The organism is Mesorhizobium sp. B2-8-1 (genome assembly GCF_006440955.1).
Lineage (GTDB): Bacteria > Pseudomonadota > Alphaproteobacteria > Rhizobiales > Rhizobiaceae > Mesorhizobium.
The window spans coordinates 1-56,804 of sequence record NZ_VFTX01000005.1; the positions used below are offsets into that span (position 1 = coordinate 1).

Sequence of the window (56,804 nt, forward strand, 5' to 3'; positions counted from 1 at the left end):
GATCTTGGTGCCGCCGACCTCGGCCTCCTTCCAGGCCTCTGCTGCGAAAGACGCGGCGGTGCTGAGCAAAAGCGCGGCCAACCCTAGTGTCACGGTTTTCATCGAAATCTCCCTGCTGATCCGAGGATGCGCGGCAATCGCGGCCTCGCTCGATCAACGCGCAGGTACCGACGTTTATTCCCGGGCATGCCAACACAATGGTGATTGGCAGAGGGGCCCGGGCGTCGCTATATCGGCCCGTAAAGTCGGAGTTCTGGAATGGCACTCGATATAGGCTATGTCAGCGCGGTCGGGGCAGGGGCGATCTCGTTCCTGTCGCCTTGCGTGCTGCCGCTGGTGCCGCCCTATCTCTGCTACATGGCCGGCGTGTCGGTCGACGATTTTCGCGGCAATGCCGGGGCAGCCGCCAAAGCCGGCGCCCGTACCGCGCTGCTTTATTCCTCGATTGCCTTCGTGCTCGGCTTCTCGACCGTGTTCGTCGCGCTGGGCGCCGGCGCCTCGAGCATCGGCCGCCTCCTGCGCGTCTGGCAGGAGCCGCTGGCAATGGGCGCCGGCGTGCTGATCATCCTGATGGGGCTGAATTTCCTCGGCATCCTGCGCATTCCGCTTTTATCGCGCGAGGCGCGTTTCCAGTCGCAGGGCAAACCGGCAAGCGCGGTCGCGGCCTATGTCATGGGACTGGCCTTCGCCTTCGGCTGGACGCCGTGCATCGGCCCGGTGCTGGGGCCGATCCTGACGCTGGCCGGCGGCCGCGAGACAGTGGGCGAAGGCGCATTGCTGCTCGCCGCCTATTCGCTCGGCCTCGGTATCCCATTCCTGATCGCGGCACTGTTTTCCGGCGCCTTCATGCGTTTCCTCGGCAAATTCCGCGTCCATCTCGGCCGCGTCGAGAAGGCGATCGGCGCATTGCTGGTCGTCGCCGGCGTGTTTTTCCTCACCGGCGGGGTGCAGGCCGTGTCGTATTGGCTGCTGGAGAATTTTCCGCTGCTGGGCCGGCTGGGATAAGGCTGTCGGTATCGGGTGCGCACAAGATTGAACCTGTGACCCGCTGATTAAGAGTCGGCTGCTCACCATCTCACCGGAATTTAACCGCATTGGTGCAGCATGGCGCCCACTGCTAGCATGATTTGATTCCCAACGCTTTTCCTATGGTTGTCCTTCCATGAACCAGAGAACATGCCTATCCGTCATCCTCGCCGCCGGCGAAGGCACGCGCATGAAGAGCGCGCTGCCCAAGGTGCTGCACCAGATCGCCGGGCTGCCGATGGTCGCGCATGTGGTCAAGGCGGCCGAGGCAGCGGGCGCCGGCGACCTTGCGCTGGTGATCGGCCACGGCGCCGAGGAGATGCGCAAGGCGGCGCAGAAATTCGCGCCGGAGGTAGAGGCTTTCGTGCAGGAAAAACGCCTCGGCACTGCGCATGCGGTGCTTGCCGCGCGCGCTGCTATATCAAAAGGTTACGACGATATCCTCGTCATGTTCGGCGATACGCCGCTGATCGATCCGGACGCCCTCACGGCCGCGCGCCTGAAGCTGGCGCAAGGTGCCGCCGTCGTGGTCATCGGCTTCCGCACGGCGAACCCCACCGGCTATGGCCGCCTGATCGAAAAAGGTGGCAAGCTCGTCGCCATCCGCGAGGAAAAGGACTGCTCCGACGAGGAGAAGAAGATCACCTTCTGCAATGGCGGGCTGATGGCGATTGCCGGCAGCCAGGCGATGAAACTGCTCGACGCCGTCGGCAACAGGAACGCCAAGGGCGAATACTATCTCACCGATATCGTCGAGCTTGCCAGCAACCAGGGCCTCGATGTCGTCGCCACCGAAGCCAGCTTCGAGAATGCGCTCGGCATCAACAACCGCGCCGAGCTGGCGCAGGCCGAAGGCATCTGGCAGGCACGCCGCCGGCAGGAAGCGATGCTTTCGGGCGTGACGCTGATCGCACCAGAAACGGTGTATTTCTCGCACGACACCGAGATCGGCGCCGATACTATTGTCGAGCCGAACGTCTGGTTCGGGCCGGGTGTGAAGATTGCAGGCGGCGCCAGGATTCACGCCTTCAGCCATATCGAAGGCGCCATCGTCGCCGCTCATTGCGATGTCGGCCCCTTCGCGCGGCTGCGGCCGGGCGCCGATCTCAAACAGAAAGCCAAGGTCGGCAATTTCTGCGAGGTCAAGCAGGCCGTCATCGAGGAGGGCGCCAAGGTCAACCATTTGACCTATATCGGCGACGCGCGGGTGGGCGCCGGGGCCAACATCGGCGCCGGCACGATCACCTGCAATTATGACGGCTATCTGAAGCACTTCACCGATATCGGCGAGGGCGCCTTCGTCGGATCGAATTCCTCGCTTGTCGCGCCGGTCACCATTGGCAAGGGCGGCTATATCGCCTCGGGCAGCGTCATCACCGAAAGCGTGCCCGACGATGCGCTGGCCTTCGGGCGTGCCCGCCAGAAGACGATCCCCGGCAAAGGCAAGGAATTGCGCGAGCGCTTCGCGTCGGCCGCGGTTGCCAAAAAGAGGTAAAACCGGTCTTCAAAAACTGAACGATTGCAGTAACTGGATTGCAAGTGCGCTGTGTCATGATGCATGCGTACGAGACTGTTCCCATTACACGGAACGAAACGCAAAGTAACTTTCGCGAGAGCCCGGCAATCCGTAGATAGCGCCCGGGTTCTGCCGGGGATTGGGGACTGTCTGCATGTGCGGTATCGTTGGAATTGTCGGCCATTCGCAGGTTGCGCCGCTCATCGTCGATGCGCTGAAGCGGCTTGAATATCGAGGCTACGATTCGGCCGGCGTCGCCACCATAGAGAAGGGGGCGCTTGGCCGCCGCCGCGCCGAAGGCAAGCTGGTCAATCTCGAACGCCGGCTGAAGGACGAGCCGCTCGACGGCACGATCGGCATCGGTCACACCCGCTGGGCCACGCATGGCGTGCCGAACGAGACCAACGCGCACCCGCATTTCTCCAATGGCGTCGCCATCGTCCACAACGGCATCATCGAGAATTTCGCCGAGCTGCGCGACGAACTGATCCGCGACGGCTATTCCTTCTCGTCGCAGACCGACACCGAGGTCGTCGCGCATCTGGTGGCGCGGGAAGTCGCGAAAGGCTTGAAGCCGGTCAATGCCGCGCACAAGGCGCTCAAGCGGCTGGAAGGCGCTTTTGCGCTGGCGATCATGTTCACGGGCGACGAGGACCTCATCGTTGGCGCTCGCAACGGCCCACCGCTGGCGGTCGGCCATGGCGACGGCGAGATGTTCCTGGGCTCCGACGCCATCGCGCTTGCCCCGTTCACCAATTCGATCACCTATCTGGAAGACGGCGACTGGGCGGTGGTGCGCCGCAGCGGTGTCGCCATCTTCGACATCGACGGCGAAAAGGTCGACCGCAAGCGCCAGCAGTCGCTCTCGACCAGCTTCATGGTCGACAAGGGCAATCGCCGCCACTTCATGGAGAAGGAAATCCATGAGCAGCCGGAGGTGATCTCGCACACGCTGGCGCATTATGTCGATTTTGTTTCCGGCGTCTCCAAGCCGCTCGACCTGCCGTTCGACTTTGCTACGATTAACCGGCTGGCGATTTCGGCCTGCGGTACCGCCTATCTCGCCGGACTGATCAGCAAATACTGGTTCGAGCGCTACGCTCGGCTCCCGGTCGACATCGATGTCGCCTCCGAATTTCGCTACCGCGAAATGCCGCTGTCGAAGAACGACGCCGCCTTCTTCATCTCGCAATCGGGCGAGACCGCCGACACGCTGGCCTCGCTGCGCTATTGCCGCAAGGCCGGCATGAAGATCGGCGCCGTCGTCAACGTGCGGGAATCGACCATGGCGCGCGAATCCGACGTCATCTTGCCGACGCTGGCCGGGCCGGAGATCGGTGTCGCCTCGACCAAGGCCTTCACCTGCCAGTTGTCGGTGCTGGCCTCGCTAGCCGTCCGGGCGGGCGTGGCGCGCGGCACGATTTCGCGGGACGAGGAAAAGTCGCTGGTGCGGGCGCTTTCCGAGGCGCCGCGCTATGCCAACCAGGTGCTCAAACTCGAAGAGCAGATCGAACGGATCGCGCGGGACCTGTCGCGCTACAAGGACGTGCTCTATCTCGGACGCGACACCAATTTCCCGCTCGCCATGGAAGGCGCGCTGAAGCTCAAGGAGATCTCCTACATCCACGCCGAGGGCTATGCCGCGGGCGAGTTGAAGCACGGGCCGATCGCGCTTATCGACGAGAACATGCCGGTCATCGTCATCGCGCCGCATGACCGCATCTTCGAGAAGACTGTGTCCAACATGCAGGAGGTGGCGGCGCGCGGCGGCAAGATCATCCTGATCACCGACGCCAAGGGCGCCGCGCAGGCGAGCGTGAAGACGATGGAGACGATCATCCTTCCGGACGTGCCGGAAATCATCTCGCCGATCATCTACGCGCTGCCGATCCAGATGCTGGCCTATTTCGCCGCCGTTTTCATGGGCACCGACGTCGACCAGCCGCGCAATCTGGCGAAATCGGTGACGGTGGAGTAGGCGTTTTTTAAACAGGTGCTTTAAAAACTTCGCAGTTCCAAAGCGCCTTCCGGTTCACTAATGTTTGCGCTGCAACTCGCGCCCCGGTGAACCATGTCAGATGCTCTCAAGACCTCCGGCATGACCCGGCTGAGGAACTATTTCCTCACAGGCTTCGTCGTCTGCGCGCCGCTGGCGATCACCGCCTATATCGCGTGGTCCTTCATCGGTTGGGTGGATTCCTGGGTCAAACCCTATATTCCGGCACGCTACAGTCCCGATACCTATCTGCCGTTCCCGGTTCCGGGGTTCGGGCTGATCGTGGCGCTTGTCCTGATCACGCTGATCGGGTTCATGACCGCCAATATCGTCGGCCGCGCCATCGTCAATTTCGGCGAGCGCCTGCTTGGCCGAATGCCGCTGGTGCGGGGCATCTATCGCTCGCTGAAGCAGATTTTCGAAACCGTGCTGTCGAACAAAGGTGACATGTTCCGCCAGGTCGGCTTGGTCGAATATCCGCGCAAGGGGGTGTGGTCGCTGGTGTTCGTGGCCAGCGAGAAGGAAACCGAGATCAACCAGAAGCTTGACCAGGAAGGCGATCCGCTGACCGCTGTCTTCATGCCTTGTACGCCCAATCCGACGACGGGCTTCCTGATGTATGTGCCGAAGTCGGACATCGTGCTGCTCGACATGACGATCGAGGATGGCGCCAAGCTGATCGTCTCGGCCGGGCTGGTGGCGCCGGAGGTGAAAACGAAGCTGGTGATGCTGAATGGCGAGCCGATCACGGGCACCCTGGCCAATCCGCCGCTCGGGCCTTATCCCGCCCGCAGGAGCCGCACCGCCTCGTCGCGGCCGAACAAGTAGAGCAGCAGGCGCAGCGCTTCGCCGCGCTCGGTCTGCAGGTCCGGATCACGCGACAGGATCAGTCTTGCGTCATCGCGGGCCGCTTCGAGCAGGTCCGCATGCGCCTCGATGCGCGCGACCTGGAAGCCCGGCGTGCCGGACTGACGGGTGCCAAGCAATTCGCCTTCGCCGCGCAGCTTCAGGTCCTCCTCGGCGATCACGAAGCCATCCTCGGTCTCGCGCATCACCGACAGGCGCCGCTTGGCCGTTTCGCCGAGCGGATCCTTGTAGAGCAATACACAGGACGAAGGCTTGTCGCCGCGCCCGACGCGGCCGCGCAACTGGTGCAGCTGGGCGAGGCCGAAACGTTCGGCGTGTTCGACGACCATGATGGTCGCGTCCGGCACGTCGACGCCGACCTCGATGACGGTTGTGGCAATCAGGATACGTGTCTCGCCCTGCTTGAAGGCGCGCATCGCTTCGTCCTTCTCGGCGCCCTTCATGCGGCCGTGGACGAGGCCGATCCGGTCGCCGAACAGCGGCTTCAGGGAAGCAAAGCGGTCCTCGGCCGACATCAGCTTTATCTCTTCGGATTCTTCCACAAGCGGGCATATCCAGTAGATTTTCTGGCCGCCGGCCACCGCTTCCACCATGCGATCGACGAGTTCGTCCAGCCGCTCAAGCGGCAGCGTGACGGTGCGGATCGGCTGCCGGCCGGCCGGCTTTTCCGTCAGCTTGGAGACGTCCATGTCGCCGAAGGCGGTCAGCACCAGCGTGCGCGGAATGGGGGTTGCCGTCATCACCAGCATGTCTGGCGCGTCGCCCTTGGCGGTGATGGCAAGCCGCTGGTGAACGCCGAAGCGATGCTGCTCGTCCACGACGGCAAGGACGAGGTCGTGGAACGCCACCGTTTCCTGGAACAGCGCGTGGGTGCCGATGACGATGTCGATCTCGCCGCTGGCCAGTCCCGCCAGCGTTTCGGTGCGTTCGCGGCCCTTTTCGCGACCGGTGAGGATGGCCGTGCGCATGCCTGCCCGTTCCGCCAAAGGGGCGATCGTCGCCACGTGCTGGCGCGCCAGGATCTCTGTCGGCGCCATTAGGGCAGCCTGGCCGCCAGCCTCGACGGCACGCGCCATGGCCAGGAGCGCAACGACCGTCTTGCCGGAGCCGACGTCGCCTTGCAGGAGGCGCAGCATGCGCTCGGGGTCGGCGAGGTCTGCATTGATTTCGGCGAGCGCGAATTCCTGGGACGCGGTCAATGTGTAGGGCAGGGCCGCGCGCAGCTTGTCGACGATCCGGCTGTCGCCGGTGAGCGGCCGGCCGGACAGCCTGCGGACCCTCGACCGGACCAGGGCGAGCGACACCTGGCCCGCCAGCAACTCGTCATAGGCGAGGCGCCGCCATGCGGCGCCTTCGATGGCGACATCGATCGGGTCCGCGGGATGATGGATGCGGGCCAGCGCGTCACCGAAAGACGGGAAACTCTGGCGGCGCATGAAAGCACCATCCTGCCACTCAGGCAGTTCCGGCAGACGGCCGAGCGCCTGGCCGATGGCGCGGCGCAGCACCTTGGCGGACAGCCCCGCCGTGAGCGGATAGACCGGCTCGACCAGCGGCAGGTTTTCGGCGTCGCCGGCCAAGGCGATATGATCCGGGTGGACCATGGTCGGGCGCCCGTTGAACCATTCCATGCGTCCGGAGACCACGACATGCTCGCCCACAGGCATCGATTTTTCCAGATAGGCAGCATGGGCGTGGAAGAAGGTCAGCGCCACTTCGCCGGTATCGTCATGGGCGTAGACCCGGTAGGGCACCGACCTATTGCCGCGCGGCGGCGGCTGGTGGCGGTCGATGCGCAGGTCGAGCGTGACGATGGCGCCTTCGGCCGAGCCGGCAATACCAGGCCGGTTGCGGCGGTCGATGACGGTATGCGGCAGCACGAACAGGAGATCTCCGGCGCGCGCCGCGCGGTCGCCGAGATCGGCCGCGACGACCTTTTCGATCAGTGCGCCAACCTTCGGCCCGACACCGGCGAGCGACGTGATCGGGACGAAAAGCGGGTCAAGGATGGAAGGACGCATGATGTCAGCTTATGTCGCGACGGCTGCAGCGCAAGGCTGACAGCCCCTTCTATCCACGCTATATGCGCCACAGCAAGTGAGGATGCGGCACAATGACGGGAACGAAACGATCAAGCGAGGGGCTCGACGCCCGCCGCCGCAAGCTCCTATTCCGCTCCTGGCACCGCGGCATGCGCGAGATGGACCTTATCCTCGGCGCCTTCGCCGATGCCGAGATCGGCGCCTTGACCGGCGACGAAATCGACCAATATGAGAAGCTCCTCGATATTCCCGACACCGAATTCCTGCCCTTGATCACCGGCGAACGTCCTGTTCCCGCCGACATCGATTGTGCGGTCCTGCAAAAAATCATGGCTTCGCGCCGGACAATGACCTTTTGAAGAACGTTTCCATGAGCCTCATTCCCACCATCGGCTTGCCGAAAGGCCGCGCCGGCCAGTTTATCGTCGACGGCGTCGCCGACGGTTATGAAGCTTTCGCGCTTGTGCAGGCGGCGCACGAAATCGCGCCCGACAAGCCGGTGCTGTTCGTGGCGCGCGACGGGCAGCGCCTGCCGGCAATCACAGAGGCGCTGGCCTTTGCCGCTCCCGGCCTGCCCGTGCTGGAACTGCCCGCCTGGGACTGCCTGCCTTATGACCGCGTCTCGCCCGGCTCGGATGCCGCCGCCCGGCGGCTCGACGCGCTCGCCGCCATGATCGCGCTGGCGAGGAAGCCGCATCGCGCCGTCATTCTCGCCACCGCCAATGCGCTGCTCCAGCGCATTCCGCCCGCGGATCTCATCGAGGCGCAGACCTTTCACGCCAAACCTGGCAACCAGGTCGATATGAACGCGCTGGTGTCGCGGCTGGAGACATCGGGCTTCGAGCGGGTGCCGACGGTGCGCGGCATCGGCGAGTTCGCCGTGCGCGGCGGCATCCTTGACCTGTTCGCGCCTGGCTGGACCGAGGCGCTGAGGCTGGATTTTTTCGGCGATACGCTGGAATCGATCCGCGTCTTCGACGTGGCCACGCAGCGCACCACCGGGCAGCGCAAGTCCATGGCGCTGCAGGCGATGAGCGAGGTGGCGCTGACGCCCGAGACGATCAGCCGCTTCCGCCGCGCCTATATCGAAGCCTTCGGCGCGCCGTCGCGCGACGATGGACTTTACGCCGCGGTCAGCGAAGGCCGGCGCTTCGCGGGCATGGAACATTGGCTGCCGTTCTTCTACGAGCGGCTGGAGACCGTGTTCGACTACCTGCCGGACACGCCTGTCGTTTTCGACCATCTTGCGCATGAGGCGCTTGCCGAACGCCACACTCTGATCCTCGATCATTACGAAGCGCGCAAGAAGCAGGCCGAAGGTGCGCTGAAGGACGCGGTGCCCTACAAGCCGGTGGCGCCGGACCTGCTTTACCTCTCGCCGGAAAATCTCGTCGCTTCTCTCGGACCGCGCGAAGCGATCGACTTCACCGCCTTCGACGCACCGGATGCGGGAGCAAGAAAGGTCTTCCACGCCCGCTCGCGCCATGGCCGCAGCTTCGCGGAAGAGCGCGCCGACCCCAACGTCAATGTCTTCGACGTCGTGGTGAAGCACATTGCCGACGAACGCGCGGCACGCCGCCGTGTCATCGTCGCCGGCTGGACGGAGGGCTCGCTCGACCGGCTCGGCCAGATTCTCACTGAACATCGTCTGGGCAATCTTGCGCCGGTGGCGACCTTGGCGGAGGCGGAGAAACTCGAGCCGGGGCAAGCGGCGTTGGCGGTGCTGCCGCTGGAATCCGGTTTCGAGACCGAAAGACTGGTCGTCGTCGCCGAGCAGGACATTTTGGGCGACCGGCTGATCCGGCGCTCCAAGCGCAAGAAGCGCGCGTCCGACTTCATTGCCGAAGCCTCGGCCCTGTCGGCTGGCGACATCGTCGTCCATGCCGACCACGGCATCGGCCGCTTCATCGGCCTGCGCACAATCGAAGCCGTCGGGGCGCCGCATGATTGCCTGGAAATCCACTATGCCGGCGACGACCGACTGTTCCTGCCGGTGGAAAACATCGAGCTCCTGTCGCGCTACGGCTCTGACACGGCCGAGGCGACGCTCGACAAACTCGGCGGCGGCGCCTGGCAATCGCGCAAGGCGCGGCTGAAGAAACGCCTGCTGGACATGGCCGGGCAGTTGATCCGCATCGCCGCCGAACGGCAGATGCGCGCTGCACCTCCGCTGGTGCCGGCGGAAGGCCTCTACGGCGAGTTCGCCGCGCGCTTCCCCTATGAGGAGACCGATGACCAGCAGACGGCGATCGATTCCGTCAGGGACGATCTGGCGGCCGGCAAGCCGATGGACCGGCTGATCTGCGGCGATGTCGGTTTCGGCAAGACCGAGGTGGCGCTGCGCGCCGCCTTCATCGCGGCGATGGAAGGGTTCCAGGTGGCGGTCGTCGTGCCGACAACCCTGTTGTCCCGCCAGCATTTCAAGACGTTCTCGCAGCGCTTTTCCGGCCTGCCGATCCGCGTCGCCCAGGCATCGCGGCTGGTCGGCGCAAAGGATCTGGCAGAGACCAAGAAGGGCATTGCCGAAGGGACGGTGGATATCGTGGTCGGCACCCACGCGCTGCTCGGCAGCGCGATCTCGTTCAAGAATCTCGGCCTACTGATCATCGATGAAGAGCAGCATTTTGGCGTCAAGCACAAGGAACGGCTGAAGGACCTGAAGACCGACGTCCACGTGCTGACGCTGTCGGCGACGCCTATCCCGCGCACGCTGCAACTGGCATTGACCGGCGTGCGCGAACTGTCGCTGATCGCCACGCCGCCGGTCGACCGCATGGCGGTGCGCACCTTCATCTCGCCCTTCGATCCGCTGGTCATTCGCGAGACGTTGTTGCGCGAGCGTTATCGCGGCGGCCATTCCTTCTATGTCGTGCCGCGCATCAGCGATCTGGCGGAAATCCATGATTTCCTGAACCAATCCGTGCCGGAACTGAAGGTGGCGGTGGCCCATGGCCAGATGCCGCCGGGCGAACTCGACGACATCATGAACGCCTTCTACGACGGCCAGTACGACGTTCTCCTGTCGACCACCATCGTCGAATCCGGCCTCGACATCCCGACCGCCAACACGCTGATCGTCCATCGCGCCGACATGTTCGGCCTGTCGCAACTCTATCAGTTGCGCGGCCGTGTCGGGCGCTCGAAAGTGCGCGCCTACGCACTGTTCACGCTGCCGGCCAACCGCAAGCTGACCGACACCGCCGAACGCCGGCTGAAAGTGCTGCAGTCGCTCGACACGCTGGGCGCCGGCTTCCAGCTCGCCAGCCACGATCTCGATATCAGAGGCGCAGGCAATCTGCTCGGCGAAGAGCAGTCCGGCCACATCAAGGAAGTCGGCTTCGAGCTCTACCAGCAGATGCTGGAGGAGGCGGTCGCGGAGGTGAAGGATTCCGGCGAGGTGCTGGATGGCGGCTGGTCGCCGCAGATCGCCGTCGGCACGGCGGTGATGATCCCGGAGAGCTATGTGCCGGACCTGCAGCTCAGGCTGGCGCTCTATCGGCGCCTCGGCGACCTCGAGAGCACCGAGGAAATCGATGCTTTCGGCGCCGAGCTGATCGACCGTTTCGGCCCGCTGCCGGAGGAGGTGAAGCATCTGCTCAAGATCGTCTTCATCAAAGCCCTCTGCCGCAAGGCCAATGTCGAGAAGCTCGACGCCGGGCCGAAGGGCGTGGTCATCCATTTCCGCAAGCGCGAGTTTTCCAACCCGGTCGGACTGGTCAAATTTATCGGCGAGCAAGGCTCGTTGGCAAAGATCCGGCCGGACCAAAGCGTCGTCTTCACCCGCGACTGGCCAACGGCGGAAAAGCGTTTGGCGGGCTCGGCTGTCGTCATGACGCAACTGGCGCGGCTGGTAGAGAAGGCGGCGTAGCCAGCCCGGCCCATTCGCCAGCGCTGAAATTCCGGTCTAGAATAGGAAATCGGCTTCGTGTATGGAGCCGCCACCCCACATGGGGGCTGGAAATGGCGGGCGAGGGTGCTTGCCGGAAAGAGCGTTGGGTGCAGCGATGACGAAATGGTCGCCGAATTCGTGGAGGGCAAAGCCGATCAAGCAGGTCCCTGCTTATCCGGACCTTGCCGCGCTGAAGAACACGGAGGCCCAGCTCGCCACCTTTCCGCCGCTGGTTTTTGCCGGCGAGGCGCGCAAGCTGAAGAAGCAACTGGCCAGCGTTGCCGCCGGCGAGGCGTTCCTGCTCCAGGGCGGCGACTGCGCCGAGAGCTTTGCCGAACATGGCGCGGACAACATCCGCGACTTCTTCCGCGTCTTCCTGCAAATGTCGGTGGTGCTGACCTTCGCCGGTGCGCAGCCGGTGGTGAAGATCGGCCGCGTTGCGGGCCAGTTCGCCAAGCCACGCTCGTCCGACAACGAGACCAAGGGCGAGGTGACGCTGCCGAGCTATCGCGGCGACATCATCAATGGCATCGAATTCGACCTCAAGTCGCGCATTCCCGATCCTGCCCGCCAGGAAATGGCGTACCGTCAGTCGGCGGCAACGCTCAATCTTTTGCGCGCCTTCGCGCAGGGCGGCTACGCCAGCCTGGAGAATGTGCATCGCTGGATGCTCGGCTTCGTCTCCGACAGCCCGCAGGCCGAAAAATACGAGTCGCTTGCCAACCGCATCACCGAGACGATGGATTTCATGCGCGCGGTCGGCATCACCTCCGAAACCAATTTCGCGCTGCGCGAGACTGATTTCTATACCAGCCACGAGGCGCTGCTGCTCGGCTATGAGGAAGCGCTGACGCGTGTCGATTCGACCTCCGGCGACTGGTACGCGACGTCTGGCCACATGATCTGGATCGGCGACCGCACCCGCCAGCCCGACCATGCGCATGTCGAATATTGCCGCGGCATCAAGAACCCGCTCGGCCTGAAATGCGGCCCGTCGCTGACGCCGGACGGCTTGCTGGAACTGATCGACCTGCTCAACCCCGAGAACGAGCCAGGCAGGCTGACGCTGATCGCGCGCTTCGGTTCCGACAAGGTCGCCGAGCATCTGCCGAAGCTGGTGCGGGCGGTGCAGAAGGAAGGCCGTAGCGTCGTCTGGTCGTCAGACCCGATGCATGGCAATACGATCGAAGCGGCCGGCTACAAGACGCGGCCGTTCGACCGCATCCTGAAGGAGGTGCAGACGTTCTTCGAGGTGCACCGCGCCGAAGGCACGCATCCGGGCGGCATCCATGTCGAGATGACCGGCAAGAACGTGACTGAATGCACCGGCGGCGCCCGCGCCATCACCGCCGAGGAATTGCAGGACCGCTATCACACCCATTGCGACCCGCGCCTCAATGCCGACCAGGCCATCGAACTGGCGTTCCTGGTGTCGGACCTGCTCAAGAAAAGCCACCCGGTGCAACACAAGCAGGTCGCCAACGGCTGACCCGTCCAAAGCAGTTCACAGGAAAAGCGCTTCCTGCCGAAAAATCAGTCTTGCTTGTAGAGCAGCCAGCTCTTGCCGGCGCGGCCCGCCATTGCCGAATGCCTGGTCACGCGGTTACGGCCGCTGACCTTTGAGCGGTAAAGCGCCCGGTCTGCCTTGCTGTAGAGGTCTTCAGGGCCTTCGGCTTCGGAGGCCATGCAAATTCCCATCGAGACGGTGACGGTGCCGTAATTCATGCCGGTCTGGCTGCTGGTGAAAGGCGACTGCTCGATCAGCGCGCGAATGCGTTCGGCGATTTCGTAGGTGGCGTCCTCGCTTGCGCCCTCGACGATCAGGGCGAATTCCTCGCCGCCGGTGCGGGCGACGAACATGTCGGCGCGAATGCTGGTCTGGAATATATCGGCGATGATCTGGAGGATCTTGTCGCCGACGGGATGGCCGTACCTGTCGTTGATGTCCTTGAACCGATCGATGTCGGCGAGGATCAATGCATTGAACAGGATGCCTTTGTTGCTGTTGTAGATCCTGGTGATTTCCTTGTCGAAGGCGCGACGGTTCCAGATTTGCGTGAGGGGGTCGGTGTCGGCCAGGCGCTTGTATTCCTCGAGCTTCGACTTGACGCTTTCCAGTTCCGCGGTCTTGTCGCTGAGCGTCGAGGCAACTTGCCGGCCATGATCGATCGTCGAATTGGTGGCGACCGCCATGGCGTTGACGATCTTCTGCAGAACATCCGGCGACAGCAGGCTGTTTCTGCCGAGTCCGCTCGACGTTTCGTTGAGGATCCTGCCGTATTTCTCGATGTGGCTGCGCTCGCTCCTCAGCAGCGAAGCGATGTCCTCAAGTTCATTGGCGATGACTTCCCTGGCGTGCTCGACGATGCCGGAGCCATGGTTCTGGGCAAAGAAGGTGCGTCCGATCCGGTCGAGGTCGTCCTGTGTCGGTCGGCCGCTCAGCGACACGACGGCAAGGCTGAGCTCGCGATTGGATCCGCTCAAGGCCTCGTAGAAGATCTCGTAATTGCGTGGCAGGCTGAGCACGCCGAGCTGGCGCATTGTGGCGAGGACGGTGCTCGCAATATCGGTGCTTCGTTCGCTCTGGGCGGCTGCCGGCTGCATGTTCTGTTCACTCTTCCCCGGGAACACGCTGCGACATTCGCAGGCATCCAATGTCGCCGACCTGGGGAACGCTGGCCATTCCAGTCCATCTTGCGAAGAAGGCGCGTCCCCACTCACGACTTTCGCTTGCGAGGATCATAGATGCAGCAGCGCTAAAGTTTCCTTAATCCGCTGAATCCGGCCTGTTTTTCGCTGATTCCGGCTGGACAGGCCTTCATCCGTGAACAAACAATTCCCGAGCGTGCCAAATGCATGTCGCATTTTCTTGCGCGCAGCCATCGAAAAGCTGGGATCCTGTCAGCAGCGATTTCTTTTGGGATGGTGCGATGAGTGAAAATCATACGGGATCGTGTCTATGCGGAGCGGTTCGCTTCAGGACGCGAGGGCCGTTGCGCGGCGTCATCTATTGCCATTGCTCGCAATGTCGCAAGCAGAGTGGACATTTCTATGCCGCAACCAATGTCCCGGACGCCAATATCGATATCGACGGCGCCGACAACATCACCTGGTATGAGGCGTCCGCCTTCGCCGGGCGCGGTTTTTGCAAGACATGCGGATCGCTGCTTTTCTGGAAACCGCGGGACAACGCCTATGTTTCGGTTCTGGCGGGATCGTTCGATGAACCGACAGGCCTCGAGGGCCAATGCCACATATTCGTGGGTGACAAGGGCGATTATTATTCGATCGACGACGCGCTGCCTCAATTCGAGAAGTCGACCCCATCGGTGAAGGTCGCCGACGAATGAATTTTGGGCGAGCCAGCTTATTCCATTGATCGGGCCATTGCTTTATCCCGTGCCGGTGATTCGCAAAGGGGTTTGGCATGCAGCGGCTGATCGACGCTTATTTCAACTCGCTGCGGGCGTTCCGCAAGCTGGCCGCAACTGAAAAAGCTTTCCAGCAGGAGCTGGCGCTGCTCGCCCTTGCCCTTCCGCTCGGCTGGTTCGTTTCGGTGTCGTGGCGCGGCTACGCGCTGCTGATCGGCGCGGTGCTGCTCCTGATCATGGTCGAGGTGCTGAACACCGGCATCGAAGCGGCCTGCGATGCCTTTAGCCGCGAATTCAATGTCGACATCCAGCTGGCCAAGGACTGCGGTTCGCTGGCGGTACTGATCTCCGTGGCGATCGTCGCCGGCGTCTGGGGCATCGCGATCATCGAGCGTATCGTCGGGCTGCCGATCTGAGCTTTCGACCGCCGGCCGGCGGTCAGTTTTCCCTGGCGCGTTCCTTTCGGGCGAAATGGCGGGCGATGAGCCAGGCGAGTACGGCCACGGCCAGGCCGATAGCCAGGCCCACCAATATCCGCTCATGGCGAAGCAGCGCCTGGCCGATGAAATGCTCGGCGCCCAACCCGAAGACATAGCCGATGGTGCTGAACAGCACCGCCCAGACCGCCGAGGAAATGGCGTTCAAGACGATGAAGCGGGGTGCTGCGATGTTCGACAGGCCGGCCGCGATGCCACCGACCAGGCGCATGCCATAGACGTAGCGGTTCGACAGCACGAAGATGTTGGGATGGGTGTTGAGCAGACGATAGGCGCGGCGGAAGCCGGGCCGCTTGCGCAACCCGACGACATAGCGATGGTCCGCGAAACTTCTCCCCAGGATGAAGAAGCAGGTGTCGCCGGCGAAGGCCCCAAGCGCTGCCACGACGACAGTCTGCCAGAGGACGAAGATATGCTGATGGGCGAAGAAGCCGCCGAGTATGGCGGCACTCTCGCCCTCGGCGACACAGCCCAGAAAAACGGCGATCAGCCCGTATTGTTCGATGAAATGATGGATCGCGTCGCTCATGACGGCGATTGCTGCGACAGCCTCTCGTCGATCCGCTTGACCAGTTCGGTCAGCCGCACGATCTCGTCGCGCATGCCGATGATCTGGCCGTGGCGCATTTCGTCCAGCTTTTCATGCAGCGCCATGATCTCGATCTCGGCCTTCAGATTGACCTCGTAGTCGTGGGCGGCATCGATGCGGTCGCGCTCGGTCTGGCGGTTCTGCGCCATCATGATCACCGGCGCCTGCAGCGCCGCGACCATGGACAGGACGAGATTGAGGAAGATGAACGGGTAGGGATCGAAGGCGTCGCGCGCCAGAAGCCAGGCATTGGCTGATGTCCAGACGATCAGGAAGGCAATGAAGCCAAGGATGAACGACCAGGAACCGCCGATGCGGGCGATGCTATCGGCAAGGCGGTCGCCAAAGGTCTGGTGGAAGGCGACGGCCTTGTTGGTGTCCCTCGAGATCGTGGTGCGCTCGAGCGTCGACTGCAGCACCCGGTTCTCCAGGGCACTGAGACCGTCCGGCTTTCGTCTCAGCCAGCGGTTCGCCAGATCGTCGATCGTCTTGTTCATGGCCGTCTCCAAGGGCTTGGCTGGCGATAGAGGTAGAGGCTGCCGGCCCGCGCGGGAAGTGCTAGATTGAGGGAACCGGAGGGACTTATGGTCGACTTCAAGAAAATTCGCGCTCGCGCCGCAAAGCGCAAGGGCGGCGAGGAGGAACTGGTCTCGCTGCTCGGGCCGATTCCCGACAACGCCGCCGTGGCCGACATCGGCGATGACCGTATCCTGTCGACGATGGCCGAGCGCGTCTTCGCCGCCGGTTTCGTCTGGCGCGTCATCGAGCAGAAATGGCCCGGATTCGAAGAGGCGTTCCTGCGCTTCGAGCCGAAGCGGTTGCTGTTCCAGCCTGACGATTTCTGGCATGAACTGGCATCCGACCAGCGCATCGTGCGCAATCCGCAGAAGATCAAATCCGTTCGCGACAACGCTGCCTTCGTCGAGCGCGTGTCAAAAGAGCATGGCGGCTTCGGCACATTCCTCGCCGAGTGGCCCGCCGACGACCAGGTCGGGCTGATGGCTTATCTCGGCAAGCATGGGAGCCGGCTCGGCGGCAATACCGGCCAGTATTTCCTGCGCTGGCTGGGTTGGGACGCCTTCGTCATTTCGGCAGACATGGCGGCCGCCCTTCGCGATGCCGGGCTCGATATCGCCGAAAGCCCGACGTCGAAGAAGGATCTCGACAAGATCCAGGCCCAGGTCAACCGTTGGGTTGCGGATACCGGCCTGCCGCGCCGGCACATTTCGCGCATCCTGGCGATGTCGATCGGGGAGAACCATTCGCCGCAGGCGCTGCGCGACTATATGGGCAACGACTGATGTCGAAATTGGCCCAAGCAAACGCCATTGCGGGGCGAATTTTGCCGCGCTAAGTCAGCAGCATGACCAAGAAGCCCGACATACTGCGCATCGCCGTTGCCCAGCTCAATCCGACAGTCGGCGACGTTGCCGGCAATCTCGCCAAGGCCCGCGAGGCGAGGGCGGATGCCGCGCGTCAAGGCGCCGATCTCGTGCTCTACACCGAGCTTTTCCTCGCCGGCTATCCGCCTGAGGATCTGGTGCTGAAGCCGGCCTTCCTGAAGGCCTGCGAGCGGGCCGCGCAGGAGATTGCCGCCGACACCGCCGATGGCGGTCCCGGCGTCATCATCGGCACGCCGCTGAAGCGCAAGACCGGCACCCACAACTCGATCGTCTTCGCCGATGGCGGCAAGATCATCACCGAGCGCTATAAGGTCGATCTGCCGAATTATGGCGAGTTCGACGAGAAGCGCGTCTTCCAGGCCGGACCGGAGATCCAGGGGCCCGTCAATTTCCGCGGCGTGCGTCTGGGAATCCCGATCTGCGAGGACATCTGGGGCGACATCGGCGTCTGCGAGACGCTGGCCGAGAGCGGCGCGGAAATCCTGCTGGTGCCGAACGGCTCGCCCTATTACCGCGCCAAGATCGATGTGCGCCACCAGGTCGTCATCCGCCAGGTTATCGAATGCGGGCTGCCGATGATCTATGCAAACCAGCTCGGCGGCCAGGACGAGCTGATCTTCGACGGCGCGTCGTTTGCCATAGGTGCCGACAAGCGGCTTGCTTTCCAGATGAGCCAGTTCGAGGAGGCGGTCGACATCACCACCTGGAGGAGACAAGGCGAAAACTGGGTCTGTTCGGAAGGACCGATGTCGAAGATCCCCGAACGGGAGGAGGCCGACTACCGCGCCTGCATGCTGGGCTTGCGCGACTACGTCAACAAGAACGGTTTCAAGAACGTCGTGCTCGGCCTGTCGGGCGGCATCGATTCGGCCATCTGCGCGGCCCTTGCCGTCGATGCGCTGGGCGAGGAGCGGCTGCGCGCGGTGATGATGCCTTACCGCTATACGTCGAAGGATTCGCTCAAGGACGCCGAGGACTGTGCCCGCGCACTCGGCTGCCGCTATGACATCGTGCCGATCTTCGAGCCGGTCGAAGGTTTCCTTCATGCGCTGACGCAGCTTTTCGAAGGCACCAAGGAAGGCATCACCGAGGAGAACTTGCAGAGCCGCGCGCGCGGCACCATCCTGATGGCGATTTCCAACAAATTCGGCTCGATGGTGGTTACGACAGGGAATAAGAGCGAGATGTCGGTCGGCTATGCCACGCTCTATGGCGACATGAATGGGGGCTTCAATCCGATCAAGGACCTGTACAAGATGCAGGTCTATGCACTGTCGCGCTGGCGCAACAGCCATGTGCCGCCGGGCGCGCTCGGACCGTCGGGCGAGGTGATCCCGAAGAACATCATCGACAAGGCGCCGTCGGCGGAACTGCGCGAGAACCAGACCGATCAGGATTCGCTGCCGCCCTATCCGGTGCTGGACGACATCCTCGAATGCCTGGTCGAGAACGAGATGGGCGTCGACGACATCGTCGCGCGCGGCCATGACCGGGCGACGGTGACGCGCATCGAGCACCTGCTCTACGTCGCCGAATACAAGCGCCGGCAGGCGGCGCCCGGCGTGAAGATCACCAGGAAGAATTTCGGCCGCGACCGTCGCTATCCCATCACCAACCGGTTCAGGGATCGCGGCTAGACACCGCACCGACCGAAAATTCGCGTCATGCCGCAGGCGAGGGGTAGCGATGCCCGAGTGTGAAATCAGCTTCGACCTGTCACGGATCGACTTCAGGGCGACATCCGACCTGTTGATGGCAAGCTATTGGGGCGGCGGGCGCAGTGACGAGACCCACCGCCGCGCCTTCGCGAATTCGCTCTGCGTCGGCGCTTATGTCGAAGGCAAACAGGTCGGCTTCGGCCGGGCGATCACCGACCGCATGGTGTTCGCCTATCTGGCCGATATCATCGTCTGGCCGCAGCATCGCGGGCAGGGCATCGGCTCGCGGCTGGTACGGGCGCTGATCGACCATCCCGAGCTCGGTAGCGTTTCGCACTGGAGCCTGTCGACCAACGACGCGCATGGGGTTTATGAAAGACTGGGCTTCAAGCCGTCGACCGATGGCCGGTATATGCGCCTCGATCGCGCACCGCCTGCCGGATGAGCGGCGTCCGTGACGGTAGGTTCAACCCGCGACTGTTGCAAAATCGCCTCATCGGCTGGACCAGATGCCGTTTTTGGTGACCGCCAGCCTTGGCGATGCGATGCGGCATCTCTATAAGGACCTCTCCGCGATTCCCTTTAGGGAGGACCGAATGCCAGGATTTGACATCGTTATGCGAGGCCGCGAAGCCTAGGTCCCGACCGGCGCGCCGCAGGGTTTTCACCCTCGGAACGGAGCCGGATCGAGAACAGGCCTTTGCCGATGCCGGTCGCCGCCTTCGGGCAAGTGGCCATTCATAACCGAACCTCCGCATTCCCGGGCATTGAGCCCCTTGCGCGGTTTTTTCAATTTTCGACCTTACCGGGATCGGGCTTTTTGCGCCCGAATGACATCATGGCTCGTTTTCGAATCGATTTGCGCGCAAGCGCCTTTCGCAGCGTTCTTGGCTTTACTTTCACCCACTGGCGGCGCCAGCCCTGGCGGCTTTCGCTGATCATGGCTGGTTTCCTGCTGTCGACGCTGGCCGATGTGCTGACGCCGCTCTATTCCGGCCGGCTGGTCGATGCCGTCGCCAGCAGCGCCGGCGCCGACGAGATCGCCTGGAATGCCGCGATGACCGCGTTTTCCATGCTGATGGCGTTGGCGCTGGCGGGTGTCGTCCTGCGCAATTTGGCCTTCATGGGGATCGTCGAACTGACGCTGAAGATGATGGCCGACATCGCCGCCGCCGCCTTCCACCGTGTCCAGCGCTTTTCCACCGACTGGCACGCCAACAGCTTCGCCGGATCGACCGTGCGCAAGGTGACGCGCGGCATGTGGGCGTTGGACCTGCTCAACGACACGATCCTGATCGCGCTGCTGCCGTCGATCGTCATGCTCGTCGGCTCGACGCTGCTGCTGGGCTGGTTCTGGCCGCTGATGGGAGCGGTTGTCGCCGCCGGCTCGGTGCTGTTCATCGCTGTCACGGCGATGCTGTCGCTTGGTTATGTCGCGCCGGCGGCCAGGCTCGCCAACACCTGGGACACGCGCCTTGGCGGCTCGCTGGCCGACGCGGTGAGCTGCAACGCCGTGGTCAAGGGGTTTGGCGCCGAGGAGCGCGAGGAGAACCGGCTTGCGAAGGTCGTCGCCAAATGGCGTGCCCGCACGCGGCGCACCTGGGTGCGCGGCACCATCAACGGTACCACGCAAGGGGTGCTGCTGCTGGTGATGAGAGCGGCGGTCATCGGCCTGGCGCTGATGCTGTGGTCGTGGGGGCAGGCAACGGCCGGCGACGTCGCCTTCGTGCTGACTTCTTTCTTCGTCCTGCAAGGCTATCTCAGGGATATCGGAACGCATATCCGCAACCTGCAGCGCTCGATCAACGACATGGAGGAACTGGTCGATTTCCAGTCCGAACCGCTCGGCATCGAGGATCGGCCCGGCGCCGGACCGATCCGCATCACGCAAGGGGGCATCGCCTTCGACGACGTCACCTTCCATTATGGCAGTCACCGTTCGCCGCTCTATCGCGATTTCTCGGTCGATATCGCGCCGGGCGAGCGGGTCGGGCTGGTCGGCCATTCCGGGTCGGGCAAGACGACTTTCGTCAAGCTGATCCAGAGGCTCTATGACGTGAACGCCGGCCGGATCCTGATCGACGGCCAGGACATTTCGGAGGTGACGCAGGCGTCGCTGCGCGCGCAGATCGCCATCGTGCAGCAGGAGCCGATCCTGTTCCACCGCTCGCTGGCCGAAAACATCGCCTATGCCCGGCCTGGCGCCACGCAGGCCGAGATCGAGCACGCCGCGAAGCTGGCGAGCGCGCACGACTTCATCGCCAACCTGCCGAAGGGCTACGGCACGCTCGTCGGCGAGCGCGGCGTGAAGCTGTCGGGCGGCGAGCGCCAGCGCGTGGCGATCGCGCGCGCGTTCCTCGCCGATGCGCGCATCCTGATCCTGGACGAGGCGACGTCGAGCCTCGATTCAGAATCGGAGGTGCTGATCCAGCAGGCGATGGAGCGGCTGATGGTCGGCCGCACCACGCTGGTCATCGCGCACCGGCTTTCGACGGTGCGGGCGCTCGACAGGCTGTTGGTCTTCGATCGCGGCAAGATCGCCGAGGAAGGCTCGCATGACGCGCTGATCCGGCTGCCGGGCGGCATCTACCGCCGCCTGTTCGAGCGCCAGGCGCTCGAATTGACCAAGGGACTTGTCACCTGATCGGGGATGGCCTCCGGCTCTGGCCCGGAGGCCATCCCATCAGGCGCCGGCGGCCTGACGGGCGGGCGGCGCGGGACATGCGATTGCTGGCGGAGCCGCGTTCGCCAAGTCTTTTCATTGCTTGCGCCATGTTCTATGTCTGCGACACGGCACGGGGGCGCGTCTTGTCAATCACAAAAGCATCCGGTACGCCCCGCTCATGACAGTTACCGTTCGTTTCGCCCCTTCGCCGACAGGCCGCATCCATATCGGCAATGCGCGCACCGCCCTGTTCAACTGGCTGTTCGCCATGAACCATAAGGGGCGCTTCATCCAGCGCTTCGACGACACCGATGTCGCGCGCTCGAAGCAGGAATTTTCCGACGCCATCCTTTACGACCTGCATTGGCTTGGCATCTTTCCCGACACCACCGAATACCAGTCGCGTCGCTTCGAGATCTATGACGCGGCGGTCGAGCGGCTGAAGGCGGCGGGCGTTCTCTATGCCTGCTATGAAACGCCGGAGGAGCTCGACCTCAGGCGCAAGGTGCGCCGTACGCGCGGCCTGCCGCCGGTCTATGGCCGCGAGGCGCTGACGCTGACGTCGGAACAGATCGCCGAATATCAGGCCGATGGCCGCCGGCCGCACTGGCGCTTCCTGCTGCCCAATTTCACCGGCGATCCGCAGCAGCCGGAGCGCACCGAAATCCATTGGAACGACCTGGTGCGCGGGCAGGAAACCGTCGATCTCGCCTCGCTGTCGGACCCGGTGCTGGTGCGCGAGGACGGCACCTATCTCTATACGCTGCCATCCGTCGTCGACGATATCGAGATGGGCGTCAGCCATGTCATCCGCGGCGACGACCACGTCACCAACACCGGCGTGCAGATCGCGCTGTTCCGGGCGCTGGGTGCCGAGCCGCCGGAATTCGGCCACCACAATCTGCTGACCACCGTTTCGGGCGAGGGGCTGTCGAAGCGCACCGGCGCACTCTCCATCGAAAGCCTGCGCGAGGACGGCATCGAGCCGATGGCGGTCGCATCGCTGGCCGTGCTCGTCGGCACGTCGGAGAATGTCGCCGCCGCGCACGACCTGACCGAACTCGCCAGCCGTTTCGACCCGGCGGCGACCTCGAAGTCGGCGGCAAAGTTCGACCCGGACGAGCTTTTCGTGCTCAACCGGACGCTGCTGCACCAAATGCCGTTCTCCGAAGCGCAGAATCGGCTGGTGGTGCTCGGCATATCGGGCGAGCAGGCGGAACCGTTCTGGCTGGCTGTGCGCGGCAATCTCGACAGGCTGGCCGATGCTGTCGGCTGGTGGCGCATCCTGCGCGAAGGGCCGCAGGAGAAGCCGGAATTTTCCGACGCCGATCGAGATTTTCTTCACCAGGCCATCGATCTGCTGCCCGAGGAGCCTTGGAACGGGACCGTCTGGAAGGACTGGACGGCCAAGATCAGGGAAGCGACCGGCCGCAAGGGCAAGGCGCTGTTCATGCCGCTGAGGCTCGCCCTTACCGGACTGACTTCGGGACCGGAGCTTGCAGATCTATTGCCGCTGATGGGTCGGGAAGGAACGTTGGCCCGACGACCCTGACCTTCCGCTGTTCCGGCGGCAACACCGAGACCGGCGATGTGACCGGTTTGACCGCAAGCCGCTTGATGGCGTCGCGGTCCAGCCCGCCCGCGGCGTTTGCCAGCGTCTCGGGATCGGCACCTGGATCGGGTTTGGAGGCAGGCACCGGAATGAACGGGGCGCCCTCCGTTTGCGGCCGCGACTGTTGCTGGCTTGGCGGATTGCCGCCGATGATCTGGAAGTTCTGCGCGGCGTTGCAGCCGCAGGCCGGCGGCCGCGACAGGTTGGGCTGCTTGTAAAGATAGGCCGTCGGCAGTTCGCTGTAGGGTCGGCCGGTGACCGACGATGTCATGTCGGCTGAATCGTCGCCCATGCCGCGCGAATAGAAGACCTGGATCTCGGTGCCGGGACAGCTCGATTCGCAGTTCTTCTGGTCGCGCTCGAAATCGCCGACCGAGGCGGCATTCGACATCGGGAAGAAGTAGCCGTCGCAGGTGCGCACGCAGGTGGTACGGAACTCGCCGCCGACGCCCGGAAAATCCGGTATGCCGGACCGGCCCGGCACGCGGCGGATATTGCGCTCCTCGTCGGGATCGTCAGATTGGTCGAGCGTATCGAGCCGGCGCGTGTCGCCGCCGAACAGCTGGTCGAACAGATTGCCGTTGCCTTGTTCCCGTTTCGCTTCGCGCAAGAGTTCGCGGCGGGGCGCCACCGCGTCCTCGCGGCAGCCATTGGTGTCGAGCGCGGCCAGGATGCGTGCGCGATCGCGCCGCGAACCGCCGCCGGCGAGGCGGGCGCGCTTGGCCTGCAAGCTATCGAGATTGGCGTTCATGCGCTCGATGGTGGCGTTGAACCCAGCGCATTGGCTGACATTGCGGCTGAATAGAGAGAAGCCGCAGCCGGCGCTGCTGGACTGGCCGCGCACCTTTGAAATCTGCTCGCGTTGCCGGTCGATCGCGGCGTCATATTTCCGGATCAGGGCCGGGCCGCCACTGCCGCGCGAGGTCGCGGCAAGATCGGTCTCGAGCTGGCGGCAGACACGCGAGGCGGCCTGCGGCTCGGAGACGGCGGCGCCCGAAAGCAGCAGGCCAAGCAGCACGGCAAGATGCGCCTGCTTCCACCCTTTGCCCATCATCCGCCGAAACCCGCCTGATTGTTCCGCCGTACGCTACGTGCTCGTGGTTAAACGGCAGTTTACCCCCGAATCGGCGTTCAGCCCAGATCGACGACAGCCTGCGCCTTGTGGGCGGCCTCGACCACCGCAAGCGCTGTCATGTTGACGACGCCGCGCGAGGTCACCGAGGGCGTCAGGATATGCGCCGGCTTGTCGGTGCCGAGCAGGATCGGGCCGACATGCAGGGCATCCATCATGGTCCTGAGCGCGGTCAGCGTGATGTTGGCGGAATCGAGGTTAGGGAATACCAGGAGATTGGCTTCGCCCTTCAGACGCGAATGCGGATAGACGCGCTGGCGCAGATGTTCCGACAGCGCGGAATCGGCATGCATCTCGCCGTCGCATTGCAGCTCGGGCGCGATGCGCGCCAGGATCGCCGCCGCCTGCCGCATCTTGAGCGCACTCGGCGAATCGCGCGAGCCGAAATCCGAATGCGACAGCAGCGCCGCCTTGGGCTCGATGCCGAAGCGCTGGATCTCCTCGGCCGCCAGCACGGTCATTTCGGCGATCTCGTCGGCGGTGGGGTCGACAGAAACATGGGTGTCGGTCAGGAAGATGATGCCGCGTTGCGAGATCAGCATGGACAGCGTCGACAGATCCCGGTCCTTGATGCCGGTTCGTGGCCCGATGATCAGCGTGACGTTGCGCAGGTGCCGCTCGAAACGCCCTTCGAGGCCGCAGACCATGGCGTCGGCGTCGCCGCGCTTCAATGCGAGGGCCGCGATCACCGTGTTGTCGGTGCGCACCATGGTGCGCGCGGCCTCCGTCGTCACGCCGCGCCGGCCGGCCAGCTCGATCAGGAGGTCGACGTAATGGCGGTAGCGCGGATCGTCCTCCGGGTTGATCAGGCCGAAGTCGACGCCGGGCTTGATGCGCAGTCCGTAGCGCTTCAATCGCACCTCGATGACGTGCGGACGGCCGATCAGGATCGGCTCGGCGATGCCTTCCTCCAAAACCACCTGCGCGGCGCGCAGCACGCGCTCGTCCTCGCCGTCGGCATAGATGACGCGCTTGGCGCTCGACGCCTTGGCCGACGAGAACACCGGCTTCATCACCAGGCCGGAGCGGAAGACGAAGCGGTTGAGCTTGTCGATATAGGCGGAGAAGTCGCTGATCGGCCTTGTCGCGACACCGGTGTCGCAGGCCGCCTTGGCGACGGCCGGGGCGATGCGCAGGATGAGCCGCGGATCGAAGGGCGAGGGGATCAGGAATTCGGGTCCGAACACCGGCGTCTCGCCGGAATAGGCGCGCGCGGCGACATCCGAAGGTTCTTCGCGGGCAAGGGCGGCGATGGCCCGCACCGCGGCCATCTTCATCTCCTCATTGATGGCGCTGGCGCCACAGTCCAGCGCGCCGCGGAAGATGTAAGGAAAACACAGTACGTTGTTGACCTGATTTGGAAAATCGGACCGGCCCGTGCAGATCATCGCGTCGGGGCGCGCCGCCCGCGCCACTTCCGGCATGATTTCCGGATTGGGATTGGCCAGCGCCAGGATCAATGGCTTCGGCGCCATGTGCTGGAGCAATTCCGGCTTCAGCACGCCGGCGGCCGAAAGCCCGAGGAACACGTCTGCGCCCGATATGACGTCGGCCAGCGTGCGCGCCTCCGTGTCCTTCACATAAGGGTCTTTCCAGCGGTCCATCTCATCCGTGCGCCCCTTATAGGCGACGCCGAAACGGTCGGTGACCCAGATGTTCTCGACCTTGGCGCCGAGCGAGACCAGCAGGTTGAGGCAGGCCAATGCCGCCGCACCCGCGCCCGAAGTGACGATCTTGATGTCGGCAATGGTTTTGCCGGCGAATTCCAGGCCGTTGAGCACTGCGGCGGCGACGATGATGGCGGTGCCGTGCTGGTCGTCATGGAAAACCGGTATGCCCATCCGGGCCTTCAGTCGCTCTTCGACCTCGAAGCATTCCGGCGCCTTGATGTCCTCGAGGTTGATGCCGCCGAATGTCGGTTCCAGCGCCGCCACCGTTTCGACCATGCGCTCGATCTCGGGCGCGTCGATCTCGATGTCGAAGACGTCGATGCCGGCGAATTTCTTGAACAGGACCGCCTTGCCTTCCATGACCGGCTTGGAAGCGAGCGGGCCGATATTGCCCAGGCCGAGCACGGCCGAGCCGTTGGAAACGACGCCGACCAGATTGGCGCGCGCCGTGTAGTCGGCCGCGGTCGCCGGATCGTCGCGGATTTCGAGGCAAGGGGCCGCCACGCCGGGCGAATAGGCGAGCGCCAGGTCGCGCTGGTTGCCAAGCGGCTTGGTGGCCTGGATTTCGAGCTTGCCCGGCGTCGGGTGCTTGTGGAAGTAGAGCGCGGCTTCGTCGAGGTCCGAACGTGCCGTTTTCTTGCTCTCGCCGTTCATTCCGGGCCTCCCTGCGATCCTGCGTGCCGCCTTCTTAGCATGCGGCCGAGATTTTTCGCGACGCCAAATGACGCAATCGCCATTCACATCGACGAAGCCGGGATAAGCGATCTATTTCAACGGTTTGAGCGGAATTTCTTCGGCGCCGGCGCTACCGGGTCTCAGAAGGCGCTGACATAGAGGCCGCCGTCCACCGGTATGTTCTGGCCGGTCAGGTAGCCGGCATGGACCGAGCACAGGAAGGCACAGATCTGGCCGAACTCCTCCGGCGTGCCGAGCCGCTTGGCCGGCACGTCGGCACTGATGCGCGCCTTGCGGGCGGCTGCCGCGGCCGGGTCTTCAACGCTGCCGGCCTCGTGCGGACCGCGCAGCCGGTCGGTATCCAGCTTGCCGGGCAGCAGGCTGTTGATGGTCACGTTGCGGTCGATCACCGTGCGCGCCACGCCGGCAAGAAAGGAGGTCAGGCCGGCGCGCGCGCCGGACGACAGATCAAGGCCGGGGATGGGGACATAGACCGATAGCGAAGTGATGTTGACGATGCGGCCAAAACCGCGCACGGCCATGCCGTCGATCACCGCCTGCACCAGCTCGATCGGCGTCACCATGTTCTGGGTCACGCCTTCGAGCATCTTGGCACGATCGAGCTCGCGGAAATCGCGCAGCGGCGGGCCGCCATTATTGTTGACCAGTATGTCGGGTTCGGGGCAAGCGGCGAGAAGCGCCTTCTGCACCTCGGGCTTCGATACATCGCCGACGACTTCCGTGACGGTCACGCCGTAACGCTCGCGCAGCTCCGCAGCGGTTTTGGCCACCAGCTCGGCGTTGCGCCCGTTGACGACGACGTCGCAACCAGCCTCGGCCAGCGCCATGGCGCAGCCTTTTCCGAGCCCCTTGCTCGAAGCGCAGACGATGGCCTTCTTTCCGCGGATGCCGAGATCCATGACGATTTCTCCTGTGATTCGCCGGCAGGCTAGCTCTTGGGCTGGACCAATCGCAACCGTCATACGGTTGTTGCATGAATCGGGGCATAGGCTCGCGAAAGCAACGGTGAATTCGCGATGTCCGGCCAAGAGCCCCGCACGTTCCGCAGCATGTTCATCTCCGACGTCCATCTCGGGTCGAAGGCGGCAAAGGCCGATTTCCTGATCGATTTCCTTAGACATCACGATGCCGACATCATTTATCTCGTCGGCGATATCGTCGATGGGTGGCGCCTGAGACGCAGCTGGCACTGGCCGCAGAGCCACAATGACGTCGTGCAGAAATTGCTGCGCAAGGCGCGCAAGGGCGCCACCATCACCTACATCGCCGGCAACCACGACGAATTCGCCCGCCAGTTCCAGGGCGTGCATTTCGGCGGCATCGTCGTCGCCGACCGCGCCATTCACGAAACCGCCGACGGCAGGCGGCTGCTCGTTATTCATGGCGACCAGTTCGACACGGTCGTGCACAATCAGCGCTGGCTCGCCTATCTCGGCGACCACGCCTACGACGCCGCCATGCAGGTCAACCGTGTGATCACCCGGCTGCGCCAGCTGCTCGGCCTGCCTTACTGGTCGTTTTCGTCCTGGGCCAAGGTCAAGGTCAAGAAGGCGGTGAACTTCATCGGCTCGTTCCAGATGGTGCTCAGCGACGAGGCGCGGCGCTCGCATGTCGACGGCGTCATATGCGGCCATATCCATCATGCCGCGATCGAAAGCTATGGCGACGTCCAGTACATCAACACCGGCGACTGGGTGGAAAGCTGCACGGCGGTGGTCGAACATTTCGACGGCCGGATGGAAATCCTGACCTGGGCGCATGTCTTGCCCGACGCGCCGGACGAACCCTTCATCCCGATGCTGATCGAGGACCGGGTGGTGCAGGCCGCCTGACTGCGGGTGCCAGGCACAGATTCCGGTGTTAATCGATTAGGCCAATCGGTTTCGTCCGGTTTTTCCTCATGTTAAGGGTCAATCCACACTGCTCGCCGTTCGTGGACGGCGGCGTTATTGGATCGATTCATGCCGCTGCCGCCGCTTTCACCCGAACAGCTCGTCAAGCCTCGCCATTTCGAACTGCGCATGAGCCTGATCTTCGCGACATTGTTCGTGTCGCAGGGCACGCATCTGCCCTATTTCCCGCTGTGGCTGCAGGCGAAAGGTTTTCACGCCGAGCAGATCGCCGTCATCCTGGCGGCTCCGATGTTCCTGCGCGTCGTGACGACGCCGCTGCTCACCGCGCTCGCGGACCGGGCGAGGGACCGCGCCGACGTCTATATCGCGCTCGTCGCGGCATCGATGATCATTTCCGCCGGCTATTTTCTGCCGGCCTCCTACGCCGTCGTGCTTGCGGTGTCGCTGGCGCTGACGATCGTATGGACGCCGCATTCGCCGATGGCCGATTCGCTCGCGCTTTCGGGCGTGCGCCGCTTCGGCTCCAACTACACCAGCATGCGCAAGTGGGGTTCGATCTCGTATCTCTGCGCCAACGTGGCCGGTGGTTTCATCCTGACCGCGGCAGGGGCGCAAGCCGTCCCGGCGATCATTTTCGCGGCACTGGGTGCCGCGCTCTTTGCCGCGCTGCTTGCGCCGCGTCTTGGCCGGCCGCGCCTTGCCTCACCGCTTTCGGCCGCGGAGATCCAGCACTCGGCACCAAGTCTCTTCAATGCCTATTTCGTCTATTTCACCCTGGGTGTCGGCATCCTCACCGCCAGCCACGCCTTCCTTTACGGCTTCGTGTCGATCTACTGGAAGTCGATCGGCATCGGCGACACCGTCGTCGGGCTTCTGTGGGCGTGGGGCGTGGTGGCCGAAGTCTGCATGTTCGTGTTTTTCAACCGCATATTCGCCTCCGTGTCGGTCGTCAGGGTGATGGTGATTGCCGGCATCGGCGCGGTCGTGCGCTGGATCGCCTTTCCGCTGATCTGGCCGCTTGGCCTCGGCGTCGCCGGGTTTTTCGGCGTCCAGACCCTGCATTCGGTGTCGGTGGCCATGGTGCTGATCGGCCTGCAGAAAATGATCGGCGAAACGGTCTCGGAAGAGCGCACCGGTGCCGCACAGGGCATCGCCTATTTCTTCAACGGCTTCTTCATGGCCGCCGTGACGCTCGCCTCCGGCCCGCTCTACGACCGTTTCGGGGTCGACGGCTTCCTGGCCATGATCCCGATCGCGATCATCGGCCTGGTGCTGGTCGGACTCGCGGCGCGCTCAGCCCCAAAGCGCCGGATCGGGCGGTGAAACCAAGGATCCCTCATAGGCGAGGCCGGGCACACGATCCCGCGCAAGTAGCAGCGGTCCGTCGAGGTCTACGAAATCGGCGTCCTGGGCGAGCAGCACCGCCGGCGCCATCGCCAGCGACGTGCCGACCATGCAGCCGACCATGACGCCGAAACCCAGTTCGCGGGCGCGGTCGCGCAGCACGAGCGCCGCCGTCAGCCCGCCCGACTTGTCGAGCTTGATGTTGACGGCATCGTAGAGACCGGCGAGCGCGGCCAGATCCCCCGCCTCATGCACGCTCTCGTCCGCGCAGATCGGCACCGGATGCGCGATGTGGCGCAGGATGCCGTCATGGCCCGCCGGCAGCGGCTGTTCGATAAGTGCGATGCCTTGCTCGGCGGCAAAGGCGAGGTTCGCGGCGATGGTGTCGTCGTTCCAGCCCTCGTTGGCGTCGAGGATGATGCGGCTGTCGGGCGCGGCCTGCCGGACGGCGCGGATGCGCGCAATGTCGTTGTCGCCGCCGATCTTGACCTTGAGCAGCGGGCGCGCCGCGTTGGCACGGGCCTGCGCCGCCATCGCCTCGGGTTCGCCCAGCGACAGCGTGTAGGCCGTCTCGAGCTGATGCAAAGGAGCCGGCCAGACCGCGTCAGCCACCGCCTTGCCGCCGATTTTGGCTTCCAGGTCCCACAAGGCGCAATCGATGGCGTTGCGCGCCGCGCCCGCCGGCATGGCGCCGAGCAGGGCTGTCCGGTCCATGCCAGCAGAGATTTGCCCGCGCATGGCCTCTATCGCGGCGCGAACCCCATCCATGGTCTCGCCATAGCGTTTGTACGGCACGCATTCGCCACGGCCCGTGTAATCGCCTTCGCTGATCGTGCAGGTGATCACTTCGGCTTCGGTCTTCGAACCACGCGAAATGGTGAAGGTGCCGGCGATCGGAAAACGCTCGGCCTCGACCGAAATGACACGCGCCATAATTTTCTGCTCCGGCTGTGCGAGAAGGGTCGTCGGCAAATCGACAAGGCCGGACCCGTCAGGCTAAACAGGACGCCATGTTGACCATCGGCAAGCGCGACGCAAGCGGCAAGACCGCCTCGGAGGCTGACCACGAACCGCGCGTGTCGGTCGGTGAGGAAGCAGGCGTTCTCGGGTGCGCCTTCTCGGGAATCTGGACGACGCGCACCGTGGCCGCGGTCGACGCAGAGATGCGCAAAATCGAGAAACGGAGCGGTTTCAAGACTTTGGCGCTCGATCTTTCGCACATCGAGAAGATCGACACCGCCGGCGCGTGGCTGATCGACCGCCTGGTCAGCGCTTTCGAGAAGAAGGGCGTCGAGGTCAGGCTGCAGGGCCAAAGCGACGTTGCCTCGATCCTGCTCGGCGCGGTCGGCGACGCGGTGCGGCGCGAGCCCGAATCGGGGCCGGTCGGACCGCCCAACATCGTCATTCGCGCGCTGGAGGCGGTTGGCCGCCGCGTCTACGAAATGCGCGACGATTTTCTCGCCTCGATGAACATACTGGGCGCCACGATCCGTGGCGCGCAGATGAAGCTCGGCCGCGGCCATGCCGTCAATCCGGCGGCGATCTTCAACCAGATCGACCGCATGGGCGTCGGAGCCATTCCGGTGGTGGTGCTGATGTCGGCGATCGTCGGCGCCATCGTTGCCCAGCAGGGCGCCTACCAGCTCAGCTATTTCGGCGCCGACATCTTCGTCGTCGACCTCGTCGGCGTGCTGATCCTGCGCGAACTCGGCGTGCTGATGACGGCAATCATGATCGCCGGCCGCTCGGGCAGCGCCATCACCGCCGAAATTGGCTCGATGAAGATGCGCGAGGAAGTGGATGCGCTGAAGGTCATCGGGCTCAACCCCATCGGCGTGCTGGTCTTTCCGCGCCTGGTTGCGCTGGTGATCGCCCTGCCTTGCCTGACCATCATCGCCAATTTTGCCGCACTCGGTGGCGGTATCCTCGCGGCTTGGCTCTATTCCGACATCGCACCCGCCGCCTTCATCGACCGGCTGCGCGTTGCCATCGACCTCAGCACCATTTTCGCCGGCCTGATCAAGGCGCCGTTCATGGCCATGATCATCGGCACCATCGCCTCGGTCGAGGGCATGAAGGTCGGCGGTAGCGCCGAATCGCTTGGTCAGCACGTGACCGCCTCGGTGGTGAAATCGATCTTCGTCGTCATCATCCTCGACGGGCTTTTCGCCATGTTCTATGCAGCGATCGAGTTCTGAAATGGCGATGGGAAACGGCATCGAGACCATCGCCAAGGAGGGCGCGGATGACAGCGAGGTCGTGCTTTCGGCGCATGACATCACCGTTTCCTTCGGCGACAACCTGATCCTCGACAAACTGTCGCTCGATATCTGGCGCGGCGAGATCCTCGGTTTCGTCGGCGCTTCGGGCGCCGGCAAATCAGTTCTGCTGCGCACCATCCTTGGTTTGACGCGCAAGCAGTCCGGCACGATCAAGCTGTTCGGCGTGGATATCGAAAAGGCCGACGATGCCGAACGGCTGCGCATCGACATGCGCCTTGGGGTGCTGTTCCAGCACGGCGCGCTGTTCTCGGCGCTGACGGTGCTGGAAAACGTCCAGGTGCCGATGCGCGAATATCTCGACCTGCCGCGCAAGCTGATGGACGAACTGGCGATGCTCAAGGTCGAACTGGTCGGGCTGCCGCCGGACGCGGCGCAGAAATTCCCGTCCGAGCTGTCGGGCGGCATGATCAAGCGCGCGGCACTGGCTCGCGCGCTGGCGCTCGATCCCGACATCGTCTTCCTCGACGAGCCGACCTCGGGCCTCGATCCGATCAGCGCGGCGGAATTCGACGAGCTGGTGGTCAAGCTGCGCGATACGATGGACCTGACCGTCTACATGGTGACCCACGATCTCGACACGCTTTTCACCGCCTGCGACCGCGTCGCCGTGCTCGGCAAGAAGAAAGTGCTGGTCGAAGGCACCATAGACGACATGCTGAAGAGTGAAGAACCGTGGGTAAAATCGTATTTCCGCGGAAAACGAGCCCGGCAACTTGATCTTGCCGCGCGCGCATAGCCATAAGTGAAGCAATGGAAACCAGAGCCAACTACGTTATTGTCGGCATCTTCACGCTGGTGGCGATCCTGGCGGCGTTCGGCTTCGTCTATTGGACGGCGGCGATCGGCGACAAAGGCGAGACCACATTGTTGCGCGTGCGCATCCCTGGCTCGGCTTCCGGACTTGGCCGCGGCAGCTTCGTGCTGTTCAACGGCGTCAAGGTCGGCGACGTCAGGCGCGTCTATATCGACGTCGACAATCCGACGGTCGCAATCGCCGACACCGAGATCGACCGCATGACGCCGATCACCAAATCGACGCAGGCCGATATCGGCCTGGCCGGACTGACCGGACAGGCCAATATCGAACTCAAAGGGGCCGACCCCAAGGAAGTAAAACTTCTCGACCAGGCCGAAAAGGAAGGCAAGGTCGCCGAGATCGTGGCCAACCCGTCGGCGGTGACCAATCTTTTGCAGACGGCGCAGAACATCTTCACGCGCGCCGACACGGTGCTGACGCAGCTGGAGGGGTTCACCAAGGATGTGCGCGGGCCGCTGACGCAGACCGTGCAGAATGTGCAGACGTTCTCCGACGCGCTGGCCAGGAATTCCGACGGCGTCGACAAGTTCCTGTCCGCGGTCAGCGCGCTGTCCGATGAGCTGAAGGGCGTCTCGGGCAAGCTCGACGGCACGCTGAAGGCGGCCGAAGGGCTGCTCAATGCGGTCGACAAGGACAAGATCAAGAGCATCGTCGCCAATGTCGATACGGTGACCGGCAACCTCAAGGAAACGTCCAAACAGCTCGATGGCGTGATCAGGAATGTCGATACGGCCGTGGGATCGGTCAATGATTTCGCCAAGCAGACGCAAGGTACGCTGGCCAAGGTCGACGGCGTGCTCGACGGCATCGATCCGGCGCAAGTGCGCACGGCTCTGGCCAACATCCAGAAGGCAAGCGAAAGCGCCGACAAGGCGGCCTCGGACATCGCCAAGGTGACCGGCAAATTCGCGAACAGGGCGGACGACATAGACGAGACGATCAAGGATGCGAGGCAGCTCGCGCAGCGGCTCAACGACGCCTCGGTGCGCGTCGACGGCATCCTGGCCAAGGTCGACAAGCTGCTCGGCTCGGGCCAGGCGGACGGCGTGATGGCGGACGCCAGGGACACGCTGAGGTCGTTCAAGCAGGTTGCCGATACGCTGAATTCGCGGCTTGGCGTCATCACAGACAATATAGCCCGGTTTTCCGGCCAGGGCCTTTCGAATGTCGAGGCGCTGGTTCAGGACAGCCGCCGTTCGATCAGCCGCATCGAGGAGGCGGTTACCGACCTCAGCCGCAATCCGCAGCGCATCCTGTCGGGCGGCGAGGGCGAGGTTCGGCAGTATGATGGCAGGGCGCGGCGTTGACTTCGGTCTCGGCTCGCCCCAGAAACAGTGTCTGCATCCGCGGGTTGTTTTTACAATCCAGGGATAGTGAGGCCGGGGACAGCAGGGATCGCGCGTGAAGTCGACGATTGTGTTCAGATCGGGCGTGGCCTTGCTTGCCTTGACCCTTGCCGGTTGTGCCGCGCTGCCGGGCGGCGGGCCTGCGCCGCTTGACACGTTCGAACTGTCGGCGCCGTCGGTCGAGGCGCATGGCCACAGCCGTCGCCAGATCCTGATCGCCCAGCCGTCCGCGCTCAAGGCGCTGGACAGCCAGAACATCGTCATAAAGCCGTCCCCACGCTCGATCCAGTACCTCAAGGGCGCGCAATGGGCGGACCGGCTGCCGCTGATCGTGCAGGCACGCCTGGCCGAGACGTTCCAGCGCTCGGGCAGCTTCGCCGGCGTGGGCAAGCCGGGCGAGGGGCTGGCGATCGACTACCAGGTCATCGTCGAGATCCGTTCGTTCGAAGTCCGTGTCGACGGCGGCGATCATGCCGAGGTCGACCTGTTCGTGCGCATCCTCAACGACCGCAACGGCGAGGTGCGTGCGTCCAAGAGCTTTACGGCGACCGCGCCCGTCTCGGGCAGCGGCAACCAAGGCTATGTCGGCGCGCTCGATGCTGCCTTCGGCGACGCGGCCAAACAGATCGTGCGCTGGACCGATTCGGCGATCTAAGCGGCGAGCCCGGGCGGGCGCCAGCCACCAGGCTACAAGCGGTCGAAGGCGTCCGGCCGCAGCTTTCCAGTCTTCATCAGGTGCTGCAGGGTGTAGGTTAGGGACAGCGCGTCATCGAGCGCATCGTGTCCCTGCAATGGCGGGTGTTGAACGCCATAATAGTCGGCAAGCTTGTTGCTCGGCGTCCTTGCCAGGTCCTCGATCGGCATCCCGGCCGAGATCAGCAGCTTTACGGCATTGTCAAAACGGGCGGCCGGGATGGAAGCGGGGATGCCTGCAGCTGATGGCTATCATGTTCAGTTCGTCCTTGCCCCAGGACCAAAATCGCGCCCCATTGGAGAAACGATCGACGTCAACAAGGGCTTCTCCTAGCGCGACCCCCTCGATCTCCAGCTTTTCTTCTGTGATGCCAGTCAGTTCGGTGAAGAAAGGGTCGAGCGCGTATCTCCTGCCAAACCGGTCGATCGGTCTGACATAGGCCTTGTGCGTGCCCAGGACGGGAAAGTCGTCTTCGAGCCCAAGCCTGACCGCGCCGATCTGCGCGATGACCGGGTCGGGATCGTGGGCCGCGCACCAGAATCTGCGTTGCGAGCCCTCAAGGCAAAGAAACTCGCAGTCGAATATGATCGCCGACTTCACAAGTCAGAGATCCAGTTCCGGATGCGACGTCCACCCTTCCAAGCCAAAAGGCGGGAGACAAGTCCCCCGCCTTTTTTCATTGGCTGTCTGCCGCTGCCTAGTGCAGGCGGCCGCTGGCGTGGGCCAGCATGGTGTAGACCTTGCCTGTATCCGAGGTCAGGTAGGTCTGCGCCATGATGTTGTCGCGGTCGTTGCGCGACACGTCCTTCAGCAGCTTCTCGAAATCATCGCAATAGCGGTCGACGGCGGCGCGGAACTCTGCCTCCGTCTGGTACTTGCGACGGATCTCGTCGAACGTCTGCTGGCCCTTCAACGTATAGAGCCGCCGCGTGAACACGTCACGCTCGCCGCGTCGGTACCGGTTCCACAGTTCGATCGACGCATCGTGATCGATGGCCCGTGCGATGTCGACGGACAGCGAGTTCAGCGATTCCACGACGTGAAGCGGCGAGCGCTGGGCAGGGGCGGCGCGCGGTGCTTCGGCGGGTGTTGCCGGCTTGGCTTCGTCCTCGCGTGACGCCCCGCTCAGGAGATCGCGCACCCAGCCGCCCTGTTGCGTGCGGGCACCGGCGTCGGGACGCTGGCGCGGCGCCGTGTCGGCGGGGCGCTCCAGGTCAAGCGCGCCGCGTAGCGCCGTGCCGCCCGCCGGCGCCTGCGGCGCGCGAAGTTCCGGCTGTGGCGCGGGAGCGCGGCGCGGCGGCTCTGCCGCGCGGGGCGCTGCCGGGGCTTGCGGCGCCGGGCGCAGATTGCGCGATTCCAAGGGCTCTCCACCACTGCGGCCGGACTTCGCAACGATGTCCGAAAGCTCCTTCAGGGCGTTGATCTGCTCGGAAACCGCGCGGCGGATGGCCGATGTCGATTCCTTGGCCTCTTCCGGCATCTCGATGACGCCCTTCTTGAGCTCGGCGCGGGTGAGGTCGAGCTCGCTCTTGATGGCGCCGGCGGTGCGGCGCATCTCCTCGGTCGCGTCGGAGAAGCGCTTGGTCGCCGAATCGACGACGTCGGTGATGGCGTTGCGGATCTTGTCGGCCGATTCCAGCGTCCTGCCTTCCGCATTTTGCAGCGTCTGGCCGACCAGATTCTCGAACGAGCGCATGACCCTTTCGAGATCTTCCGACTTCTTGACCAGGCCGACAGCGAGATCCTCGAGCGAAGACTGCCTTTCGAGCGTGTGTTCGAGGTTGCTCTGGGCCGAGCTCAGGAGGTCCGAAGCACCGGCGAGCAGGCGGCTGTGTTCATCGAACTTGGTGGCGATCGACGCGACCTCGCGCAAGGTCGACGACGACAGTTCCGTCAGCCTTGTCGTGTTCGAATCGACCAGCCTTGCCGAGCTGGCGAAGGTCTGCGCCGCTTTCTCGGTGGTTGCCGCGAAGCTTTGCGTGCTGCCGGTCAGGCGTTCGTCGACCTGGCCAAGATTGGCCGCGGCCTGTTCGATCAGCTGACCGAGCTGCGCGCTCGACGTGGTCATTCGGCCGATCAGGTCGGCGACACTGTCGGATAGCGACGAGCGGGCACCTTCGACCGCCGAAAGGGTCTCGGCGGTGCGGCTGGCGAGCGCGTTGACGAGGGCTGCGTTTTCGCTGCGCAGCTTCTCGGCGGCACGTTCGGTGACCTCTTCCATGCTCTTTTGCAGTTCCGAGCCGCCCTGGGCGAAACGCTCGACCAGCGGCCGCGCGGTCTCGTCGAGGATCTTCGACATCTCCGCCGACCGTGCCGCGAGCATGGTGTTGAGCTCGCGGGTGTTGGCGCCGATCGTCTTGGCGGCGTCGTTGGTGCTCTGGCCGATATGCTGGCCGACCGCGGTGAAAGTCTCCGCGATGACATTGGCGCGCGACACGAGTTGCGCTTCGGCGCTCGACACCTGCTCGTTGAGCTTCTGGCCCATCGTCTCGGCGGTATGGGCTAGCCGGTTCTCGACGCTGGCGATCTGCTCTTCGACGCGGGCAGCAGCCGTTGCCGCGGTCGATGCGAGCCGCTCGTCGGCGCCGGCGAGCGCCTGCTCGATTTCACGGGCATGCGCGGCCAGTTCCTGGCCGGTCTGGCGCGCACGGTCGGCGACCCTCTGCTCCGTGCTGGTGAAGGCGCCAACGATGCTCTCAGCATGTTCGCCGATGGTCGAGGTGCTGGCGGCGATGCGGGAAACCAGTCGGTTGTCCGCATCATCGAAGATGCGGGCGATTTCGGAGGCGCGGCCTGACAGCGCTTCCGAACCTTCGGCGATGCGCGAGACCAGGTGCTGGTCGGCGGCGTCGAAGATGCGGCCGAGATCCGCTGCACGCGCGGCAAGAGCTTCGGCCGATTCGCCGATGCGCATGCCGAGCCGCTGATCGGCGCCTTCGAAATTGCGCAGGATATCGCCGGCGCGGGCGGCCAGCGACTGTGCCGTTTCGACGGCCCGGGCAACCAGCTTCTGGTCGGCCGCGTCGAAGGTGCCGGCAATCTCGCTCACCCGAGCCGCCAACTGGTCGGCGGTCTCCTGGGCGCGGGCGGCCAGCTTCTGGTCGGCCGCGTCGAACGTGCCGGCGATTTCGCTTGCACGGGCGGCAAGCTGATCGGCGGTTTCATGGGCTCGCGCCAGCAAGGAACTGGACGCATCGTCCGCGCGGGCAAGCAAGGCGCTCGACGTGTCTTCCGCACGGGCGTGGAGACGGCGATCCGCCTCCTCGAAGGTGCGGGCGATGTCTTCGGCCCGAGCCAGCAGGGCGGCCGAGGTCTGCTCGGCGCGCTCGGCGATCTTGCGATCCGCATCGGAGAAGGCCTGGCCCGCCTGCTCATGCAGGACGCTGGTGACTTCCAGGACCTTCTCGCGCAAGGCGCCGGCCACGAAGACGGCGCTCTTCTCGAGCACGTTGCGCACATTGTCGACGCCTGTCGACAGCGCACGCTCCATGGTGCCCGCACGCTCCTCGATGATGCCGGTCTGGCGACTGAACGCCTGCTCGATCTTGTCCACGTCGGCGGCGATCGCAGCGGAGATGTCGGTGCTCCTGGCCGCGATCTGGTCGATGTGACCCGACAGTGAACGATCGATATCCTTGCGGGTCTCGGCGAGCCTGCCGAGATCGTCTTCCAGCGCGCGGCTCAGCACGTCGCGGCCTTCGGCCAGCTTGCCGACATGTCCGGCGATGATGCCGTCGAGATCGCCACGGCTCTCCGACAGCCTCTGCAAATCGGCCTCCAGCGCGCGTTTGAGGATGTCGCGGCCTTCGGCCAGCTTCTCGACCTGGCCGGCGACAAGGCCGTCGATGCTCGAGCGGCTTTCGGCCAGCTTGGCGAGATCGTCCTCGAGTGTCTTCGACAGCACCGAACGCTCCTGGACAAGCCGCTCGGAGTGGCTATTGACCAGTCCGTTGACGTTTTCCAGATCGTCTTCGAGTGCCTTCGACAGCGCCGAACGATCCTGGGCAAGCCTTTCGGAGTGGCTGTTGACGAGAGTGTTGACGTTTTCGAGGTCGGCTTCGAGCGCCCGGGCGAATTGTCCCCGATCTTCGACCAGTTTCTGGGACTGGTCGGCGACGGTGTTCTTGATCGTATTGAGATCGGCTTCCAGCGCACGGCGCAGGATGTCGCGGCCTTCGGCCAGCTTCTCGACCTGGCCGGCCACCAGCCCGTCGATGCTCGAGCGGCTCTCGGCCAGCTTGGCGAGGTCCTCCTCAAGCGCTTTCGACAAGGTCGAACGGTCCTGGACCAGCTTGTTCATGTGGTCGGCAATGACGCTGTTCACGTTCTGCAAGTCCGCCTCGAGAACCCGCGACAGCTGCCCGCGGTCCTCGGCCAGCCTCTCGGACTGGCTCGATATGACGCCCTTGATCGCGTTGAGGTCGGATTCCAGCGCCCGCCTGAGAATATCGCGGCCTTCGGCCAGTTTCTCGACCTGACCGGCGACCAGGCCGTCGATGCTCGAGCGGCTCTCGGCGAGCTTGGCAAGGTCGGCTTCAAGGGTCTGCGACAGCAGGCTGCGATCTTCGGCCAGGCGGCCCGAATGGTCTTCGATCAGCCCGCGTATGCTGGACAGATCGTCCTCCAGCGAACGGCCGAGCTGCGAGCGGTCTTCCGCCAGTTTGGCCGAATGCGCCTCGATGAGGTCCTTGATGCCGGCGATGTCGTTCTCCAGCGCCTTGGCGAGTACCGCGCGGCCCTCGGCGATCTTCTCGACCTGACCGGCGACAAGGCCATCAATGTCGGCGCGCGTGTCCACGAGCTTGCCGAGGTCGGTTTCGAGCGCGCGCGAGAGAATGTTGCGGCCCTCGGCCAGCTTGCCAACATGTCCAGCAACCATTTCGTCAATGATTGTACGGGCTTGCACCAGCTTTCCGGAGTCTTCGTTGAGAGCCTGGGAGAGCCGGTTGCGGCCTTCTTCCAGCCTTTCGAGGTGGCTGCCGAGCGAAGCGTCGATGGCAGCGCGCGATTCGTTGACCTTGCGCAGATCTTCTTCGAGCGCGCGCGCGATCAGGCTGCGGCCTTCGGCCAGCTTCTGCACCTGGTCGGTTACCGCAGCATCGATGCCGGCACGGCTCTCGGCGAACTTGGCCAGATCGGCCTGCATCGCGGCCGCCATGCGCTCGCGGCTCTCGGAAAGGCTGCGGCTGTGATTTTCGACCGCTTCTTCTATACCCACGCGGGCATCGGCAAGCCGCTGGATATCGGCATCGAACGAGCGCGAGACGACGTGGCGCGCCGCTTCCATGCGTCCGGCGAAATCGCTGGCGCGCGCTTCGAGCATGGACGAGGTCGACGTGACGATATCGGCCATGTCGGCGCCGATCTGGGTCTTGCCCTGGTCGATCATCGCCGTCAGCGTGTCCTTGCTCTCGGCGAAGGTGTGGGCGATTTCGCGCGCGCGTTCGACCAGCGTTTCGTTGATCTGCCGGGCGCGGGCTTCGAGTGCTGCGTTGAGCTTCTGCGTGCCGGTATCGAGGGCCTCGGCGCGGGTCTGGAACTCGCTGATCAGCGCCTGGCCGCGCTCGGCGAGCGTGCGCTCGATGCCGTTGAGGCTGGCCTCGAATTCCGAATTGAGTGTGCGCGCGGCGCCACCAAGCAGCGACACCATGCCGTTGGTGCGATCGTCGAGCAGGTCGGTCAACGACCGGGTCAGGCCGTCTGTCGTGTCCGTCAGCTTGGCGATGCGCGTGTCGAGCAGGCTGGCGAAAGCCTCGCCGGAAGTCGAAAGCTTGTCGGTTATGGTGTCGAGCCGTCCTTCCACCGAATCGAAGATCGACAGCGAACTTTCGTTGATGCGGTCGATAAGCGTGTCGCCGGAATTGGTGATGGTCATCGACAGTTTGGTCGATGCATTGAGAATGCTGTCGCGGATGAGGTCGCTGGCAGCGCCGATTTCGTCCTTGAGGGTGTCGTGCGCGCCGGCGATCGAAGCGCGAACCCGCTCCGCATGGCTGACGACCGCCTCGCGCTCGCTGCCGAGCCCGTCGACGAGCGAGCGGATGCGGGTTTCGTTTTCCGAATAGGAGCGCTCGATCTGGTTGACCTCGCTGTGGACCAGCGTTTCCAGTTCGACGGCGCGGGCCAGCGTGCGTTCGATGCCTTCGCCCATGGCGGCCACCTCGCGGCGGACGGCTTGGCCGATCATCATGACGCGATCCTGGGCCATGTTTTCCGGCTCGGTGAGGCGGAAGGCCACTTCCGTCATCGACTGGGCGGCGATGCGCATGTCCTGCGCGCGGCGAATCATGGCGGCGAAGGCCCAGAACAGGATGACCGGCACGATGGCCGCGACAGCAAGGCCGATCAGTTCGGGACGGGCGAAGAACTGGTCGAGCGTGCGGATCCTCCAGATGCTCGGCCCGAAGAGGAGGTTGGCCAATCCGCCCGCGCCGGCGATCCAGGCCAGCGAAACGAAGGCGATAACCCAGTAGATCGTGTTCGAGGCGCGCCGGTTGAGGCTGTGCAGAAGCGTCTTGTAATCCTTCTGACGATCGTCATTGGCCGGCGAGAAGCCGGCGGGCTGACCGCCATTGCGTGTTTCGACGGGGCGCAGTTCGGCGGGTCTGGTCTTTGGCGCGGGATTCGCGGCCTGGGCTTGGTTGACGACGGGTGCCTGCGTCTGATTGCGTCCCTCGCGCGCCAATTCGTCGGCGGCCTGGGATATCTGCGCTTCCAGATCTTCCATCGAGGCCGCTATATCGAGGTCGCCGCTGCCGGTGTCGCCGCTGAGGTCGAGATCGAGTGCCTTCTCGAGTTCCCTGGCCACATCGTTGTCCAGAGATCTGGTCGTCGTTGTTTTCTTCGCCATGCCTTCGCTACCCTGTACTAGCTGCCGCGGACTTATGATTTTGGTTGTCGCACCCACGCGCAGGAGGCTGAAAATGGACCCCTCGTATCGTAATGACACAGGGGGGTAAAGAAAACATGCATTCCGCGGGATACGTAAAACTTTAAATATAAGGTTAACGGAAGCGTGATTCCGGCGCCGCTTTCGCAACATTTTTTCCGGCCATCCATTAACCCGTTGTCCATTGGATTCGCCTAGTTTTTCAGGCGGCCGAAGAAGCGGAGTTCGAGTTCATGCGTGGCGAAAGCGGCATTGCCTTCTCAATGCCCGGGGGCGATGTATCGGGAACGAGGCGGTCCCGACCGATCGATTTGGCACACCTTGCGCGGCAGACGATGGGCGACCGCGGCCTCGAACAGGAGGTGCTGGCGCTCTTTGTACAACAGGCGCTGTCGGTGCGCGACAGGATAGTCGATGCGGACATCAAGGACCGGCTGCTCCTGGCGCACGGCCTGAAGGGTTCGGCGCGTGGTGTCGGGGCCTTTGCCATTGCCGATTGCGCCACCGAGATAGAACGGCAGCCGGAAGACAGCCAGACGCTTACGCGGCTCGGCAAACTGATCGACGAAGTGCGCGATTTCATCGCCGCCATCAACCGCTAGACCCGTTTGCGGAAAAACGTCACCGAGCGGCGCTTTCTCGCCGCAGTTGACTTGTGTGCCCGAGTGATTATCTCGGCGGAAACTCCCTCAGGTGACAAATGACCAAACTGACCTTCATTGCCCATGACGGCACACATTTCGACGTGGATGCCGAGAACGGCTCGACGGTCATGGAAAACGCCATCCGCAATGCCGTGCCGGGTATCGAAGCGGAGTGCGGCGGCGCCTGCGCCTGTGCAACCTGCCACGTCTATGTCGACGAGGCCTGGACGGCGGAAGTCGGCGAGCCGGAAGCAATGGAAGAGGACATGCTGGACTTTGCCTACGACGTCCAGCCGAATTCGCGGCTATCGTGCCAGATCAAGGTGCGCGACGCGCTCGACGGACTGGTGGTGCGGGTGCCCGAGCGCCAAGGCTAAAAGCCGATTTTTGCCCGAGGCAATGAATCCGGGCAGGGGGTTCCTTGGGGGCCGGCTGTTGACGTCGCCTTGAATGGAAAACCCGCCTGTGCGGCGGGCCTCCGGCGCAACTCAGCACCATAACCAAATATCTACCATAGTTGCGGGCACCCCGTCAAGAAAAAATTCCTATCGTGAGAAGCTGCCCTGCCATGAAAAGGTGGCGGGGCAGCCGGACTGGCAGTCGTCCATCCCTTGCAACCCGAGTTCGCAGCTCTGATTTTTGCGGCTGCCGCTTGGCAGCAAGCCGGAGGTCATGCAGTCTCACGCCAATCCAGCAGCGAGGCGCGCACCATGACCGGCATCACCAGGACAGACGTACTCATTGTCGGGGCAGGGCCGGTCGGCCTGTTCGCCGTGTTCGAGCTCGGCCTGTTCGACATGAAGTGCCACCTGATCGACATCCTCGACCGGCCCGGCGGCCAATGCGCGGAACTCTATCCGGAAAAGCCGATCTATGACATTCCCGGCTGGCCGTCGATCTCGGCGCAAGGGCTGGTCGACAAGCTGCTCGAGCAGATCGCGCCGTTCAAGCCTGATTTCACCTACAATCGCATGGTCTCCAGCCTGGAGAGGTTGGAGGACGGCGGCTTTCGCGTCACCACCGACGAGAACGAGGTGTTCGAGGCCAAGGTGGTGGTGATCGCCGCCGGCGGCGGCTCGTTCCAGCCGAAACGCCCGCCCATCCCGGGCATCGAACCCTATGAGGGCAAGAGCGTCTTCTATTCGGTGCGCCGGATGGAAGACTTTCGCGGCCACGACCTCGTTATCGTTGGCGGCGGCGATTCGGCGCTGGACTGGACGCTCAATTTGCAGCCGGTGGCAAAAAGCGTGACCCTGGTCCACCGGCGCCCGGAGTTCCGCGCCGCCCCCGACAGCGTCAACAAGATGTACGCCATGCAGGAGATGAAGCAGCTGGATTTCCAGGTCGGGCAAGTGACCGGCTTGACCGGCGCCGCCGGCCAACTGTCGTCCGCCCTGATCAAGGGGCCGGAGGGCGACATCGAAATTCCTTGCACGCGGATGCTGCCCTTCTTCGGCCTGACCATGAAGCTCGGACCGATTGCGGAATGGGGGATCAACCTTCACGAGAACCTGATTCCGGTCGACACCGAGAAGTTCCAGACGTCGGTCCCGGGCATCTTCGCGGTCGGCGACATCAATTGGTATCCCGGCAAGCTGAAGCTCATCCTGTCGGGCTTTCACGAGGTCGCGCTGATGGCCCAGGCCGCCAAGCGCATCGTCAGCCCGGGCGAACGCATCGTCTTCCAATACACGACCTCCTCCTCCAGCCTGCAGAAGAAGCTCGGTGTGGTGGATGCCTCCTGACGCGTATCGCTTCAGTCCGCCAGCACGGGGGCCTCGGGATGGCCGCGCAGCGGTTTTTCGGGCATCAGGCTGAGCGTCAGCAGCGCCATGACCAACATCACCACGGCGGCGACGAAGATCAGCCCGAAGGCGGCAGCTTCGGCACCGGCGCCGGTCGCCTGCGCGCCTTCGCCCGCCAGCGGCAGCCCGTTGCCCAGGGCGACCGCACCGAGGATAGCAACGCCGAGCGCGCTGCCCAGCGAGCGCAGGAACGTCAGCACGCCGGTGGCGACGCCAAGGTGCCTGGGGTCGACGGCGTTCTGGACAGACACCGTGGCCACCGGAAAGGTGGTTCCGCTGCCGAGCCCGACGCACGTCGTCAGGATCTCGACAACCAGCAGCGAGGCGTGCCCCGCCACCAGGCTGAGGACGCCGAGGCATAGAACGGCGAAGGCCAATCCGAAGATGGCGATCCGCTTGTAATGGACGAAACGCGGAATGGTGCGCCCGCTGAATGTCGCGCCGGCCACCGTGCCAAGCATCAGCCCCAGGAGGGCGGTGCCGGATTCGCTTGCCGACAGGCCGATGACCGACTGGAGATAGACCGGCAAGTAGACAGACAGGCCGATATTGGCCGCCTGCAGAAGGAACATGGAGAGCGTGCCGGCAAGGACGATCGGGTTGCTCAGTACCTCGAGCGAAATCAGCGGCTCGGTTGCGCGCAGCAGCCGTAGCGCAAAGGCGCCCCACAGGACCAAGGAACTGGCGACGAGCCCGAGGATCTCCGTCGATAGCCAGGGGTATTCGCTGCCACCCCAGTTCAGCGCCAGAAGCAGCAGGGCCGTGGCGGCCACGAGAAGCAGCGCGCCGAGCCCGTCGATGCGATGCCGTCTTGCCGCGACCGGCAGCTTGCGCAGCGGCTTGTTGATGATGGCCATGGCCAGGATGCCGAGCGGAATGTTGATCCAGAAGATCAGCGACCAATGGAGATGTTCGGCGAACGTGCCGCCGAGCAAGGGCCCGGCGATGCTGGCGACTGCCCAGGTGCCCGAGATCCAGGCCGCATAGCGTGCCCGCTCGCGTGGCGGCACGAGGTCGCCGATGACGGTCTGCGCCAGGGCGAAAAGCCCGCCGCCGCCGGCGCCCTGGATCGCGCGGCCGATCACCAGCACGAACATGTTGGGCGCCATCGCACTGACCAGCGAGCCGGCGAGGAAGATGAGGATCGCGCCATAGACGGTCGGCCGGCGGCCGTAGACGTCGGAGATCTTGCCGTAGAGCGGCGCCATGGCGGTTGCGGTCAGGAGATATCCGGTCACTATCCAGGGCAGGTACTCGGCGTGGCCGAGCGCTCGCGCGATGGTCGGCATGGCCGGCGCCACAATGGTCTGGTCAAGTGCTGCCAGCAGCATCGACAGGAGAACGCCGCCGATAATGGCGTTCTTCTCGCTTTCCGTCAGCGGCGCGCTCGCGGCCGCCACGGCCTGATTGTCGACAGCCTGGTCCATAGTCTTTCGTCCATATGCTTGCGCGCGCCGTCCGGTGCGTCGGCTGGGCTAGCCGGGTTGCATCCGCGGCGCGATCGGTCGTGATGCTCGTGTTTGAAAGGTCGTGCCCTTGCCAACCCCTGATATGTCGTCCCGTATAGGCCGATTTCGACCGTTGCCCGGAAATTTTTCGAAGCTGGCACTACGCTTCGGCCCGGTTGGCTCGCACCGCCGCCCCTTAGGCGACATACATCAGGACGTTCACGTCGGCGGCAACCGGCCGTTGCCGATGCGCTCGACGCGATAGCGCAGGAGCCGCAGGATGCGGCTTTCGAAATTGACGCTTTCGACGCGATCGAACTGCACCTGGGCACGGTCGTGTCTGGCGAGAATGGCGGCGGTGATCTGGGCGGCCTTGGCCTTCGCCGCATCGCAGTCCTTCTGCGGGTAAGCGGCTTTCAGCGCGTCTTCCAGTTCGCGGGCGTGATTCTTGGCGATCTCGACATGGCGTTCCTCGTGGCGCTTGATGTCGGCCGACAGCGTGTCCCAGAACAGCCGCACATCCGCGTCGGCCTTGCGTGGGCGGCTCCATTCGGGAAGGATGACCTTGACCTTGACGGTCACGGCGGCGTCGGCGATCCGGCAGGAGCCGGACTGCCCAGCATAGCTGATGCGCGTGGTGAAGGCCATCTGTGTGGCGCCGGGATGCCGCGAGCCCGTGCTCTTCACCTGCGGACCACGTTTGGAAAGCTGTGCCTCGATGTCTTCTAGCGTCCTGCCGCCAACGGCGAAGTAGCTATATGTCTTGACGAGATTGGCCGCGCCCGCCGGAACGGCGGTGGCGGCAAGCAGCAATGCGCAAAGCAGGTTTCGTTTCATCAGGTTGCCTCTCGTCCTACCTTGCTTTACGGCCATTGCCGGCGCAACGGAATTGATCTGGTGCGGATCACACATGGTTGATGAGCCCCACGGTTGATGAGCCACACGGTTGATGAGCCCCATGGTTGATGAGCAATGACGGCGAGGCGATGGCAGTTGGCGCACGGGCGTCATCTCGACCTTGGCGACAAGGCCGTGGTGGTCGGCATTCTCAATGTCACGCCCGACAGTTTTTCCGACGGCGGTCTGTTCGATGCCGCCGAGACCGCGCTGGTCCAGGCGCGCCGCATGCTGGGCGAAGGCGCCCTGGTCGTCGATGTCGGCGGTGAATCGACCAGGCCGGGCGCGTCAGCGATCACGGCCGGCGAGGAGCAGGCGCGCATCCTGCCGGTGATCGAGGCGCTGGCGGGTTCCGGCGAGGTGCTGATTTCGGTCGACACCTATCGCGCCGAGACCGCGCGGCTTGCCGTCGCGGCCGGGGCGCATATCGTCAACGACGTCTGGGGCTTGCAGCGCGAGCCGGACATTGCGCGTATCGCAGCCGAAACCGGCGCGGGGCTCATCATCATGCATACCGGGCGGGATCGCCGGAAACTGCCCGACGTCATCGCCGACCAGTTCGCGTTCCTCGAAAAATCACTGGAAATCGCCCGCCGACACGGCATCGCCGACGATCATATCGTTCTCGATGCCGGCTTCGGCTTCGCCAAGGAGACGGCCGAGGATAACCTCGACCTGATGGCGCGGTTTTCCGAGCTCAACGCCCTCGGATTTCCGCTGATGGCCGGAACCTCGCGAAAACGCTTCATCGGCACCGTCACGGGCCGCGATGCCGCCGAAAGAGGGGCTGGGACTGCGGCGACGAGCGTCATACTGAGATTGAAGGGCGCCGACCTGTTTCGTGTCCACGATGTCGCAATCAACGTGGACGCGCTGGCCGTGGCGGATGCTATGCTGGCGCGCGAAACCGCCGCTTCGGAACGCTGAACCATGTATGTCATCCGCCTGAAGAACTGCGCCTTCTTTGCCCGGCACGGCGTGCTGGACGAGGAGGAGGCGCTCGGCCAGCGCTTCTATGTCGACGCCTCGCTCACCGTGGAGCCCGGGCGCGCGCTGGTCGACGATGCCATCGGGGAAACCGTCAATTACGGTGTTGCCTTCACGGTGATCGAGGAGATCATCACCGGACACAGGCGCTTCCTGATCGAGGCGCTGGCCCTGGAAGTCGCAAAAACCCTGACGGAACGCTTCCCGCAGATCAGGAAAGCCGAAATCACGGTCCGCAAGCCGAATGCGCCGGTGCCCGGCGTGCTCGATTACGTCGAGGTGACCGTTGTCTGGCCGCAGTAACACCGTCTATCTCAGCCTTGGCGGCAATCTCGGCGATCCGGCGAGTTCGATGGCGGCGGCGCTGCGCCTGCTCGACGCCGATCCCGCCGCTCGCGTGGCCGCGGTGTCCTCGCTCTACCGCACGCCGCCCTGGGGCAAGCTCGACCAGCCCGACTTCCTGAACGCCGCCGCCGAACTCTCGACACGGCTCTCGCCGCGGGCATTGCTCGACCTGTGCCTTGATGCAGAGCGCAAGCTGAAGCGCGTGCGCGAGGAGCGCTGGGGGCCGCGCCTGATCGATATCGACATCCTGGTTTTCGGCGACCGCGTCATCCACGAAACCGGCCTGGAAGTGCCGCATCCGCGCATGCTTGAACGTGCCTTCGTGCTGGCGCCGCTGGCCGAGATCGCGCCCGATCTTGCGGTAAGCGGGCGAAGCGTCTCGGAGCGGCTGGCCGCCGTCGATGCGGCCGGTATCGAACGCCTGCCGTCGGGCCGCGACTGGTGGCTGGATAGACCAGCGTCAGCCTGAGAACCCGCCATCGTCCAGAAAGGTTTTTTCCTCCGGCGTGGTTTCGCGGCCGAGCATCTTGTTGCGGTGCGGAAAACGGCCGAAGCGCCGGATGATGTCGAGGTGTTCTTCGGCGTATTTGAGGTAGTCCGGCGCATTGGCCGCGGTGAGCTCGACCGACCGTTCCTGGTCGGCGAGCAATTCCGAATGTTCGAACGGCAGATACAGGAACACCCGCAATTCCGGTTCGAGCACCAGATCCTGGCCTGACGTTACGGCTTTTTGGGCGAAATGCTTCGCCAGCGGGTCCGTGGCGTACATGTGGCCGGTGCCGCGAAAGCAGTTGCGCGGAAACTGATCGAGCAGGATCATCAACGCCAGCGAGCCTTCGGCATGCTCCGACCAGCCGTCGCATTCGCGCCGTGCGGCCGCGTAATGCAGCTCAAGAAAGCGGTTGCGGAAATCGCCGTCGAAAACATCGCTTTTCTCGAACCATGCGTCCGCTCCGGCATCACGCCAGAATCTGGTGACCGACAGGGCTCCGCTGTCCAAATCCATGCTTTTCTCCTATCAATCCGCCGGCTCGGACTTGTGCAGAACGCCGGCCGTTTCCTCGTTGAGCGCCTGGCCGGGGCGGCGCGGCGTGGAGAGCGGCGTCGGGATCGGCGTGCCGATATTGCCCTTCAGGAAGCGCTGTCCGGAGCGGATGCCTTCGGCGAGTTGCGTCTCGAAGCGGGCGGTGTCGCGGCGGCGGACGTCTTCGACCACCTCGGCGACGTCTTCCGGGTCTACGCCCAGGGCCTCCAGCGTCGAACCGCCAAAAACCAGCGCCGATTCGAATGTTTCACGCAGCTGATAGTCGACGCCTGTGCGGATGAGCTGTAGCGCGGTGCCTCGGTCGAAGGCGCGCGCCAACACGGTAAGCAAGGGAAACTCGGCTTTGACGAGCTCGGCGATGCGTACGGCGGCATCGGGTTTGTCGACGCAGATGAGCACGGCGCGTGCGCGCCCGGCACCGGCAGCGTGCAGGATGTCCAGCCGCGTGCCGTCGCCGTAGTAGACCTTGAAGCCGAAATCGGCCGCCGCCTGGATCATCTCGACATCGTTGTCGATGATCGACACGTCGATGCCGCGCAGCAGCAATGGCTGGCTGGCGATCTGGCCGAAGCGGCCGAATCCGATGATCAGCACGCTGCCGGTCAGCCCTTCGGCGACGTCGACGCCATCCAGCGACAGCTCGTCGCGCGGCGTCAGATACCGCAACGCGACGATCGCCAGCGGCGTCAGCACCATGGAGATGATGACGATGGCCGTCAGCGTCGCGTTGGCCTGGCCGTCGATGATGCCGACGGAAGCGGCGGCCGAATAGAGGACGAAGGCGAATTCGCCGCCTTGCGCCATGAAGACGGCGCGTTCCAGCGCCTCGCGATGGCCCGACTTCAGGATGCGGGCGACGATGTAGATGCCGAGCGCCTTCATGACCATGTAGGCAACGACATAGACGGCGATCAGCCGCCAGTTCTGAACCACCACATGCAGGTCGAGCGACATGCCCACGGCGAGAAAGAACAGGCCGAGCAGGATGCCGCGAAACGGTTCGATATCGGCTTCGAGCTGGTGGCGGAAGGTCGATTCGGACAGCAGCACGCCGGCCAGGAACGCGCCCATCGCCATCGACAGGCCGCTGAGCTGCATGGCAAGGGCGGATCCGAGAACGACCAGAAGGGCGGCCGCCGTCATCACCTCGCGAGCGCGGGCATCCGCCAGGATACGGAAGAAAGGGTTGAGCAGAAAACGTCCGGCCAGCACCAGGCCGATGATCGCGGCAAGGCCGATACCGACCTCGGCCAGCCGCTCCGACAGGCTGGTGTCGGTGCCGCCTGGCGCCAGGAACGCGATCAGGGCCAGCAGCGGCACGATCGCCAGATCCTCCAGCAGCAGGATGGAGACGATGCGCTGGCCCTTGGGCGAGGCGATTTCGCCGCGCTCTTCCAGAAGCTGCATGACGATCGCCGTCGAGGTCAGCACGAAGCCGGCTCCGGCGACGAAGGATTGCGCGATGGAAAAGCCTCCGGCTATTCCCACGCCGGTCAGCAAGACCGCGCAGACCCCGACCTGAAGCGCGCCCAGGCCGAAGATCTCGCGGCGCAAGCCCCAGAGCCGCGACGGCTGCATCTCCAGCCCGATAATGAACAGGAACATCACGACGCCGAGCTCGGCGACGTGGAGGATGGCTCCCGATTCGGAAAACACACCGATGCCGAACGGGCCGATCACCACGCCCGCGGCCAGATAACCGAGAATCGAACCCAGGCCCATACGTTTGAAGATCGGAACGGCGACAACACCCGCGGCGAGCAGCGCCACCACCTGAACAAGCTCGCTGCCCGCTGCCTCTGCCGCCATTCCCGCCATTCCGCTCGTTTGAGGACCGCAGCCTGTGCGGTCGGGTCAAGACGCCTCGGATCAGGCGCCAGCGCCCCAAGGATAGGGGCTTCGGCGGGCATGTAACAGCCCGAATCCTGCGGCGGGCAATGTTGCAGGCACGTTACACAAGTTGAGCGCGAGGCCGCGTTGCGTCTGGCTGCAATCGGAGGTTAAGCACGCTCGGCTTCGGCCAGTGGAGGGTGTGGCGATCAAGCCGCGCCCTTTTTGAGGAGATGACTGACATGAAGAAGTTTTTGCTCGTTGCCGTCGGCCTGGCGGTGCTCGCCGGCTCGGCTTGCTCCAAGGCGCCTGAGTGCACGGCCGAGGTCGCCACCAAGAAGGCGCAGGACATGGCCGCCGCGCTGCAGGAGGCGGTTACCAAGGATCCGTCCAAGGCGGCCGATCTGACGGCCAAGGTGCAAGAGGTGACGACCAAATATCAGGGCACCACGACCCTGGCCGACGCCTGCAAGGCCTATGATGAGGTGACGGCGGCGATCAAGGGCTGATCGTTCCTATCGACGTCTTCAAAAGGAGGCGGTGGCGATGGGCCGCCGTCTCTTTTTGTGTTTGGTTACAGGCGGTTGATACGCGCTCAGTTCGGCGCGATGGAGCCGACTTCGATCGCGTCGACCCGCTTCAGGCTCATGCCGATCACCGGCACCAGCTGGTCCGCGACGCGCACTGCAACCGTCACCGTCATCGAATTGTCGTCGGGGATGCGTGCCTGCATGACGCCGCGCAGCTGGTTGCGGTTGATGGTGAACACCACCTTGCGGGCATCGACCACATTGCCGCCGATGATATCGAGGCCGGCACCGGCCGCGCCGCCCATGAAGGAGCCCTTGTAATCGCGCCCCTTGCGCTCGATCTTGGCCGACATCGGCTGGGTGAACATGCCCACACGGCAGCCGCCGTCGAGCGTCATGCCCATCTTGCCGTCGGGCGTCGAGCCGGTGAAGCTGCAATTGAACTTCGTGCCCTTGTATTTGCCGGCGACGATCTCGCCCGGGCCCACCCACTTGCCTTCGGCGGACCGGAAGAACTGCTTGTCCGGCTCCGCCGCGGACGCCTGTGCGGCAATGCCGGCGACAGTGGTGATCGCAACCGCCAGGGGCAACAGGCTGGACAGAATTACGCTTTTCATCGACGACACCCGGCAACAAAGAGGCTGTTTTGGAACCAGTGCGACCATGAACAAGATTGGTTAATGCTTCGTCACTGCCAAGGTCGTCGTTCACTTGCCAGGCGGGGTGTTCTCGCTTTCCTTCCTGCTTGCGAACGATGTCAGCGCGGAGAGGAAATCACCCAGTCCCGGCCGTTTTGCCGCACTGAAGGGCAGGGGGCGCGCCGTCTCCATCGCGGCGATGCCGATGCGCGCCGTCATCATGCCGTTGACGACGCCTTCGCCGAGCTTGGCGGAGAGGCGCGCAGCCAGGCCGTGGCCGACGATCTGCTGGACGAAACTGTCGCCGACGGCGATCGAACCGGTGACCGCCAGATGCGCCAGCACGCTGCGCGCCAGGCGAAAGAAACCCAGTGTTCCCGGCCGCCCGCCATAGAGTTCCGAAAGGCGCCGGATGAGGCGCCCGGCCTCGAACACGACATAGGCTACGTCGACGAGCGCACGCGGACTGACGGCCGTCACCAGCGACACGCGTTTGGCGGCTTCCAGGATCATGATCTTGGCCCTGGCGTCGAGAGGGCCAAGGATCTCCGCCTCAGCCAGACGCACCAGATTGGCGCCATCGATGATCTCGTCGCGCAGATCGGCCAGCGCGCGCCTGCCCGCAGCCGTTTCGGGTTTGGCCGCGACGAAGGCCGACAGCTCGTCGACCACCAATCGCGCCGCCTTGGGATCGTCGCGTGCAATCGCATCGAGCGCACGCTTCTGCAGCTTTTCGACCTCGGCAAGCCGGGCGATCGCCAGGAACTCGCGAATCAGGATCACCACCAGCGCCAGCACGGCGACGGCAGCCATGCCGGCGGCCAGCCAACCCAACCACTCGGCGCGCGCGAACAGATCGCGAATGAGCTGATCGGTCCACAGGCCGATGGCCAGCGAAACCAGCACCCCGAACGCGCCGAAGAAGATGGAGCCAAGCAATGAACGTTTCCTGCGAGCGACTGCCGGCGGCGGTTCGGCAGCGACGATGTCCGGCTCGTCGAACACGTCGATCTCCGACGGGATGACCAGCGCGACATCGCTCTTCACCGCGCGGGGCTTGCGCTGTGTGTCGGTCTGGACACGGCGCGCCTCCGGCGCCCCGGCCTGGGCACGGCGCGCCTGCGCCGCGTCCTGCTGCGATGTGGCCTCCGGTTCGATGCGGAATGCCGCCGGCTTGCGGGGCGCGGTCATGCCAGATGGTCTCCGATCAGGAACTGCAAGGCACGGTCGAGCCGGATATGCGGCAGTGACAGCATGACGCCCTCGGCCGTGCGCTCGAGTTTTGGCGGGCGAAAGCGCACGAAGCGGATCGCCGGGTCGGTATTGTCCTGCCTGTGCGCTCCCCCGGGAGCTTCGAAGACAGCATCAATTTTCTCCGGTAAATCACCGGGAAATATGGCCGTTTCAGCTTTCCCGTCAAAGGTGTCGCCATTGATTGTCTCGCCCGCGAGCGGTGTGCCGATGATGACCGGCAATGTCTCGCGGCCCTGTTTGACGGTGCCTTCCCGTGTTGCGCGCACCGCCGCCATGGCGACGACGTCGACGCCGGCGCCGGTGAAATTCGCCCGCGCCACGGCGCGGTCTGCCAGCCGCCGCACGATCGCCTGCAAGCGGTCATGGCTGTCGTGATGCAGGTGGTCGGCCTTGGTGGCGGCGATCAGGATACGATCGATGCGCCGCGAGAAAAGATCGGTGAGGAAGCTGCCGCGTCCAGGACGGAAACAGGCGAGGATCTCGGTCACCGCGCGCTCCAGGTCGGCCATGGCGCCGGGGCCGGCGTTCAGCGCCTGCATGGCGTCGATCAGCACGATCTGGCGGTCGAGCCGGGTGACGTGTTCGCGGAAGAAGGGTTTGACGACATGGGTCTTGTAGGCCTCGTAGCGCCTTTCCATCATCGCGTGCAGCGAGCCGCTGCGCGGGCGCTTGTCGCCCAGGCTGGCCAGAGGCGCGAAGGTCAATGCGGGCGAGCCTTCGAGATCGCCAGGCATCAAGAAACGGCCCGGCGGCAAGGTCGAAAGCGCCCGCTCGTCGAGCTTGCAGGCTTTGAGATAGGCGGCGAAATCCTCGGCCAGGCGGCGCGCCGTCATCTCCTCGGCATCGGCGTTCGGGTCGATCTCGGCCGATAGCGCCCGCCAGGCCCGCGACAGGTCCTCGCGCACCGGCAACGCAGCCATTTCAAGGGCTTCGCGCGAAAAATCGGCGAAGGATTTTCCGAGCAGCGGCAGGTCGAGCAGCCATTCGCCGGGATAGTCGACGATGTCGACCGACAGTTTTCCGGAGGAAAACATCCTGTTCCAGCCGGAGGCCGATTCATATTCGATGGTCAGCCGCAATTCGGAGATGGCGCGTGTCGAATCGGGCCAGACGCGGTCGTTCACCAAGGCGGCGATATGGTCCTCGTACTGGAATCGCGGCACCGCGTCGTCGGGCTGCTCTTCGAGGAAAGCGCGCGCGATGCGCCCGGATTTCTGCGCCTCGAACAGCGGCAGGCGCCCGCCATGAATAAGATTGTGGACCAGGGCCGAGATGAAAACCGTCTTGCCCGCCCTGGAAAGGCCCGTGACGCCCAGCCGCAGCGACGGCGAAAAAAGCCCGCTGGCGCGGCCCGAAAGCGTGTCGAGGGCAATTCTCGCCTCGTCGGTGAAAGTGGTCAGCGATGATGCCAAAATTGTCTCTCGAGGCTGCGACAGGTCCGATATAGGCGTTGCCGTTCTGGTTTGAAATGGCGTCAGAGGTCAGCCGGCGTCAGGAATGCCTCGAGATAGCCGGCACCCTGGGCGGCCCCGGCAAGATCGCCGCTGAAGCGCACGACCGCCAGGCCCGAGGTCGGGAAACCATGATTGAGCATGGCGCGGGCGCTTTCCTCGCCATCGCCGGACACCGCCATGGCGAGATCCTCCGTCATCGGATTGTGGCCGACGAGCAGCATCGAACCCACCCCACCATTGTCCCGGATGAGGCTGAGGTACGCGGCCGCGTCCTCGCTGTAGAGCGCGTCGACGAACAGAACCCGGCCGGTGTCGGCCCGACCGGCCACGCCTTCCAGCGTCTCCTTCGCGCGCCGGGCTGTGGAGCAAAGCGTCAGATCGGGCACATAGGAGCGCGACCGCATGGCGATGCCCATCGCCTCCGCATCAGCGCGGCCGGACGCATCGAGAGGGCGATCGAAATCACGCATGCCGGGCAGCGCCCATCCGGCTTTGGCGTGCCTCAACAGATAAAGCCTGCTCACCCAACCTCCACCGTGCCAACAGCCCGAACCGTGCCGTGATTAGCCATAAGAACGGCGTGGCGCACAATGGCAGTCGTTTTTCGGACATGACGAATCATCAGCCGGCGGCCGCCAGTTCGAAGGATCCGGTACCTAAGACCAGCCCGAATCACCTCAATCGCGCTCATCGAGGCAGATTAACAATTGCGTGAATCGGTAATCGATTGCGCTTGTGCAGGCGTTTGACCGCGAATATATAGGCGCCAAATTTGGGGCTGTTTGGGTGAGTCGAATGAACGATGCCGTTACCGCCGATTACGTACCCTCCGAAGACGAGCCGTTCATGAACGAGCGGCAGAAATCCTACTTCCGCTCCAAGCTCGTCACCTGGAAGAACGACATATTGCGCGAAGCGCGCGAAACCCTCGAAATCCTACAGCAGGAAAACGCCAATCATCCCGATCTAGCCGACCGCGCCTCTTCGGAAACCGACCGCGCCATCGAACTCAGGGCGCGCGACCGCCAGCGGAAACTCATCGCAAAGATCGATTCGGCCTTGCAGCGCATCGAGGAAGGCACTTACGGCTATTGCGAGGAGACCGGCGAACCGATCGCGCTGAAGCGGCTGGATGCCCGCCCGATCGCAACCTTGTCCATCGAAGCGCAAGAGCGCCACGAGCGCCGCGAGAAGGTCTATCGCGACGATTAGCCTGCGGTCTGCATTCAAGAAGATTTCAGCGATATCGCTCTCGAAATGGCCGGTTTTCCGGCCATTTCTTTTTTCAGAACCCGGGCGATGCGCGCAAAACCCCGATCGGTTTTTCGGACCGGGCGCAAGCGCTGCTCATCTTTTCTGGCTGGAGAGTTCGCCCAGAAGCCTGGTCATCTCATCGTCGAGCGACGGCGGTGCTTTTGCCACCGGCTTATTCGCCGGACTGCTCGAGCGGGGCTGGTCGAGCGAAACCTCGAGTTCCTTCATCAGCGTTTCATCGATGCTTTCCTGCCCCGGCGGTGGTGAAGCCGGCGGCGGGGCATGCCGGACGGCATTGACGTTTGCGGAGCCGTAGGAAGGCAGAGGCGTGACATTGGTCGGCTGATAACCCTGCGCCGCCGGCTTCGGCACCGGCTCCGGAGCGCGCTGGCGGGCGGGTGGCGCTGCGCCCACCGGCTGCGGAGCAGGTGCCTGTCTCGCCGGCGCCGGGGTGGGCTGAGGCGGACGCGGCTTTGCCACCGCGACAGGCTGCTGCGAACCGCCGTCTCCGGTCAGCGCGGGACGGCGTGGCGCAGAAAGGCGGATGTCACGCTCGACGACGACATCGGTCGGGCCGCCGATCAAAAGCAGATGCTCGATGTCGTCGCGGCGCACCAGCACCAGGCGGCGATGGCTGTCGACGGCGGTGGCGTCCATGACCGCAAGCCGCGTCTTGCGGTTCCGGCCGCCCGCGACAAAGGTGCCGAAGGTCAGGTTGCGAACGAGTTTGACGATGATGAGGACGATAACCAGCAGGACCAGCGCCGCGAAGGTCCACAGCAGTGCCGCTACATAGCCGGGGCCCGCTACGCTATCCAG

At 64.2% G+C, this 56,804-nt stretch carries 47 protein-coding genes and 1 pseudogene (1 of these 48 running past the window's edge); 28 read left to right on the top strand and 20 right to left on the bottom strand.

Going from position 1 to position 56,804, the window contains the following annotated elements; all coding sequences use genetic code 11:
• The first annotated feature begins 258 nt into the window (after positions 1–258).
• The 4 genes from FJ428_RS14505 (at position 259) to FJ428_RS14520 (ending at position 5,366) form a co-directional block, all read left to right on the top strand.
• Positions 259–1,005, top strand: coding sequence for a cytochrome c biogenesis CcdA family protein (locus FJ428_RS14505; RefSeq protein WP_140498969.1), 747 nt, complete (start codon positions 259–261; stop codon positions 1,003–1,005).
• 157 nt (positions 1,006–1,162) lie between these two features.
• Positions 1,163–2,521, top strand: coding sequence for a bifunctional UDP-N-acetylglucosamine diphosphorylase/glucosamine-1-phosphate N-acetyltransferase GlmU (gene glmU / locus FJ428_RS14510; protein ID WP_140557818.1), 1,359 nt, complete (start codon positions 1,163–1,165; stop codon positions 2,519–2,521).
• Between the two features lie 175 nt (positions 2,522–2,696).
• Positions 2,697–4,520, top strand: a complete 1,824-nt coding sequence (gene glmS / locus FJ428_RS14515; protein WP_140879620.1) for a glutamine--fructose-6-phosphate transaminase (isomerizing) — start codon at positions 2,697–2,699, stop codon at positions 4,518–4,520.
• Between the two features lie 93 nt (positions 4,521–4,613).
• Positions 4,614–5,366: a DUF502 domain-containing protein gene (locus FJ428_RS14520; RefSeq protein ID WP_140557815.1), complete on the top strand. Its 753-nt coding sequence runs from the start codon at positions 4,614–4,616 to the stop codon at positions 5,364–5,366.
• On the opposite strand, the gene recG is transcribed toward FJ428_RS14520, so the two are convergent.
• The gene (gene recG / locus FJ428_RS14525) at positions 5,318–7,426 is read right to left on the bottom strand and encodes an ATP-dependent DNA helicase RecG (RefSeq protein WP_140879621.1); all 2,109 of its coding nucleotides are present in this window, start codon (positions 7,424–7,426) and stop codon (positions 5,318–5,320) included. The genes FJ428_RS14520 and recG overlap by 49 nt on opposite strands.
• A 92-nt stretch (positions 7,427–7,518) precedes the next feature.
• Here recG and FJ428_RS14530 point away from each other — a divergent pair, with 92 nt between their 5' ends.
• The 3 genes from FJ428_RS14530 (at position 7,519) to FJ428_RS14540 (ending at position 12,825) form a co-directional block, all read left to right on the top strand.
• Complete coding sequence (locus FJ428_RS14530; protein ID WP_140879622.1) at positions 7,519–7,806, top strand: succinate dehydrogenase assembly factor 2; 288 nt, start codon at positions 7,519–7,521, stop codon at positions 7,804–7,806.
• Between the two features lie 11 nt (positions 7,807–7,817).
• The gene (gene mfd / locus FJ428_RS14535) at positions 7,818–11,315 is read left to right on the top strand and encodes a transcription-repair coupling factor (protein ID WP_140879623.1); all 3,498 of its coding nucleotides are present in this window, start codon (positions 7,818–7,820) and stop codon (positions 11,313–11,315) included.
• Positions 11,316–11,451: 136 nt separating this feature from the next.
• Positions 11,452–12,825, top strand: a complete 1,374-nt coding sequence (locus tag FJ428_RS14540) for a 3-deoxy-7-phosphoheptulonate synthase class II (protein WP_140515265.1) — start codon at positions 11,452–11,454, stop codon at positions 12,823–12,825.
• A gap of 44 nt (positions 12,826–12,869) precedes the next feature.
• Here the strand turns inward: FJ428_RS14540 and FJ428_RS14545 are convergent, their stop codons facing one another.
• Positions 12,870–13,940, bottom strand: coding sequence for a diguanylate cyclase (locus FJ428_RS14545; protein ID WP_140879624.1), 1,071 nt, complete (start codon positions 13,938–13,940; stop codon positions 12,870–12,872).
• Positions 13,941–14,266: 326 nt separating this feature from the next.
• On the opposite strand from FJ428_RS14545, the gene FJ428_RS14550 reads away from it, so the two are divergent.
• Both FJ428_RS14550 and FJ428_RS14555 read left to right on the top strand, forming a co-directional pair.
• Positions 14,267–14,686, top strand: a complete 420-nt coding sequence (locus FJ428_RS14550) for a GFA family protein (RefSeq protein ID WP_140515267.1) — start codon at positions 14,267–14,269, stop codon at positions 14,684–14,686.
• A gap of 77 nt (positions 14,687–14,763) precedes the next feature.
• Entirely contained in the window at positions 14,764–15,123 is a 360-nt protein-coding gene (locus tag FJ428_RS14555; protein ID WP_140515268.1) for a diacylglycerol kinase, read from the top strand.
• A 22-nt stretch (positions 15,124–15,145) separates the two neighbouring features.
• Here the strand turns inward: FJ428_RS14555 and FJ428_RS14560 are convergent, their stop codons facing one another.
• Both FJ428_RS14560 and FJ428_RS14565 read right to left on the bottom strand, forming a co-directional pair.
• Complete coding sequence (locus FJ428_RS14560; RefSeq protein WP_140498949.1) at positions 15,146–15,733, bottom strand: DedA family protein; 588 nt, start codon at positions 15,731–15,733, stop codon at positions 15,146–15,148.
• Complete coding sequence (locus FJ428_RS14565) at positions 15,730–16,290, bottom strand: DUF1003 domain-containing protein (protein ID WP_140498947.1); 561 nt, start codon at positions 16,288–16,290, stop codon at positions 15,730–15,732. The genes FJ428_RS14560 and FJ428_RS14565 overlap by 4 nt, the downstream gene beginning before the upstream one ends.
• An 87-nt stretch (positions 16,291–16,377) precedes the next feature.
• Here FJ428_RS14565 and FJ428_RS14570 point away from each other — a divergent pair, with 87 nt between their 5' ends.
• From FJ428_RS14570 to FJ428_RS14580, 3 genes are all read left to right on the top strand, one after another.
• Positions 16,378–17,094 (top strand): DNA-3-methyladenine glycosylase I, encoded by a 717-nt coding sequence (locus FJ428_RS14570; protein WP_140525391.1) that lies wholly within the window; start codon positions 16,378–16,380, stop codon positions 17,092–17,094.
• A 62-nt stretch (positions 17,095–17,156) separates the two neighbouring features.
• Positions 17,157–18,833 (top strand): NAD+ synthase, encoded by a 1,677-nt coding sequence (locus tag FJ428_RS14575; RefSeq protein ID WP_140525390.1) that lies wholly within the window; start codon positions 17,157–17,159, stop codon positions 18,831–18,833.
• A 49-nt stretch (positions 18,834–18,882) separates the two neighbouring features.
• A complete protein-coding gene (locus FJ428_RS14580; protein ID WP_140879625.1) occupies positions 18,883–19,299 on the top strand; it encodes a GNAT family N-acetyltransferase in 417 nt (138 codons plus the stop codon).
• Positions 19,300–19,643: 344 nt separating this feature from the next.
• Here FJ428_RS14580 and FJ428_RS30650 read toward each other — a convergent pair whose 3' ends face one another.
• Positions 19,644–19,796 carry a hypothetical protein gene (locus FJ428_RS30650; RefSeq protein WP_224518946.1) on the bottom strand — a complete coding sequence of 51 codons (153 nt, stop codon included), beginning with the start codon at positions 19,794–19,796 and terminating at the stop codon, positions 19,644–19,646.
• On the opposite strand from FJ428_RS30650, the gene FJ428_RS14585 reads away from it, so the two are divergent.
• Entirely contained in the window at positions 19,795–21,498 is a 1,704-nt protein-coding gene (locus FJ428_RS14585) for an ABC transporter ATP-binding protein (RefSeq protein WP_224518947.1), read from the top strand. The two genes, FJ428_RS30650 and FJ428_RS14585, sit on opposite strands and share 2 nt — an antisense overlap.
• A gap of 199 nt (positions 21,499–21,697) precedes the next feature.
• On the top strand, positions 21,698–23,071 hold the full coding sequence (gene gltX / locus FJ428_RS14590; RefSeq protein WP_140584338.1) for a glutamate--tRNA ligase: 1,374 nt from the start codon (positions 21,698–21,700) through the stop codon (positions 23,069–23,071).
• Here the strand turns inward: gltX and FJ428_RS14595 are convergent.
• The 3 genes from FJ428_RS14595 to FJ428_RS14605 all read right to left on the bottom strand — a co-directional run bounded on the left by FJ428_RS14595 (position 22,989) and on the right by FJ428_RS14605 (position 27,528).
• Entirely contained in the window at positions 22,989–24,185 is a 1,197-nt protein-coding gene (locus FJ428_RS14595) for a DUF2865 domain-containing protein (protein WP_140686304.1), read from the bottom strand. The genes gltX and FJ428_RS14595 overlap by 83 nt on opposite strands.
• 77 nt (positions 24,186–24,262) lie before the next feature.
• A complete protein-coding gene (locus FJ428_RS14600; protein WP_140498933.1) occupies positions 24,263–26,587 on the bottom strand; it encodes an NADP-dependent malic enzyme in 2,325 nt (774 codons plus the stop codon).
• A 161-nt stretch (positions 26,588–26,748) separates the two neighbouring features.
• Positions 26,749–27,528, bottom strand: coding sequence for an SDR family oxidoreductase (locus FJ428_RS14605; protein ID WP_140879626.1), 780 nt, complete (start codon positions 27,526–27,528; stop codon positions 26,749–26,751).
• A gap of 117 nt (positions 27,529–27,645) precedes the next feature.
• Here FJ428_RS14605 and FJ428_RS14610 point away from each other — a divergent pair, with 117 nt between their 5' ends.
• Both FJ428_RS14610 and FJ428_RS14615 read left to right on the top strand, forming a co-directional pair.
• Positions 27,646–28,461 carry a UDP-2,3-diacylglucosamine diphosphatase gene (locus FJ428_RS14610; RefSeq protein WP_140515274.1) on the top strand — a complete coding sequence of 272 codons (816 nt, stop codon included), beginning with the start codon at positions 27,646–27,648 and terminating at the stop codon, positions 28,459–28,461.
• Between the two features lie 129 nt (positions 28,462–28,590).
• A complete protein-coding gene (locus FJ428_RS14615) occupies positions 28,591–29,805 on the top strand; it encodes an MFS transporter (RefSeq protein WP_140564475.1) in 1,215 nt (404 codons plus the stop codon).
• Here FJ428_RS14615 and dgcA read toward each other — a convergent pair.
• On the bottom strand, positions 29,776–30,759 hold the full coding sequence (gene dgcA, locus FJ428_RS14620) for an N-acetyl-D-Glu racemase DgcA (protein ID WP_140557799.1): 984 nt from the start codon (positions 30,757–30,759) through the stop codon (positions 29,776–29,778). The two genes, FJ428_RS14615 and dgcA, sit on opposite strands and share 30 nt — an antisense overlap.
• 77 nt (positions 30,760–30,836) lie before the next feature.
• Here dgcA and FJ428_RS14625 point away from each other — a divergent pair, with 77 nt between their 5' ends.
• The 4 genes from FJ428_RS14625 to FJ428_RS14640 all read left to right on the top strand — a co-directional run bounded on the left by FJ428_RS14625 (position 30,837) and on the right by FJ428_RS14640 (position 34,926).
• On the top strand, positions 30,837–32,024 hold the full coding sequence (locus FJ428_RS14625) for an ABC transporter permease (protein WP_140515277.1): 1,188 nt from the start codon (positions 30,837–30,839) through the stop codon (positions 32,022–32,024).
• A 1-nt stretch (position 32,025) separates the two neighbouring features.
• Positions 32,026–32,844 (top strand): ABC transporter ATP-binding protein, encoded by an 819-nt coding sequence (locus FJ428_RS14630; protein ID WP_140879627.1) that lies wholly within the window; start codon positions 32,026–32,028, stop codon positions 32,842–32,844.
• Positions 32,845–32,858: 14 nt separating this feature from the next.
• A complete protein-coding gene (locus FJ428_RS14635; RefSeq protein WP_140498920.1) occupies positions 32,859–34,232 on the top strand; it encodes an MlaD family protein in 1,374 nt (457 codons plus the stop codon).
• A gap of 94 nt (positions 34,233–34,326) precedes the next feature.
• Entirely contained in the window at positions 34,327–34,926 is a 600-nt protein-coding gene (locus FJ428_RS14640) for an ABC-type transport auxiliary lipoprotein family protein (protein WP_224518948.1), read from the top strand.
• A 32-nt stretch (positions 34,927–34,958) separates the two neighbouring features.
• On the opposite strand, the pseudogene FJ428_RS14645 reads toward FJ428_RS14640, so the two are convergent.
• Both FJ428_RS14645 and FJ428_RS14650 read right to left on the bottom strand, forming a co-directional pair.
• A pseudogene (locus tag FJ428_RS14645) lies at positions 34,959–35,565 on the bottom strand (3'-5' exonuclease).
• 97 nt (positions 35,566–35,662) lie between these two features.
• The gene (locus FJ428_RS14650; protein ID WP_140879628.1) at positions 35,663–41,815 is read right to left on the bottom strand and encodes a kinesin; all 6,153 of its coding nucleotides are present in this window, start codon (positions 41,813–41,815) and stop codon (positions 35,663–35,665) included.
• Between the two features lie 272 nt (positions 41,816–42,087).
• On the opposite strand from FJ428_RS14650, the gene FJ428_RS14655 reads away from it, so the two are divergent.
• From FJ428_RS14655 to FJ428_RS14665, 3 genes are all read left to right on the top strand, one after another.
• The gene (locus FJ428_RS14655; RefSeq protein WP_140498914.1) at positions 42,088–42,456 is read left to right on the top strand and encodes an Hpt domain-containing protein; all 369 of its coding nucleotides are present in this window, start codon (positions 42,088–42,090) and stop codon (positions 42,454–42,456) included.
• A 98-nt stretch (positions 42,457–42,554) separates the two neighbouring features.
• On the top strand, positions 42,555–42,875 hold the full coding sequence (locus FJ428_RS14660; RefSeq protein ID WP_137931040.1) for a 2Fe-2S iron-sulfur cluster-binding protein: 321 nt from the start codon (positions 42,555–42,557) through the stop codon (positions 42,873–42,875).
• Positions 42,876–43,208: 333 nt separating this feature from the next.
• Positions 43,209–44,243, top strand: coding sequence for an NAD(P)/FAD-dependent oxidoreductase (locus FJ428_RS14665; RefSeq protein WP_140633137.1), 1,035 nt, complete (start codon positions 43,209–43,211; stop codon positions 44,241–44,243).
• A gap of 11 nt (positions 44,244–44,254) precedes the next feature.
• Here FJ428_RS14665 and FJ428_RS14670 read toward each other — a convergent pair whose 3' ends face one another.
• Positions 44,255–45,730, bottom strand: a complete 1,476-nt coding sequence (locus tag FJ428_RS14670; RefSeq protein WP_140879629.1) for an MDR family MFS transporter — start codon at positions 45,728–45,730, stop codon at positions 44,255–44,257.
• A gap of 240 nt (positions 45,731–45,970) precedes the next feature.
• Positions 45,971–46,588, bottom strand: coding sequence for a DUF922 domain-containing protein (locus tag FJ428_RS14675; protein ID WP_181167298.1), 618 nt, complete (start codon positions 46,586–46,588; stop codon positions 45,971–45,973).
• 135 nt (positions 46,589–46,723) lie between these two features.
• Between FJ428_RS14675 and folP the strand changes: the two genes are divergently transcribed.
• Genes folP through folK form a run of 3 tightly spaced genes read left to right on the top strand, consistent with a single transcriptional unit; the run spans position 46,724 to position 48,449 of the window.
• Positions 46,724–47,575, top strand: a complete 852-nt coding sequence (folP, locus tag FJ428_RS14680; protein ID WP_140633143.1) for a dihydropteroate synthase — start codon at positions 46,724–46,726, stop codon at positions 47,573–47,575.
• 3 nt (positions 47,576–47,578) lie between these two features.
• Positions 47,579–47,938 (top strand): dihydroneopterin aldolase, encoded by a 360-nt coding sequence (folB, locus tag FJ428_RS14685; protein ID WP_140879630.1) that lies wholly within the window; start codon positions 47,579–47,581, stop codon positions 47,936–47,938.
• Positions 47,922–48,449 carry a 2-amino-4-hydroxy-6-hydroxymethyldihydropteridine diphosphokinase gene (gene folK, locus FJ428_RS14690; protein WP_140656374.1) on the top strand — a complete coding sequence of 176 codons (528 nt, stop codon included), beginning with the start codon at positions 47,922–47,924 and terminating at the stop codon, positions 48,447–48,449. Before folB ends, folK begins: the two co-directional genes overlap by 17 nt.
• Here the strand turns inward: folK and FJ428_RS14695 are convergent.
• Entirely contained in the window at positions 48,441–48,986 is a 546-nt protein-coding gene (locus FJ428_RS14695) for a DUF924 family protein (protein ID WP_140664294.1), read from the bottom strand. The genes folK and FJ428_RS14695 overlap by 9 nt on opposite strands.
• A 12-nt stretch (positions 48,987–48,998) precedes the next feature.
• Positions 48,999–50,834: a monovalent cation:proton antiporter-2 (CPA2) family protein gene (locus FJ428_RS14700; protein WP_140515288.1), complete on the bottom strand. Its 1,836-nt coding sequence runs from the start codon at positions 50,832–50,834 to the stop codon at positions 48,999–49,001.
• Between the two features lie 263 nt (positions 50,835–51,097).
• Here FJ428_RS14700 and FJ428_RS14705 point away from each other — a divergent pair, with 263 nt between their 5' ends.
• Positions 51,098–51,364 carry a hypothetical protein gene (locus FJ428_RS14705; RefSeq protein ID WP_140547541.1) on the top strand — a complete coding sequence of 89 codons (267 nt, stop codon included), beginning with the start codon at positions 51,098–51,100 and terminating at the stop codon, positions 51,362–51,364.
• 86 nt (positions 51,365–51,450) lie between these two features.
• On the opposite strand, the gene FJ428_RS14710 is transcribed toward FJ428_RS14705, so the two are convergent.
• The 4 genes from FJ428_RS14710 to FJ428_RS14725 form a co-directional block, all read right to left on the bottom strand.
• A complete protein-coding gene (locus FJ428_RS14710) occupies positions 51,451–52,002 on the bottom strand; it encodes a hypothetical protein (protein WP_140498896.1) in 552 nt (183 codons plus the stop codon).
• A 90-nt stretch (positions 52,003–52,092) separates the two neighbouring features.
• Positions 52,093–53,214 (bottom strand): YcjF family protein, encoded by a 1,122-nt coding sequence (locus FJ428_RS14715; protein ID WP_140498894.1) that lies wholly within the window; start codon positions 53,212–53,214, stop codon positions 52,093–52,095.
• Complete coding sequence (locus FJ428_RS14720) at positions 53,211–54,689, bottom strand: YcjX family protein (protein WP_140879631.1); 1,479 nt, start codon at positions 54,687–54,689, stop codon at positions 53,211–53,213. Before FJ428_RS14720 ends, FJ428_RS14715 begins: the two co-directional genes overlap by 4 nt.
• 62 nt (positions 54,690–54,751) lie before the next feature.
• Positions 54,752–55,255, bottom strand: a complete 504-nt coding sequence (locus FJ428_RS14725) for a histidine phosphatase family protein (protein WP_140498890.1) — start codon at positions 55,253–55,255, stop codon at positions 54,752–54,754.
• 271 nt (positions 55,256–55,526) lie between these two features.
• On the opposite strand from FJ428_RS14725, the gene dksA reads away from it, so the two are divergent.
• Positions 55,527–55,943, top strand: a complete 417-nt coding sequence (gene dksA / locus FJ428_RS14730; RefSeq protein WP_140498888.1) for an RNA polymerase-binding protein DksA — start codon at positions 55,527–55,529, stop codon at positions 55,941–55,943.
• Between the two features lie 135 nt (positions 55,944–56,078).
• Here the strand turns inward: dksA and FJ428_RS14735 are convergent, their stop codons facing one another.
• Positions 56,079–56,804: the 3' portion of a flagellar biosynthetic protein FliO gene (locus tag FJ428_RS14735; protein WP_181167299.1), read on the bottom strand. 12 nt of this gene lie beyond the right edge of the window; the window shows 726 of its 738 coding nt (coding positions 13–738); its start codon lies off the right edge, out of view; the stop codon is at positions 56,079–56,081.

Bases quoted from the DNA above. Each gene is read 5' to 3' on its own strand.
- FJ428_RS14585 (WP_224518947.1), top strand. From the start codon at position 19,795: ATGGCTGGTTTCCTGCTGTCGACGCTGGCCGATGTGCTGACGCCGCTC.
- FJ428_RS14550 (WP_140515267.1), top strand. From the start codon at position 14,267: ATGAGTGAAAATCATACGGGATCGTGTCTATGCGGAGCGGTTCGCTTC.
- FJ428_RS14505 (WP_140498969.1), top strand. From the start codon at position 259: ATGGCACTCGATATAGGCTATGTCAGCGCGGTCGGGGCAGGGGCGATC.
- FJ428_RS14540 (WP_140515265.1), top strand. From the start codon at position 11,452: ATGACGAAATGGTCGCCGAATTCGTGGAGGGCAAAGCCGATCAAGCAG.
- FJ428_RS14700 (WP_140515288.1), bottom strand. From the start codon at position 50,834: ATGGCGGCAGAGGCAGCGGGCAGCGAGCTTGTTCAGGTGGTGGCGCTG.
- FJ428_RS14630 (WP_140879627.1), top strand. From the start codon at position 32,026: ATGGCGATGGGAAACGGCATCGAGACCATCGCCAAGGAGGGCGCGGAT.
- glmU (WP_140557818.1), top strand. From the start codon at position 1,163: ATGAACCAGAGAACATGCCTATCCGTCATCCTCGCCGCCGGCGAAGGC.
- FJ428_RS14520 (WP_140557815.1), top strand. From the start codon at position 4,614: ATGTCAGATGCTCTCAAGACCTCCGGCATGACCCGGCTGAGGAACTAT.
- FJ428_RS14600 (WP_140498933.1), bottom strand. From the start codon at position 26,587: ATGAACGGCGAGAGCAAGAAAACGGCACGTTCGGACCTCGACGAAGCC.
- FJ428_RS14580 (WP_140879625.1), top strand. From the start codon at position 18,883: ATGCCCGAGTGTGAAATCAGCTTCGACCTGTCACGGATCGACTTCAGG.
- FJ428_RS14625 (WP_140515277.1), top strand. From the start codon at position 30,837: ATGTTGACCATCGGCAAGCGCGACGCAAGCGGCAAGACCGCCTCGGAG.
- FJ428_RS14605 (WP_140879626.1), bottom strand. From the start codon at position 27,528: ATGGATCTCGGCATCCGCGGAAAGAAGGCCATCGTCTGCGCTTCGAGC.
- folB (WP_140879630.1), top strand. From the start codon at position 47,579: ATGTATGTCATCCGCCTGAAGAACTGCGCCTTCTTTGCCCGGCACGGC.
- dgcA (WP_140557799.1), bottom strand. From the start codon at position 30,759: ATGGCGCGTGTCATTTCGGTCGAGGCCGAGCGTTTTCCGATCGCCGGC.
- recG (WP_140879621.1), bottom strand. From the start codon at position 7,426: ATGCGTCCTTCCATCCTTGACCCGCTTTTCGTCCCGATCACGTCGCTC.
- FJ428_RS14615 (WP_140564475.1), top strand. From the start codon at position 28,591: ATGCCGCTGCCGCCGCTTTCACCCGAACAGCTCGTCAAGCCTCGCCAT.
- mfd (WP_140879623.1), top strand. From the start codon at position 7,818: ATGAGCCTCATTCCCACCATCGGCTTGCCGAAAGGCCGCGCCGGCCAG.
- gltX (WP_140584338.1), top strand. From the start codon at position 21,698: ATGACAGTTACCGTTCGTTTCGCCCCTTCGCCGACAGGCCGCATCCAT.
- dksA (WP_140498888.1), top strand. From the start codon at position 55,527: ATGAACGATGCCGTTACCGCCGATTACGTACCCTCCGAAGACGAGCCG.
- FJ428_RS14710 (WP_140498896.1), bottom strand. From the start codon at position 52,002: ATGAAAAGCGTAATTCTGTCCAGCCTGTTGCCCCTGGCGGTTGCGATC.
- FJ428_RS14545 (WP_140879624.1), bottom strand. From the start codon at position 13,940: ATGCAGCCGGCAGCCGCCCAGAGCGAACGAAGCACCGATATTGCGAGC.
- FJ428_RS14575 (WP_140525390.1), top strand. From the start codon at position 17,157: ATGACCAAGAAGCCCGACATACTGCGCATCGCCGTTGCCCAGCTCAAT.
- folP (WP_140633143.1), top strand. From the start codon at position 46,724: ATGACGGCGAGGCGATGGCAGTTGGCGCACGGGCGTCATCTCGACCTT.
- FJ428_RS14670 (WP_140879629.1), bottom strand. From the start codon at position 45,730: ATGGACCAGGCTGTCGACAATCAGGCCGTGGCGGCCGCGAGCGCGCCG.
- FJ428_RS14595 (WP_140686304.1), bottom strand. From the start codon at position 24,185: ATGATGGGCAAAGGGTGGAAGCAGGCGCATCTTGCCGTGCTGCTTGGC.
- FJ428_RS14570 (WP_140525391.1), top strand. From the start codon at position 16,378: ATGGTCGACTTCAAGAAAATTCGCGCTCGCGCCGCAAAGCGCAAGGGC.
- FJ428_RS14610 (WP_140515274.1), top strand. From the start codon at position 27,646: ATGTCCGGCCAAGAGCCCCGCACGTTCCGCAGCATGTTCATCTCCGAC.
- FJ428_RS14530 (WP_140879622.1), top strand. From the start codon at position 7,519: ATGACGGGAACGAAACGATCAAGCGAGGGGCTCGACGCCCGCCGCCGC.
- FJ428_RS14555 (WP_140515268.1), top strand. From the start codon at position 14,764: ATGCAGCGGCTGATCGACGCTTATTTCAACTCGCTGCGGGCGTTCCGC.
- FJ428_RS14695 (WP_140664294.1), bottom strand. From the start codon at position 48,986: ATGGATTTGGACAGCGGAGCCCTGTCGGTCACCAGATTCTGGCGTGAT.
- FJ428_RS14565 (WP_140498947.1), bottom strand. From the start codon at position 16,290: ATGAACAAGACGATCGACGATCTGGCGAACCGCTGGCTGAGACGAAAG.
- glmS (WP_140879620.1), top strand. From the start codon at position 2,697: ATGTGCGGTATCGTTGGAATTGTCGGCCATTCGCAGGTTGCGCCGCTC.
- FJ428_RS14560 (WP_140498949.1), bottom strand. From the start codon at position 15,733: ATGAGCGACGCGATCCATCATTTCATCGAACAATACGGGCTGATCGCC.
- FJ428_RS14660 (WP_137931040.1), top strand. From the start codon at position 42,555: ATGACCAAACTGACCTTCATTGCCCATGACGGCACACATTTCGACGTG.
- FJ428_RS14705 (WP_140547541.1), top strand. From the start codon at position 51,098: ATGAAGAAGTTTTTGCTCGTTGCCGTCGGCCTGGCGGTGCTCGCCGGC.
- FJ428_RS14650 (WP_140879628.1), bottom strand. From the start codon at position 41,815: ATGGCGAAGAAAACAACGACGACCAGATCTCTGGACAACGATGTGGCC.
- FJ428_RS14655 (WP_140498914.1), top strand. From the start codon at position 42,088: ATGCGTGGCGAAAGCGGCATTGCCTTCTCAATGCCCGGGGGCGATGTA.
- FJ428_RS14675 (WP_181167298.1), bottom strand. From the start codon at position 46,588: ATGAAACGAAACCTGCTTTGCGCATTGCTGCTTGCCGCCACCGCCGTT.
- FJ428_RS30650 (WP_224518946.1), bottom strand. From the start codon at position 19,796: ATGATCAGCGAAAGCCGCCAGGGCTGGCGCCGCCAGTGGGTGAAAGTA.
- FJ428_RS14715 (WP_140498894.1), bottom strand. From the start codon at position 53,214: ATGACCGCGCCCCGCAAGCCGGCGGCATTCCGCATCGAACCGGAGGCC.
- FJ428_RS14635 (WP_140498920.1), top strand. From the start codon at position 32,859: ATGGAAACCAGAGCCAACTACGTTATTGTCGGCATCTTCACGCTGGTG.
- FJ428_RS14665 (WP_140633137.1), top strand. From the start codon at position 43,209: ATGACCGGCATCACCAGGACAGACGTACTCATTGTCGGGGCAGGGCCG.